General features: G+C 55.2%; 38 protein-coding genes and 1 tRNA gene (1 of these 39 running past the window's edge). 14 read left to right on the top strand and 25 right to left on the bottom strand.

Annotated features, from left to right (window positions below; translation table 11 throughout):
* The 21 genes from BN1137_RS11490 to rfbB all read right to left on the bottom strand — a co-directional run.
* Positions 1-2,948, bottom strand: the 5' portion of a protein-coding gene (locus BN1137_RS11490; protein ID WP_050718740.1) for a DEAD/DEAH box helicase. It extends 874 nt beyond the left edge of the window; the window shows 2,948 of its 3,822 coding nt (coding positions 1-2,948); the start codon lies at positions 2,946-2,948; the stop codon falls past the left edge of the window.
* A gap of 226 nt (positions 2,949-3,174) precedes the next feature.
* Positions 3,175-3,828 carry a YceH family protein gene (locus BN1137_RS11485; RefSeq protein WP_050718739.1) on the bottom strand — a complete coding sequence of 218 codons (654 nt, stop codon included), beginning with the start codon at positions 3,826-3,828 and terminating at the stop codon, positions 3,175-3,177.
* A 138-nt stretch (positions 3,829-3,966) separates the two neighbouring features.
* On the bottom strand, positions 3,967-4,419 hold the full coding sequence (locus BN1137_RS11480) for an outer membrane lipoprotein (protein WP_050718738.1): 453 nt from the start codon (positions 4,417-4,419) through the stop codon (positions 3,967-3,969).
* Positions 4,420-4,597: 178 nt separating this feature from the next.
* Entirely contained in the window at positions 4,598-6,313 is a 1,716-nt protein-coding gene (locus tag BN1137_RS11475) for a PglL family O-oligosaccharyltransferase (RefSeq protein ID WP_083443444.1), read from the bottom strand.
* Between the two features lie 99 nt (positions 6,314-6,412).
* Entirely contained in the window at positions 6,413-7,480 is a 1,068-nt protein-coding gene (locus BN1137_RS11470; protein WP_083443443.1) for an LPS O-antigen chain length determinant protein WzzB, read from the bottom strand.
* A 149-nt stretch (positions 7,481-7,629) separates the two neighbouring features.
* Positions 7,630-8,682, bottom strand: coding sequence for a UDP-N-acetylglucosamine--undecaprenyl-phosphate N-acetylglucosaminephosphotransferase (wecA, locus tag BN1137_RS11465; RefSeq protein WP_050718737.1), 1,053 nt, complete (start codon positions 8,680-8,682; stop codon positions 7,630-7,632).
* Positions 8,683-8,788: 106 nt separating this feature from the next.
* Complete coding sequence (locus BN1137_RS11460) at positions 8,789-9,850, bottom strand: DUF1972 domain-containing protein (protein ID WP_050718736.1); 1,062 nt, start codon at positions 9,848-9,850, stop codon at positions 8,789-8,791.
* Entirely contained in the window at positions 9,847-11,007 is a 1,161-nt protein-coding gene (locus BN1137_RS21995) for a glycosyltransferase family 4 protein (RefSeq protein ID WP_083443439.1), read from the bottom strand. The genes BN1137_RS11460 and BN1137_RS21995 overlap by 4 nt, the downstream gene beginning before the upstream one ends.
* 7 nt (positions 11,008-11,014) lie before the next feature.
* Positions 11,015-12,058, bottom strand: coding sequence for an EpsG family protein (locus tag BN1137_RS23175; protein ID WP_198150633.1), 1,044 nt, complete (start codon positions 12,056-12,058; stop codon positions 11,015-11,017).
* A gap of 53 nt (positions 12,059-12,111) precedes the next feature.
* Positions 12,112-12,786: an acyltransferase gene (locus BN1137_RS21985; protein WP_083443437.1), complete on the bottom strand. Its 675-nt coding sequence runs from the start codon at positions 12,784-12,786 to the stop codon at positions 12,112-12,114.
* A complete protein-coding gene (locus tag BN1137_RS21980; protein WP_198150632.1) occupies positions 12,783-13,685 on the bottom strand; it encodes a glycosyltransferase in 903 nt (300 codons plus the stop codon). Before BN1137_RS21980 ends, BN1137_RS21985 begins: the two co-directional genes overlap by 4 nt.
* Positions 13,669-14,916 (bottom strand): lipopolysaccharide biosynthesis protein, encoded by a 1,248-nt coding sequence (locus tag BN1137_RS22445; protein WP_157433731.1) that lies wholly within the window; start codon positions 14,914-14,916, stop codon positions 13,669-13,671. The genes BN1137_RS21980 and BN1137_RS22445 overlap by 17 nt, the downstream gene beginning before the upstream one ends.
* A complete protein-coding gene (locus BN1137_RS21975) occupies positions 14,903-15,784 on the bottom strand; it encodes an NAD-dependent epimerase/dehydratase family protein (protein WP_083443435.1) in 882 nt (293 codons plus the stop codon). The genes BN1137_RS22445 and BN1137_RS21975 overlap by 14 nt, the downstream gene beginning before the upstream one ends.
* A 52-nt stretch (positions 15,785-15,836) precedes the next feature.
* The gene (gene rfbH, locus BN1137_RS11455) at positions 15,837-17,150 is read right to left on the bottom strand and encodes a lipopolysaccharide biosynthesis protein RfbH (protein WP_050718735.1); all 1,314 of its coding nucleotides are present in this window, start codon (positions 17,148-17,150) and stop codon (positions 15,837-15,839) included.
* Positions 17,151-17,272: 122 nt separating this feature from the next.
* Positions 17,273-18,352 carry a CDP-glucose 4,6-dehydratase gene (gene rfbG / locus BN1137_RS11450; RefSeq protein WP_198150631.1) on the bottom strand — a complete coding sequence of 360 codons (1,080 nt, stop codon included), beginning with the start codon at positions 18,350-18,352 and terminating at the stop codon, positions 17,273-17,275.
* Positions 18,352-19,125, bottom strand: coding sequence for a glucose-1-phosphate cytidylyltransferase (gene rfbF, locus BN1137_RS11445; RefSeq protein WP_050718734.1), 774 nt, complete (start codon positions 19,123-19,125; stop codon positions 18,352-18,354). Before rfbF ends, rfbG begins: the two co-directional genes overlap by 1 nt.
* Before the next feature lie 12 nt (positions 19,126-19,137).
* Positions 19,138-20,109 (bottom strand): FAD-binding oxidoreductase, encoded by a 972-nt coding sequence (locus BN1137_RS21970; RefSeq protein WP_083443434.1) that lies wholly within the window; start codon positions 20,107-20,109, stop codon positions 19,138-19,140.
* Between the two features lie 3 nt (positions 20,110-20,112).
* The gene (gene rfbC, locus BN1137_RS11440) at positions 20,113-20,661 is read right to left on the bottom strand and encodes a dTDP-4-dehydrorhamnose 3,5-epimerase (RefSeq protein ID WP_050718733.1); all 549 of its coding nucleotides are present in this window, start codon (positions 20,659-20,661) and stop codon (positions 20,113-20,115) included.
* Positions 20,662-20,700: 39 nt separating this feature from the next.
* Positions 20,701-21,582 (bottom strand): glucose-1-phosphate thymidylyltransferase RfbA, encoded by an 882-nt coding sequence (gene rfbA, locus BN1137_RS11435; RefSeq protein WP_050718732.1) that lies wholly within the window; start codon positions 21,580-21,582, stop codon positions 20,701-20,703.
* 124 nt (positions 21,583-21,706) lie between these two features.
* Positions 21,707-22,594, bottom strand: a complete 888-nt coding sequence (gene rfbD, locus BN1137_RS11430; RefSeq protein WP_050718731.1) for a dTDP-4-dehydrorhamnose reductase — start codon at positions 22,592-22,594, stop codon at positions 21,707-21,709.
* The gene (gene rfbB / locus BN1137_RS11425; protein ID WP_050718730.1) at positions 22,594-23,679 is read right to left on the bottom strand and encodes a dTDP-glucose 4,6-dehydratase; all 1,086 of its coding nucleotides are present in this window, start codon (positions 23,677-23,679) and stop codon (positions 22,594-22,596) included. The genes rfbD and rfbB overlap by 1 nt, the downstream gene beginning before the upstream one ends.
* Positions 23,680-24,546: 867 nt before the next feature.
* Here rfbB and BN1137_RS11420 point away from each other — a divergent pair.
* The 7 genes from BN1137_RS11420 (at position 24,547) to BN1137_RS11390 (ending at position 43,667) form a co-directional block, all read left to right on the top strand.
* Positions 24,547-25,221, top strand: a complete 675-nt coding sequence (locus BN1137_RS11420; RefSeq protein ID WP_050718768.1) for a response regulator transcription factor — start codon at positions 24,547-24,549, stop codon at positions 25,219-25,221.
* A gap of 39 nt (positions 25,222-25,260) precedes the next feature.
* Complete coding sequence (locus BN1137_RS11415) at positions 25,261-26,619, top strand: ATP-binding protein (protein ID WP_050718729.1); 1,359 nt, start codon at positions 25,261-25,263, stop codon at positions 26,617-26,619.
* Between the two features lie 145 nt (positions 26,620-26,764).
* Complete coding sequence (locus BN1137_RS11410) at positions 26,765-37,927, top strand: VCBS domain-containing protein (protein WP_050718728.1); 11,163 nt, start codon at positions 26,765-26,767, stop codon at positions 37,925-37,927.
* Between the two features lie 15 nt (positions 37,928-37,942).
* Positions 37,943-39,469: a TolC family protein gene (locus tag BN1137_RS11405; protein WP_050718727.1), complete on the top strand. Its 1,527-nt coding sequence runs from the start codon at positions 37,943-37,945 to the stop codon at positions 39,467-39,469.
* A complete protein-coding gene (locus tag BN1137_RS11400; protein WP_050718726.1) occupies positions 39,453-40,235 on the top strand; it encodes an efflux RND transporter periplasmic adaptor subunit in 783 nt (260 codons plus the stop codon). Before BN1137_RS11405 ends, BN1137_RS11400 begins: the two co-directional genes overlap by 17 nt.
* Positions 40,228-41,568 carry an efflux RND transporter periplasmic adaptor subunit gene (locus BN1137_RS11395; RefSeq protein WP_050718725.1) on the top strand — a complete coding sequence of 447 codons (1,341 nt, stop codon included), beginning with the start codon at positions 40,228-40,230 and terminating at the stop codon, positions 41,566-41,568. The genes BN1137_RS11400 and BN1137_RS11395 overlap by 8 nt, the downstream gene beginning before the upstream one ends.
* Entirely contained in the window at positions 41,568-43,667 is a 2,100-nt protein-coding gene (locus BN1137_RS11390) for a site-2 protease family protein (RefSeq protein WP_050718724.1), read from the top strand. The genes BN1137_RS11395 and BN1137_RS11390 overlap by 1 nt, the downstream gene beginning before the upstream one ends.
* A 208-nt stretch (positions 43,668-43,875) precedes the next feature.
* Here BN1137_RS11390 and glk read toward each other — a convergent pair whose 3' ends face one another.
* Positions 43,876-44,844 (bottom strand): glucokinase, encoded by a 969-nt coding sequence (gene glk / locus BN1137_RS11385; protein WP_050718723.1) that lies wholly within the window; start codon positions 44,842-44,844, stop codon positions 43,876-43,878.
* Positions 44,845-45,191: 347 nt separating this feature from the next.
* Between glk and BN1137_RS11380 the strand changes: the two genes are divergently transcribed.
* A complete protein-coding gene (locus BN1137_RS11380; RefSeq protein WP_170176012.1) occupies positions 45,192-46,046 on the top strand; it encodes a MurR/RpiR family transcriptional regulator in 855 nt (284 codons plus the stop codon).
* Between the two features lie 161 nt (positions 46,047-46,207).
* The gene (pyk, locus tag BN1137_RS11375) at positions 46,208-47,647 is read left to right on the top strand and encodes a pyruvate kinase (RefSeq protein ID WP_050718722.1); all 1,440 of its coding nucleotides are present in this window, start codon (positions 46,208-46,210) and stop codon (positions 47,645-47,647) included.
* Between the two features lie 336 nt (positions 47,648-47,983).
* Here pyk and BN1137_RS11370 read toward each other — a convergent pair whose 3' ends face one another.
* Together BN1137_RS11370 and BN1137_RS11365 are read right to left on the bottom strand one after the other, a co-directional pair.
* Positions 47,984-50,308, bottom strand: coding sequence for an acyl-CoA dehydrogenase (locus BN1137_RS11370; RefSeq protein ID WP_050718721.1), 2,325 nt, complete (start codon positions 50,306-50,308; stop codon positions 47,984-47,986).
* 47 nt (positions 50,309-50,355) lie between these two features.
* The gene (locus BN1137_RS11365; protein WP_050718720.1) at positions 50,356-51,009 is read right to left on the bottom strand and encodes a TetR family transcriptional repressor PsrA; all 654 of its coding nucleotides are present in this window, start codon (positions 51,007-51,009) and stop codon (positions 50,356-50,358) included.
* A gap of 479 nt (positions 51,010-51,488) precedes the next feature.
* Here BN1137_RS11365 and BN1137_RS11360 point away from each other — a divergent pair, with 479 nt between their 5' ends.
* Together BN1137_RS11360 and BN1137_RS11355 are read left to right on the top strand one after the other, a co-directional pair.
* Positions 51,489-52,229: a phosphatase gene (locus BN1137_RS11360; protein ID WP_050718719.1), complete on the top strand. Its 741-nt coding sequence runs from the start codon at positions 51,489-51,491 to the stop codon at positions 52,227-52,229.
* Between the two features lie 86 nt (positions 52,230-52,315).
* Positions 52,316-52,391, top strand: a tRNA-Thr gene (locus BN1137_RS11355).
* A 386-nt stretch (positions 52,392-52,777) separates the two neighbouring features.
* Here the strand turns inward: BN1137_RS11355 and BN1137_RS22725 are convergent.
* Entirely contained in the window at positions 52,778-53,098 is a 321-nt protein-coding gene (locus tag BN1137_RS22725; RefSeq protein ID WP_050718718.1) for an SOS response-associated peptidase family protein, read from the bottom strand.
* 476 nt (positions 53,099-53,574) lie between these two features.
* Between BN1137_RS22725 and BN1137_RS11345 the strand changes: the two genes are divergently transcribed.
* The 3 genes from BN1137_RS11345 to BN1137_RS11335 form a co-directional block, all read left to right on the top strand.
* Positions 53,575-53,751 carry a glycine zipper 2TM domain-containing protein gene (locus BN1137_RS11345; RefSeq protein ID WP_231553657.1) on the top strand — a complete coding sequence of 59 codons (177 nt, stop codon included), beginning with the start codon at positions 53,575-53,577 and terminating at the stop codon, positions 53,749-53,751.
* A gap of 134 nt (positions 53,752-53,885) precedes the next feature.
* Positions 53,886-54,266, top strand: coding sequence for a VOC family protein (locus BN1137_RS11340; protein ID WP_050718716.1), 381 nt, complete (start codon positions 53,886-53,888; stop codon positions 54,264-54,266).
* 505 nt (positions 54,267-54,771) lie between these two features.
* Positions 54,772-57,671 (top strand): glycosyltransferase family 2 protein (locus tag BN1137_RS11335; RefSeq protein WP_232306934.1); only part of this gene is annotated, 2,900 nt, incomplete at its 3' end.

The raw sequence follows: 57,671 nt of genomic DNA, 5'->3' as shown, positions 1-57,671 counted from the left end.
AGCTCCCCCAGATGGTTCTCGATGGGGGTGCCGGAGAGGGCCAGACGAAAATCCCCCTCGAGCTGGAACAGCAGCTTGGCGCGCTGGGTGCCGGCATTCTTGATCTGCTGGGCCTCGTCCAGCACCATGCTCGCCCAGCGGCGGGACTTGAGTGCCTGCGCCAGGCTGCCGAGCATGCCGTAGTTGACCAGGATGATCTGGCCGGCCCTGGCATCGCGGATCAGCCCTTCCCGCTCGGAGGGCTGCTCGAACACCACCACCTCCAGCTCGGGGGCGAAGCGGGCCACCTCCTCCTGCCAGTTGGTGACCACTGACTTGGGCACCACCACCAGCGCCGGGCCGAGATGCTGGCGCATGCGCAGCACGACCAGCGCCTGCAGCGTCTTGCCAAGGCCCATGTCATCGGCCAGACAGGCACCGAAGCCATGGTGGGCCAGGGTCGCCATCCAGCGCACCCCGTCCTTCTGATAGTCCCGCAGCGCCGTCAGCAGCTCGGGGGCACAGTCCACCTCCTGCTGCCACTCCTGCTGCAACGACTGCCAGGCATCATCCCCTGCGGTGGTCACCGCCGACAGCAGGCGGGCCAGCGGATAGGCCAGCTTGTTGTTGATGCGCTGATCGGCGTCCAGCATGGCGCCCAGCATGGTGAGTCGCTCCACCAGCTTGTCGCTCAGCATCAGGCTGGTCTTCTCGTCGAGCTGGACGGTGCGCTGACCCGGGGTCAGCTGGCGCAGGATGAGGCGCAGGTCGAGGATCTGGTGCTCGTCCAGCGCCAGGGCACCTTCAATCTGGAACCAGTCCTGGCGCCGCTCGATGCGCAGGCTGAGGGCCGCCTCGTCGAGGCTCTTGAGGCGGGCGCTGTCCTGATGCCAGTGAATGACCACTCCGGCCTCCACCAGCTCGGGCAGCGAGTTGACCAGGGTCAGCGCCTGCTCACCCTCCAGCTTCCATTCGTTGCCTGGCAGCCCGATGGGCAGCTGGTTGCGCAGCAACTGGGCCTCGCCCTTCTCGGCGGCGAGATCCCGCTGCCAGTAGTGATAATCCCTGACCCCCTGCCGCACTATGGCCTCCCCCTTGCCGAGCGGCAACGGTGGCAGCTCCCCCTGCCGGGTCACCAGCTGGACCACCAGCTGGCCATCCTGCCAATCCAGCTGGACCGAGGGCACCCCGGGCCAGGGGGCGAGTTCGGCATTGCCCTGCAGCCCCGCCACCTGGCTGTGCCATGGCAGCTCGGGGATGGCGTCCAGGGTGCGCTGCAGCTCCGCCAGCCCGGCCTCGGGCAACAGGGGAATGGATTCGAGCGCGGGCAGTCTGTCCAGCAGCGCCTGCGGAGTCAGGATGAGCTGCCACAGGTCCTGGGCCAGGGGCACTATGTGCGCCCCGCGCGCCGCGGCAAGCGGGCTCAGCACGGCGCTCATGCCCTGCTCGGTGGCCACTATCTGCAGCAGGGGGGCGCTGATGGCCAGTTGCAGCTTCTGCCCCTTGGCGTTGAACAGGCGGGGGTGATCGGCGAGCGGTGCCCAGGCCTCCCGCGGCAACTTGCTCATCACCCGTGGCAGGGTGCGCACCAGCGCCCAGTCCGCCTCGTCGAGCAGAGCGGCATACTGGGTGGAGAGCAGGGCCGGATCGACCCGGCGGCCAGCGGTCCACTCCCCCTTGGTGCTCTGCTTCTGGATCTTGCACTCCAGCTCGGGGCCATCGGCATGGAGCAACCACACCAGCCGCTCCTGCGCCTTGCGTACGCCGCTGGAGCGGCCCAGCCCCTGCAGCCAGTTCAGCCAGCTGGCCGAGGCCGGGGTCTTGTCATCTTCATCTTGCTCGTCGGTCATATCTGGCTCACTGGCGACGTGCAACTGCTGCAGCGGAGGGTGCTCTGCCGCCAGCCCCAGCAAGCCGCGCAGCAGATCCTGACAGAAGGCCATCAGTCGATGACGGGGTTCGGCCTCCAACACATGAGAGAGATCCCACTTGTGCAAGATGGTCACCTGAGGGCTCTGTTCGCCATGGCGCGCGAGGGCACAGAGATCGAGCCAGAGATAGCCCCAATGCAGCTCTTCCAGCGGCAACTGCAGGGTATCGAACAGACCGACCGCCTGGCCGTGGCGATCACCGGCCCACTGCCCCAGCAGATCGCTCAACAGCGGGCACTGATTGCCGAGGCTGCGTTGCCATTTCTTGCGTTGCTCGTTGGCGAGCACCAGATCGGCCTGTTGCAGCCACCCCAGCCAGAGCAGGGCGCTGAACATCCGCGGCCAGGGCTCCTGCCCCTGCCACTGGCCAAGCGCGGCGAGTAGCCGCTCGGCCAGGGGCTGGTCAGCTGACTGCTCGGCCAACAGTTGCAAGGCGGGCCAGTGAGTGATCACCTCGCCGGTAGGGCTGCCGCAGAGCCACTCCCACTCCGCGGCCAGCGCCTCTACCCGACTCGCTAGGGCGGGGGCGCAAGCGGCCGCGCCACTCGCCAGCGGCCAATGCGCATCAGGTTCGGCGTCGAGCAGGGCCTGCAGGGCGAAGTGTTCCAGCAGCAACTGCTGCCATGCTGGGCTCGCGCCAGACAACAGACGGTGGGCATCCGGCAAATCCAGCAGACTCAAGAGCTCTGCGCTCTGATAGTAGGTAGGGATCTGGCCCGTCTCCCCCAGGCAGAGCTCACGCACCAGCGCCTGCGCCATCTCCTGCCCGGTGACCGAGGGTACCCGCGTCCAATCCGGCATCGGGCATGCACCTTCGCGTACCGCCAGGATCAGTGCCAGGGTCCCTTCTGCCGTCAGGCTCCACTGATGCTCTCCACGCAGCCGCACCAGCCCTTGCTGCTGCAATTGAGTCAGCTTGTCGATCAGCGCCTGCCCGAGCGGCAGCTGATCTTGCAAATAGCGGGTACTGGCGGCGCGCTGCAGTTGCAGCTCGCTGAGCAGGGCATAGCAATCCGAAGAGAGGGTGAAGGCTGACATCAGAACTCGTGGGCAGGTGCAAAGGCGGAATTTTAACGGGAAAGCGGCGGCGGCTCGACCCTTTACCGCGAATTAGTACAAAAAAAACCGCTTGGCTCATAAAACGGGGCCGGTACGGGGGCTGGTAGCGAGCGGATGACCAGCACAGAGAACGCAAACGGTATCCGACACAACACAGTAAAAAAGGCGCCAAGGCGCCTTCTTTACATCAAGCCAACCGGCAACATCAGCCTTCCAGCTGTGCCAGTCGCGCCTCCAGGGCTTGCAACTGCGCCTTGAGGGTCTCGACCTCCTCTTCCAGCTGACTCAGGCGATCGGCCGCAGGAGCACCATGAGGGGCGGCCGGCATGGCGTCTGCCAGCGCCTGCAGATCGATTTCGCCACTAAACAGATGGGCGTAACGGGATTCTCGCTTGCCCGGCTCACGAGGCAATTTGACCACATAGGGCCCCTGCTCGATGAGCCCGGCCAGCACGGCATCGACCTGAGTCACATCATCGAAGCTGCACAACCTGTTGGTGCGTGAGCGCAGTTCGCCCGGCGTCTGCGGGCCGCGCAGCAATAGCTCGCAGATGATGCCGAGCTCTTGCGCCGTGAATTTCAGCCCACCAAACTCGGTATTGCAGAAACGGTGTTGATAGCGCGGTACCCGGGCATTGAAGCCGGCGGTGTTGACCACCAGGCGGCGGCGGATCAGTTCATCCACCACGGCGCGGATATCCAGCTCGGAGAGCTCCAGCACGGGTTCGCGGTTGCTCTTCTGGTTGCAGGCATTGACCAGCGCATTGAGCGAGAGGGGGTATTGATCCGGCGTGCAGATCTCTTTCTCTATCAGACAACCGATCACGCGCGCCTCTAATGGGCCTAGCACTAACTCCATTTCAACCTCCCTTGCCAAACGTTAAGGCCGTTATCTTAATCAAGACACCCTCTTCGTCCAGCACTGAACTGCATTTTTGCGACCCGGTGAAAATCTTGCTGCAACATCGCACAATCTTCACCGGCTCTGGCAGCATGATCAGACGGATTTATCGACGCTGGTATCCGAGCCCGAGGTCAGGATCCGCACCTTGTCCCCCTTGTTGAAGATGAGCGCCGGATCGTTGTCCTGTACCACGCTGAGCTGTTTGCCTGCCTGGGTCTTGATCAGCAGCTCGACCGTCTGCTTGCCCGACGTCGTACCCTGCTCGCTCTGGCGGCGGCGTGAGGCTTCGGCACCCGCGACCGCACCCACAGTGGTGGCGATGGTCTTGCCAGCCCCCCCCCCGAATTGATTGCCGACGGTAGCCCCGAGGGCGGCGGCGCCAATGGTGCGCAGCGGCCTGCTGCCCTGATGGGAAGAGGTGCTCGCCTGAGTAATGATGTGGCTCTCCTGCACAGTGCCGTACTCCACCTGGGCGCTGGTGCCAGCCATGCTCGGCGGGCTGATCAAGGTAAACAGGCTGGCGGCGATGAATGCTATTTTCTTCACGATGTCGGCTCCGATGGCGACTGAAATCCGATGGCGTTACAACGCGTTGCGTTACCCCGCCATCCCCATCGGGAGACTACACCGCCAATCCTGACTGTGAGCTTGCCTGGCATGGAAATGATAACGGCCGCAAAGCGGCCGTCAGTGATTGAAATTGAAAGGGCGATGCAAGGCCCTCTCAAGAGGAAGGCTTGCGCTCCAGCGTCGCAGCCACCGACTTGGCGGCCGAGCCGGTGAGCAAGGGCTCACCCGGATAGAGCACCAATGCCTGCTTGCGCACACGTTCGGCCTCCTCCTGCCGCCCCAGCGCATGGAGGGCGATCACCATGTTGGCGTAGATATTGGCCCTGGGGGTGTGACGGACAAATCCCTGCCCCCACTCGAGATAGGCCTCCAGCTCGGTCTTGTTGTTCGTCTGCAGGCCCACCATCAGTCGCACCGCGTTCACGTCAAACTCCACCCGAGTCAACCAGGCCATGGGATTGATGACATCCAGCAGCAGGGTCGGCTGCTTGTAACCGCCACGCTCGTACTTGGTCACCACCCAAGCGGTATGAATGGCGGTGAGCATGAAGGGCACCACGATCAGCGGGATACCGATGGCCATGAACCGCAGCAGCAACCAAGGGCGATAGACATACTCCCGCCAGCTGGTATTACCGCGAGCCTGCATCCCCTCCTCCACCTCTGCATCCAACACATAGATCAGCAGCAGCAAGGCCCACCACAGCGCGATGGCATGATAGAAGGGGTACTCGGTCTGGGTGTGCAGGAGGATGGGGGTCACCAGCGCCAGCAGCGCCAGCCCCTTGACCCAACCAGCCTTGGCCAGGCGCCACAGCAAGGCGGCAATCATAGCCAGGATGCCGAGCATGGCAGCAATCCCTCCCTCCACCGCCCAGTAGAGGAACTCGTTGTGGGGGTGATCGAGGTTGTATATAGGCATGCCGATATTGGGATTAAGATGTCGCGCTTCTGCATAAGAATGGAAGAATATGGGTTCATACCCTCCATACCCAACGCCAAATAACCAATGCTGACGCAATAAATTCAGACTAAAAGGCCAGATATCGGAACGAGCACCACCAGATAGGTATTCATCTACTCCTCGACTGGTACCTGATACCCAATATTGGGAAATCAGCCCCAGAGCAATCCCCATAACCACCAAGCTAAAGACAGAAAGCAATTTATGCTGGCGATAAAGTTGTGGCACAAGCAACACCAGTACCAGCAGGCCACCCAGTTGGCCCACCCGAGATTGCAACACCACCAACAGCACTGAGGCCGCCAAGATGACACCATAACGCAGCCCCTTGAGCCAGGTACTGGTGTGATCCTGTATCTCCAGCCAGATCGCCAAGGAGAGCCCAGTCGCCATAAAGCTGGCCATCACATTAGGCTGCTGAAAAATGCCATAGGGACGATTGGCATGAGTGTCATAGCCTATCCAGTTGCCCGGTGTCAGCAGATAGAACTGCACCAGACCGAGGATAGCCTCAATGGCAACTGCCCCCAATAACAGGTACAGCAGCTTATCCCGCGCCTGTCGATCCCATCGCCATTGATAAAGACAGCTCAGAAACAGCAGGCCGGCAAACAGCCCCAACAAGCGGGGAATGGCGTAGTCCTTGAGCTCAAAACCGGGATACGCCATCGGCAGCAAAAGCAACATGCCCCCCAGCCAGAGTCCAATCTGCAGTGGAGACACGACCAATTGCTGGCACAAAGTCACCTGCCAAAGCCCGAGCCCCATCACTAGGCTGGTGAAGATCCAACCCCAGGCATTGAACGGCAGATAGAGCCCGGAACCACCCGGGTTATGCATAAAGAAATGCATACCCAGCAGCCAATAAAGCGCACTTATCACCCCAAAAGACTTTGCCATCGTCATCATCTTCCCTGGTTCCTTACACCCATTGTTATTGCCATTATCTTGCGCCCCAGAAAACAAAAAAGGGGGCTAATGCCCCCTCTCGATCATGGATAAACACTATACCTGTTCTGGCCTTCGGAACGCATGACGAACCAGCACAATGCCAACCCCCAACATGCTACCAAACAAGGCCGCTAGTGCAACAACCAGTGGCCGCTTGGGTTTGTCACGGGAGAGTGGTTCACTCGGCGAGGCCAGATAAGCAAATGATTGGAACGGCAAGGTTTCGACCTTGAGTGCCTGTAGGCTACTCAATTGCAAGCGCAGATCGCCCAAGGCCGGATTCATAAACTCAGGATTTTTAATCTCCTTCAGGATCTTGAGTTTCTCCGCCAGAGCACGGGCGCCAAGATCAATCGTCAAACTCCCCTCGCTCTGCAGGTTCTGTACCGGAGCCTCTATCCCGGCAGCCTGAGTAATACGCAAGCTATATTCGGTTCGTAATATATCGTCTTGCAATTGTTTGAGCGTATCCATTCTGGCACTCTCAAACTGAGTCTGCAGCGTCTTGATTCGGTTCTGCCAGATGGTATCCAGCTCCTTACCCTTAGCTGTCGACTCCTGCTGCTGGATAAATAGAATATATTGCTCAAGACGCGCCTTTGCTTCTTCTGCTGAATCAGCAGCAAAGGATAGCGTCACCTCCTCACTCAACTTATCCAGCGCCTGGGCATTGATACCTTCAGCCATTTTCTTGAGAAGTTGACGTTTCGGCCTTGGTTCTGTTGTTCCGGATTTGGTTGCCTCGATCTCGAGATAACCCTTCTCAATCAAAAATTGGCGTTTATTGTTCAGACTGTTGAAATTATTTACGAAATCATCATACAGTGACTTCTTCTCAAACCCAGTGAATGCAGTTTCAGGAATCTGAGCATTCATCAATTGGTTGAGATTCAGTTCAAGAGATTCAGTCTCCTTGAGAGTCGGTTGCTTGATCTCTGCCTGACTGATCCAGACCTGTGGGGTCAATAGGGCATAGCTAACCCCAACTATGGTAAATACCCCCGCGACAAACAAGACCATCGCTTTCTGATACCAGACGACGGAGATAATTCGTCGCAAATCAAACTCATCAGACGCGGATTCCGAGCGTTGTGGTAAATTTGAATCCGATGTAGGGGACATATTCTTGCTCCTCATAATAACACTCATATCCTAATGAATTTTAAATGTAACAAAGTGCCAAACTGTCATTATATAATAAATTAGGAGATAGCGTCTTAAATCACACTCGAACATCCCCACGTTAAAAATAGCATTTATTTTAAAACTATCTAACTTTGTCCATTAGTAGTCTTCGGCTTTATCCATGACAAAATACGCCAAATATTATTAATCACAGTGTAATATAAAAAGAAAACTATGATGAATAGAAATAGACTAAGCCATTCAGGCAACGCCCCATACTCTAGGGCAATACCTGCTGCAGCCAGCAATGCGGCAACACTACAAATCATAATCAAGGCTTGATGCGATGATAAACCCACCCTCAAGCAGATATGATGTAGATGTTCACGATCAGGCTTAAACGGTGATATCCCCTTACGGGTGCGCCTTACCATAATGCAGACCATATCCATTAATGGAATAGCAATCAACCAAAGTGCCGTAACAGGGTTCATCTGTGCCTTTGGTCCCTGTGTTCCCTGCAATAATACCCAGATTACAGTGAAGCCGATCAACATACTACCCGCATCGCCCATGAAGACTTTACGACGAACTCCAAATGGAAATCCTAAATTAAGAACAATATATGGTATTACAACAATCATCATCAACAAGCAAAAACGAGATAATAACAACTGGCCATCGGTATAGTTAAGGTAAGCTAATCCCCCGAATGTCACTACAGTGAGTCCACCTAAAAGTCCATCAATACCATCGACCATATTGAAGGCATTGATAGCACCAAGCACGGCAAAGACTGTCACTATATATCCAAGCGGACCCAGCACAACTTCATGACCAAATGCTAATCCACCCAAGCTTTTTAAAGACAAACCTGCGCCAAAGATCATGGTACAAGAAATTAATATTTGTGCCACCAACCTAATTCGATAGTCCACATCGTATTTATCGTCTATAGCACCCATGATAACCAAGACAGAAGAACACAATATATAGATATCCGCATTGGAAATCAGCTCAGGCTTGAACCATAAGGCTAACATTAAAACAAGATAAATTGATATTCCTCCAACCAACGGAACTGAACCTTGATGTAATTTACGCTCATTCGGCCGGTCAACTAAATTCAGCTTGATCGCAGCCTTTCGCATTAACAACAAAAAAACAAATGCCAATATAAAAAAGATTACATAATCCATTTGATCATACCAATAAATCGTGCATATAAAATAAATGCGAAGATTATTCTTATATCATTCTTATTCTATATACTGCATAGATAAGAGCCGACCACCAGAAACCTCACTAACTATAAAGCTCCTCATATCTACTTACAATTCCTTTCCACTGATATTTATCAATTGCAACCGACCTCATTAATAAGCCACTTTCAAGGTGCGATGAATTTATATCATCAGAGATTAACATAGATAGCGAGTTGGCCGTAGAAAAATAAAGGGCTTGATTATTGGTTGTATAACGATTGAAGTTACAATCGAATGCATATATTGGCATACCAAATTGCATTGCTTCAACAAGTGAGGGATTTGTTCCACCAGCAGAATGTCCATGAATATATCCCTGACATTGCCCTCTCAACTTAAACAAAGTGTCAATGTCATAGACAGGATCTATAATATCAATATTAGAGAAGGATTTATATTTTTCCTTTAGATTGCGTCCATACTCACTGGCATTCCAATTCCCGACAAAACGAATCTCTTTCGTACCTTTAGAAAAGGCATCCAAAATCATACTAACATTATTTTCAGGTTCAATACGACATATTGAAAGATAATAATGTTCTTTCTCTTTAGGGATGTCGTCAGCATTAATAACTGCGTGATCACCACCATATGCAATCACGGCCGTAGTCACTCCATACTCGGAGAAAACATAATCAGATATTGCTTGATTATCAGAAATAACTACATCAGAAAATTTCACTGCAATTCTTTCTGATAATTTCAGAAAGTGTTTAGCAAACCAATTCCATTTATCTCGCCGCCACTCTAACCCATCAATATTAGTAATAATTCTAGATGAACTAAATAAACGATAAAGAGGTAAAAAAAGACACCCTGACACACCCAGGATCAACGTTACATCAGGTTTTCTTTTGAAGCATTTGAGCAAGCTAAAAATATCATACGCTATGCTTGATATACCATTAGCGTTTAATGGCAAGTATGACAGTGAAGCTTTTTTGTAACTATCAGGTTTAGTGGAATACGATTTGCTAGAGCAAAACACATGATACATAACAGATTCAGACTGATAATCAACTAGATTCTGCACCAAGGATTCGAAACCGCCATAACAAGCAGGAATGCCCACAGTTCCAACAATACATACTTTCTTTATCATACAACATCGCCATTTAATATATGTGAGCGTACTACATTCAGAAACCTTTTTTCATATGCATTTATATTAAATCTTTCTTCATAATTTTTTCTACCCATTTCTCCAATACTATCTCTTTGTACTCCTGGCATATTAGACAACTTATTTATTGCAGTAGCAAACGATGCAATATCATGGGGGGTAATTAACAAACCATTAACTTCATTGTTAATTACCTCACTCGCACCACCATGATTAGTGGCTATGACAGGTTTACCACATCTCGTTGCCTCTAAAACTGTAGTTGGGAATGGATCTGCCATTATGGAAGGAACCAGACACACATCCATAAATGCAATTTTTTGAGAGGCGTTACTATCAAAGCCATGAATAATAATAGAGTCGGTCAAACCGCGCACATTAACTTCATTTTTAAAATCTTGCATCAAGTAAGAACGCGTTGGTGGTGCATCACCATATATATGTACGATGATTTTTTTTCTCTCACTATCTGACATATATTCAAGCGTGTCTAACAAAAACCAATGCCCTTTTTCTGGCATGACTCGCCCAACAAGGGCATAGTTTATCTTACCAATAATATAATCTGAATCAGAAACTGCCATCGTTTGACTAGAGTCAGGAATACCATTATGAACAACTAGATATCTGGAACTATTTCTTCTTGTCTTTATATAAGTATCGACATGTCGTGAAACGCTCAGCACCAGCGTTGGGCTCAGTGCAATAACATATTTTATTATTTTTCCATATAAGGAACCAGCCAAAAACTCATGACAATGAGTGAGGGACTTTTTTCCTAAAAAACCAACCATCAGTGGAAGTGTAAATAGTGATAACGTATTGATGTAGAAAAATTCGAAATCATTTCTTTTTTTAAAAAGAAATAACATCGATTTTATATTTCTAATTACCCAAGAAAAAATACCCTTAGGGGTATACATGGCCCTATAGATTAGCGGAAGGAAACCTGCCTCATGGAAAAATACGTTATTTGTCTTCTTTATTTCAGATAAACGCTTAGCCATACATCCGGTTACTTTCGGCATATAGACATGGCAAGTATAGTTATCCGAAAGAAGAGCCAATGTATAAACGAGTATATTACTAGCACCATACATATCATCCACTGGATGAAAGAAAGCTATTTTTTTCATTTTTTACCTATAAAGATATAAACTCATATTCTGGGATGAAATTCCTTGGCCCCCATACTATTAACGTAAAAATAAGCTGCACTGCACAAATTAATAATATGAAAAACCGAACTCTGAGTTCATTTTTTAGAACTCGTCCCAATACGGCTACAGTCAATATTGGACTCAGCAACTGAGCGAATATTATGATCCTATCATATAACAAAACATTGCTACTAAAAATTGAGGATATAAACAATATAAAACTTGAGATTGTCGCAATCTTATCAGAAAACTCGCCCCCTTCTCCCCAGTAACTAATATAGTTAGACTTACCTCGATGAATATAAACTGCATAAAAGAAAAGAGATATCATCAATGGTAAATTTCGATGGTTAAAACTGGATGGCTGAATTATATCACTACCTGTTAACCTAATATATTCAGTGATCGAATTTGCATATAATGGGAATATTTCTACTAAAACACGAGATATATATATGAATAAACTATCATTAAATGTCAACACAGAGCTTAATATTGCAACAAATGCATATATTGGTCTAAACTTAATCTTAAATAAGATAATTCCAACAAAAATAAAACCTATTATAGATGCCTTGTGAATAAAAAATGCAATGACGATATAAATAATCGCAAAAATAATATTTGATCTATATGCACTGTGCATTCCCAACAAAACCAGGATAACAGCCAATCCTTGTCGATATATATTGAAATTAATTTGGAAATATATAAAAGAGGATAAGGTTATTGCAAAATACAATAGAAATAACTCTCTCGAAATGTTCCTATACAATAACAGTAATAATGTGTTCAATATAACTGAATAGGATATCGAAAAGAAAACATATTCATCAGAAACCAGCTTTAATACAGAGTTAAGAACATACAACCCTTTCTCATCTAAAATATAGTAATTTGGATCTTTAAATATTCCATAGTATGTAACTATATCTAGTCCATAGTTTGCATCTCTTAAACCGATAACGAATATGAAGAACAAGAAAAGTATAATTACTGTTATGGGCTTCCATATCTTATGTCGCATATCTGACACACAACATAATATGAGCAGAGGAAGCATGAGAAATGTAAGCAACATTAACTAATGTCTCTTATTACTCTTGCCGGGATACCTGCAGCAAGAGAGCCCGGCGGTAATGACTTTGTAACAACAGCACCAGCGGCGATCACCGAACCAGCTCCAATTTCAACACCAGCTAGGATTGTAACATTGCAACCAATCCAAACATTGTTTGATATTGTAATCGGCGTCCTCTTAACACCCTGCTCTTTAATTGGTACTCGAGTGTCTTCAAAATTATGATTCTCCGCAATTGCGGTAAAGTTAGGGCCGATGATAACATCATCGCCAATATAGATAAAGCCAGAGCATCCCAAGTAAGAATTAACACCAACAGCAGAACCATTCCCTATATAGAGGCCATCACCCAATTCCCCTCCATAGTAACTAGATGGTCTAATCTTGGTTCCCTCACCTATCGTAACTTTATCGCTAAGTGTGATCCCTCTTTTACTATGAGTCTGGATAATGACATTACCTTCAATCTTAACCATCTTACCAATGTTAAGCTTATTTATGGGACCAATAACTCGACAACCACTAGCCATGAAAACTGGGAAGGATATATTTTTTATGCTTCTTAACTTTATCCATCCGCCACGTAAAAGCATGGACAGCACACGAAGAAGTACACCTACATTGAATAATTCATCATTATAAGCCAGTGTCTTTATAACTTTCCTAAAGTTCATGATGAAACCTTAAAGTATCGACTCATTTTATTTACAATATCTGTGGGTATAAAGAATCGCAGTATAAAGCCTATGATATATCTATAGTTTTTTCCGAAATAATTAATAAGGCAATGATACGTTTTGTATTTTGGGTAACCAAGAGCATTAAGCTTTAAAATTTCACGAGGAACCAACACCAGCCTAACCTTATTATAAACAGACTCCCAACTAATTCCACTCACGACATCACTTATATATATATCAGGAATTATTTTTACCGTTCCTTTTAAACTACAATAAAAAGCAGAATATAATGGAAACGTTATCTCAAGTGGGCCATGATTTTTTTCGTGAAATAATACTGCAGAAATAATCTTCTCTCTTGAATAAATGCATGATGTGATGAACATCATTATCGCATCGTTATTCTTGAAAAGTTCGATAATATTAGTCGACTCATTTCTATCAAAAGCGTGAGGCCTGACTAATCCGAATTCTTTATGAATACAATTGTAGTTCATAAAGAAAAGATCTTTCTTATCCGCTAAATTACAAACTACCTTATCAAGGATACCATTAAAAAGAATATCATCATCACCAACAAACCACACATAATCACCGGATGAGTCATCCAGCAGCATTTTTCTTATATTACCAATTAAACCCAAATTTTCATTATTTCTATTGACGACAACATTAAAGCCTTCATCTCTGAGTTTTTCTATACCATCAATAATAGCAGCATAGTCTTCTTCACTAGAGTTATTGTCGCGAATATATATCTTTATTTCACAATCGCGATAACCCTCCAGGCATTTTATTTCATTCAATAAAAAACCGGCTTGTCTTAAACATTCATTTGACCGCTGAAAGGTTGGTATGCATATATCCAGTTTGATTTTAGTACCGATACTCACGCCGAAACCTCTTGAATTTATATACTGCAAACAGTGCATAGGTAATGTGTAGCACTAAGACGACATATATTAAAGCACTAATACTCATTAAAAATATTATAACAAATAAGGATATAAGTGGAGTAAGCGTATTCATGCACATACTGAGAGAGAACAAATACTCTTTCCCTGATGTACGACAATATGTCGCCATATTACCAATTACAGTCATTAGCAAACCAATAATTAATAACCCCCCCAGATCTTGAATGCTGAGAATTTTATTAAATGGTTCTATGCTGCTAAAAACATATTTACATAAAAGAAGCACTAGTGAAGCCAAGGAATATATGGAAATTGATGCCAAGCATGCTTTGTTATAAATTATCCCGGCAACTTCCATTCGGTTGCTTGATACGTATTTTGCAATATTGGCTCGCTGTACCAATAGGAACATCTGCGATAAAACTGATATTGCATTTACAATAGCAAATGACAGTCCAAATATACCGGCAACTTCTGGATTTATATATTTAAAGATAATAACGTTGTATGAATTCCAATAGAAATAACCTGAGATCCAAACCAATGACAACTTGAATTGGAATTGGGATATACCTTTTAACTCATGAAAAAGAGAATTTTTAGGAGTATTTGTTCTTGTGACATGATGAATCCTCATAATTTTTAAAAGAACGAATTGAATGAAGACTCCACATAATTGTGAAAAAACCAAGGAGTATATGCCTTGGCCAATTAGCACAAAGAACCATAATGAAGTATAGGTAACTAATGAACCAAACAACTTTATTCTATATGTTTTTTCAATTTCTCCCTGCCCTTCAACCCAAGAGTAAAGAGGATTCAGAAGCAGAGAAAATGAAATAACAATTATGTATAAATACCACGATTCTTTAATCTCTTGAAAATTATCAGAGAAAATAAAATTGCCATAAATCATGGCGAAAAATAAAAACAATAAAGCTAGAGAAGAGTACAGTAGTAGAGATGCCTTGAACAAAATTCGATTAGCATTTTGATCTTCAAGGCGAGAGGCGTATTTTTGCACCAGTGCAACACTGATCCCCATCTCAAAAACTTGTTGAATCGCAGCTACGGATATAAATGTAAAATATAGCCCTAATTCATATCCATTCAAATACTTTGATATGACAATAAGTGTTAACGGACCACCAAGCATCTTCCACGCAGATGCTGACATAGCGACTATAGTAAGTCTATTCAATATCATTTAAGGCCTGCGTGATATAATCATACACCCTAAATTTAGGGTTCCATCCAGGAAGTGTCTGATAGACATATGCGGGGACAAATACTTCTCTATCTCGATATTTAATCGCCCCAAGTTCTAATATAGAAACATCATGGCTATATGATATATATTCTATAATTTCGCGGATACTGGTCTTTTCATTTTGACTTAAGGCGTAAGACTCGACATATCCATCATCATATACACTATCGAGCAACTGCCTTATCGCGATGAGAAAACCATCGCAGACATCATTAATATGGACAAGATCTAAATATTGCTCTCCTGGAGATAACTTAATTGATTTTCTAGTTTTGACAGCACTTAATATATTGTCGAGAATTTTACCTCTGGTATCATTACTACCATATGTGCCATACAAAACGAGCTCAATTATATGTAGTTTTTTGTAACTACTATAGGTCATTGCAAACTTCATAATGGCCATTTTAGCTGCGGCATAGTTATCTAAAGGAGCATCTGACATCCCAACTGAGCCAAAAGACCAATATGAGCCAGTTAATATTATATTACGTTTTGATATGTCTAAACTCGAGATGGCGTCCATAATCATTAATGGCAATTTAATATTGACATCAATGATTGAATCTATATCCCCTGTATCATATTGTGTGGCTAGAAAAACCACTACATCAGGTTCATATGAATGTATTATTGACTTTATTTCAGATTCACTTATCTCTGAAAATACAAATTCTTTAACGTGTGAAAATTGATGATGATATGCCCTAGATAATAACGCAACATCAAAGCCATCATGTTGTAACACGTTAATTAGATGGCGACCGATAAATCCACTACCGCCACAAACAAGTATTTTTTTCATGTGATTAATGTATGTGGTTGATGATGTTTACTCATCAACCACATTTAACACCTTAGAAGGAGAGTCCAAAGAATTCTTCGAACTTGGCAATCACATAATCCAAATGATCATGTGTCAGACCTGGGTAGATACCTATCCAGAAGGTCTGATTCATAATACGGTCCGTATTAGTCAGTTCACCAACGACCCGGTAGTTACGGTCAGCAAAATAAGGCTGGCGGGTCAAGTTGCCAGCAAACAGCAAACGAGTACCCACCTTGGCCTCGTCCAGGAACTTGACCAGCTCAACACGGTTGACGCCAGCAGTTTCTTTCAGAGTGATGGGGAAGCCAAACCAAGACGGCTCGGAGTTATCGGTGGCTTCAGGCAGTTCGAGGACGTCGACGCAGTTGGCCAAGCCCGCCTTCAGATAGGCGAAGTTTGCCTTACGCTGTTCAACGAACTCTTCTACACGCTCCAACTGGGCCAAACCACAAGCCGCCTGCATATCGGTGATCTTGAGGTTGTACCCCAAATGAGAATAAGTGTATTTGTGATCATACCCCTCTGGCAGGGAACCCAGCTGTTGGCTAAATCGCTTGCCACAGGTGTTGTCACAGCCAGGAGCACAGTAGCAGTCACGACCCCAATCGCGGAAGGACTCGATGATCTTCTTCAGCTCGCCTGACTTGGTGAATACAGCTCCTCCTTCACCCATGGTGATATGGTGCGCCGGATAAAAGCTGACGGTGCCAATATCACCGAAGGTACCCACCATTTTGCCATCGTAACGAGTACCGAGGGCATCACAGCAATCTTCAATGAGCCACAGGTTATATTTGTCGGCAATACGACGTACTTCGGCCAGGTTGAACGGGTTTCCCAAGGTATGAGCAACCATGATGGCTTTGGTTTTATCCGTTACAGCGGCTTCAATCAGAGCTGGATCGATGTTATAGGTCGGGATGTCCACATCCACGAACACCGGGACCAGGCCATTCTGGATGGTTGGGTTGACTGTGGTCGGGAACCCAGCAGCAACAGTGATCACTTCATCACCCGGTTTGAGTGCACGTTCACCCAGTTTGTGGGAAGTCAGCGCGGTCAGGGCCAGCAGGTTGGCAGAAGAGCCTGAAGTGGTGGTCAGCACATGGGGAACGCCGATGTATTCACCCAGTTTCTTTTCGAAAGCATCGTTAAAACGGCCGGTGGTCAACCACCCATCGAGCGAAGCTTCAACCATCAACTGCAGTTCACGGGCACCGATCACCTTTCCGGACGGCGGGACGACGCTGCTGCCAGCTATAAACGGCTTGGGAGCCATAGCCTGCTCAGCATACTGAGCTACCAGTTGGGAAATTTGTTCACGCAGAGCTTGTGCACTCATTTATCTCTTCCTGTTAAAAGTCTTGCCAATGCCATGTTCCGGCAATTGATCATTGTTCGTCAATCAAGGGGGGGCTGGATGTTACCTAGCTAAGTGGGGAAAGTCATCCGGACCGATAGGCCTCACTGAGCAGCCATATAGTCACGGATCTCACGCAAGGTCACCTCACGCATATCCTCGCCGGCCAGCCAGGCCTTGTGCCACGTGATGATACGCCCCAGAGTGGTGACCAGATCCCAGCGTGGCTGCCAGCCCATCCGAAGCTTAGCCTTGGAGCACTCGAGCTTTAGGTAATGGGCTTCATGGGGATGATCGGCACCGTCGAGTTGCCAACAGGCATTGTCGCCCCACAGCTGTACCATCTTCTCGACAATAAACTGTACCGGCTGAGCATCGTTGTCGTTGGGCCCAAAGTTCCACCCTTCCGCATAAGCACAACCATCACGATAGAGGTGTTGTGCCACGAGCAGATATCCCGATAAAGGTTCGAGCACATGCTGCCATGGGCGAATAGAGTGGGGATTGCGGATAACCACTGGCTGGTCGTTTTGGAAGGATCGCAGGATATCCGGGATTAAACGATCTTTTGCCCAATCACCGCCACCGATCACATTACCAGCGCGCACCGATGCCAGGGCCACGCCATGACGTGCATAGTCCTTCGGATTAAAGAACGAGTTGCGATACGCAGAGGCGACCAGCTCGGCACAGCCTTTGCTGTTGGAATAGGGATCATAACCACCCATGGCCTCGTCTTCACGATATCCCCACACCCATTCGCGATTTTCATAACACTTGTCGCTGGTGATATTGACTACAGCCTTGACACCACCGACCGCTTTAATGGCCTCAAGCAGATAAACGGTGCCCATAACATTGGTGGAATAGGTCTCGATAGGATCATCATAAGAGAGTCGCACCAAAGGCTGGGCAGCCATATGGAATACGATCTCGGGTTTGAAATCGGTCATGGCTTCACGCAGATGGAAGAAGTCACGAATATCACCATCTTCCGATAACAACCCTTGCCGAACCTTAGCAACCTCGAAGAGACTGGGTTCAGTAGGGGCAGGAAGGGAATAACCACGTACAATGGCCCCCATTTCCTCCAGCCACAACGCCAACCAGCCCCCTTTAAAACCAGAGTGCCCGGTCATAAAGACCCGTTTGTTTTTCCAGAAATCAGGATCGATCACGGCCATTACTTCCATACCTTCCAAGGTGCTTTGCTTTTTTCCCAAAGTCCTTCGAGGTAGTGCTTATCACGCAAGGTATCCATGGGTTGCCAGAACCCACTGTGCTCATAAGACATCAGTTGTCCCTGCTCTGCTAATGCCATCAGTGGCTCTTGTTCCCAAGTCGTCGCATCATTTTCAATCAAGTCAATAACCTTGGGACTTAATACAAAGAAGCCACCATTGATCAATGCACCATCACCTCTTGGTTTCTCCTTGAAGGAGAGGACCTGATTATTCTTAATATCCAGTGCGCCAAATCGGCCCGGAGGATAAGTTGCCGTAAGTGTCGCCAATTTACCGTGGCTCATATGAAAATCGATACTAGCTCCAATATCAACATCGGATACACCATCACCATAAGTAAACAGGAATGCCTCATCATCTTTCACATATTCAGCGACACGCTTGAGACGGCCACCAGTCATGGATGCATCCCCTGTATCAACCAGGGTCACATTCCATGGTTCTGCACGTTTTTCATGCACTTCCATTCGGTTTTCTGCCATATGGAAAGTGACATCAGACATATGAAGGAAATAGTTGGCAAAGTACTCTTTGATGACATACCCCTTATAGCCACAGCAAATGATGAAATCATTGATACCGTGTGCGGAGTACATTTTCATGATATGCCAGAGGATTGGCTTACCACCAATTTCAACCATCGGCTTTGGTTTGACAACAGTTTCTTCACTCAGACGGGTGCCCAAGCCACCGGCAAGAATTACCGCTTTCATGTTTTCTCCCACTTATTTTGATACCGTAAAGGCATCAGAAAAAAATTGTTTCTCTGAAAGCCCAACATTGATGAAATCATTTTTTGCAGCTGCGATCATTTGAGGTGAACCACAAGCATAAACACAGAAAGCAGACAAATTACAAAAATCTTGCAATACTGCTTGATGGACAAAGCCTGTTCGTCCATTCCACTCAACATCGCTACCTGAGACAACCGGGATGAAGGTAATATTGTCATGTTTACTTTCCCACTCAGAAGGAAGCTTTGAATAGAAGTCGATAGCTTTATTCATCCCCCAATAGATATTTATATCTCTCTTTGAACTACTACTTATGAGCGCTTCAACCATAGCTTTAACCGGAGCGAATCCGGTACCACCAGCCAAGAAAATGATAGGACGATCATCCTCTCTGATGAAGAATGTTCCAATCGGACCATCTACCCTCATCAATGTGTCTGGCTTGATTCCAGCAAGAAGCAGATTACTCATTGCGCCATTATTGATAAGGCGGATATGGAGTTCGATTCCATCTTTACTACTGGCGTTAGCAATGGAATAACTTCGAGTAATCCCCTGATAGTTGAGATTTATATATTGCCCTGGTAAATAATCAAATTTCGCAGTGGGGGGTAGCCTGAATTTTAAAATCAAAAATTCATTATTAATTTCTGCTAATGTCACCTTACATGGCACGGTTTTACGAGAGAGAGAAGCCAGCTCAGGGTAGTATTCAGCCTCAATCATTAGCTCTGTGCACGCGCTCTTGCATTGGCATGTCAAAAAATTTTGCCCTGATGAGAATGAACAACCTTGCTCATCAATTACTTCACCCTCTATAATTTTTGACTCACACAGCCCACACGAACCATTCTTACAACTATGTTCCAATATTATTCCAGCACGAATCGCTGACTCAAGAACTGTTGTATTTTCAATTACATCAAAACTAATACCTGATGGTTTTATAATTACGGATTTCATAATTTACTCAAAAACAATAGCGTCTGTTAAAAAGACGCCTTGTAAATCCTTGGAGGAAAGCTGTGGTTTAAACTCAAGTGGCCATTCAATCGCAATATCTATATCGTTCCATCTAATGCTAGCTTCGCATTGAGGGGAATAGTACGCGGTTGTCTTGTACAGAAACTCGGCAGTATCACTCAAGGTTACAAAACCATGAGCAAACCCTTCTGGAATCCAAAATTGGCGCTTGTTCTCAGCTGATAAATTCACGCCAACCCACTGACCAAATGTAGGAGAGCTTTTGCGAATATCAACAGCCACATCAAATACTTCGCCAGTGACACAGCGAACTAGTTTACCTTGGGCATGCGGAGGTAGTTGGTAATGAAGCCCACGAAGTACTCCTCGACTAGATTTGGAATGATTGTCTTGAACAAAGGTAACAGCTCTACCAATCACTGACTCAAATTGCTGCTGATTAAAGCTTTCGAAAAAAAAACCTCTTTCATCACCAAACACTTTTGGCTCAATGATAAAAAGATCAGGGATTTTCGTTTTAATGATGTTCATTATGTCAATCCAAATAAACAGGTAAACAATATAGCTTATTCATGAAATCTTATTGATTAGCTTGAGAAGATACTTTCCATATTCATTCTTAATCAGTGGCGTGGCCAACTTCCGAACTTGATCTGAATTGATAAATTTCTGACGATAAGCAATCTCTTCGGGGCAGGCCACTTTCAACCCCTGGCGTGTCTCAATAGTTTGGATAAAATTACTCGCCTCAATCAGGCTTTCATGAGTACCGGTATCCAGCCAGGCGTAACCACGACCCATCATGGCTACCGAAAGATTGCCTTGCTCGAGGTAAATACGGTTGACGTCGGTGATTTCCAACTCACCACGGTGAGAGGGCTTCAGACTCTTGGCTATCTCGACCACACTGTTATCGTAGAAATAGAGGCCAGTGACAGCATAATTGCTCTTGGGTTCCAATGGCTTTTCTTCCAGAGAAATCGCCGTCCCTGAATTATCAAATTCCACCACCCCATAACGCTCTGGATCCTGCACATGGTAGGCAAAAACGGTCGCACCACTAGTCTTGGTTGCAGCAGCTTCCAGCTGTTTTTGCAGGTCATGACCGTAGAATATATTATCACCAAGCACCAGCGCGCAAGAATCTGAACCAATAAACTCTTCACCCAGAATAAACGCCTGGGCCAAGCCATCCGGGCTCGGCTGTACCTTATATTGCAGGTTCAATCCCCATTGGCTGCCATCCCCCAACAGTTGCTCAAAACGGGGCGTATCTTGCGGCGTGCTGATGATCAAAATGTCACGAATACCCGCCAGCATCAGGGTGCTGAGGGGATAGTAGATCATCGGCTTGTCATAGATGGGTAGCAGCTGCTTGCTGACTGCCATGGTGACGGGATAGAGACGAGTACCTGACCCACCCGCAAGAATAATGCCTTTACGTTTCGTCATAATGCTTTAGTTCTTATATTGAAATTATGTAACCCATCGAAATGAGTTCACCCAGCGGTCACTCATCTCGTACTTATCCTGCTGGTAATGACGGGGCACAGAGCCACCGTCTTCCCACCTTCTCTTACTTACCGAGGATCTCGGCCAACATCCTTTCAACACCGACTGTCCAGTCTGGCAGTACCAAGTTGAAGGTACGCTGAAATTTGCTCGTATCAAGCCGTGAATTGTGAGGACGCTTGGCAGGTGTTGGAAATGCACTGGTCGGGACAGCATTGACCTGACTGACCTCCAACTCGATACCCGCTTCACGGGCTTTGGCAAACACCCGCTGGGCATAGTCAAACCAGGTGGTGGTACCGGAAGCGATCAGGTGGTAAAGGCCCGCTACCTCTGGCTTATCCTGTGCAAAACGGATCGCGTGAGCGGTGCAGTCGGCCAGCAACTCGGCTCCAGTCGGCGCACCAAACTGGTCATTGATAACCGACATTTCGCTACGCTCCTTGCCAAACCGCAGCATGGTCTTGGCAAAGTTGGCACCACGGGCGGCATACACCCAGCTGGTCCGAAAGATAAGATGGCGAGAACAATGTGCTGCTGCATGCTCCCCTGCCAGCTTGGTTTCACCATATACGTTAAGGGGGGCCGTCGGATCGCTCTCAAGCCAGGGCCTTTCACCACTGCCATTGAACACATAGTCAGTGGAGTAGTGTACCAGCCAGGCACCAAGCGTTTCGGCCTCTTTTGCAATCGCTGCGACACTGGTGGCATTAAGCAGTTCGGCAAAGGCCCGTTCGCTTTCGGCCTTGTCAACGGCGGTATGGGCCGCAGCATTGACAATCACATCCGGCTTGAGCAAACGGACTGTCTCTGCTACCCCGGCCGGGTTGCTGAAATCACCGCAATACTCCACAGAGTCGAAATCCACGGCGGTAACACGGCCCAGTGGTGCCAAAGCCCGCTGCAGCTCCCAGCCGACCTGACCATTCTTACCAAACAGCAGAATATGCATCAGGCACGTTCCCCGTAATTCTGCGCGATCCAGGATTGATAGGCACCGCTCTTGACGTTGTTGACCCATTGCTGGTTATCCAGATACCACTGTACCGTCTTGCGAATGCCTGACTCGAAGATCTCTTGTGGCTGCCAATCAAGCTCGGCACTCATCTTGCTGGCATCGATGGCATAACGGCGGTCATGGCCGGGGCGATCGGTGACATAGGTAATTTGATCACGGTAAGAACCCGCCTTGGGCACCAGTTCATCGAGCAGATCGCAGATGGTATGTACCACCTCCAGGTTCTGCTTCTCGTTGTGACCACCGATGTTGTAGGTCTCACCGACAACCCCAGTGGTGACGACGGTATACAGTGCGCGAGCATGATCTTCGACATAAAGCCAGTCACGGATCTGATCACCCTTGCCATAAATCGGCAGGGGCTTGCCATCAAGGGCATTCAAGATCACCAACGGGATCAGCTTCTCGGGGAAGTGATAGGGACCGTAGTTGTTGGAGCAGTTAGTAACCAGAGTCGGCAGGCCGTAAGTCCGGCGCCAAGCACGTACCAAGTGATCGCTCGATGCCTTGGAAGCAGAATAAGGGCTGCTGGGCGCGTAAGGCGTAGCCTCGGTAAAGAGTGGCAGAGTCTCACCTGCATTCACCTCATCCGGATGGGGCAGGTCGCCATACACCTCGTCGGTGGAGATATGGTGGAAGCGGAAGGCCGGCTTGCGTGTCTCGTCCAGATCGTTCCAATAGGCGCGAGCGGCTTCCAGCAACACATAGGTGCCGACAATATTGGTCTCGATGAAGTCGGCAGGCCCGGTGATGGAGCGGTCGACATGGCTCTCGGCGGCCAGGTGCATCACGGCGTCGGGCTGATGGGTTGCAAACACCCGATCCAGCTCGGTGCGGTTGCAGATATCAACCTGTTCGAATACATAACGATCGCTGGCAGATACCTCCGCCAAGGACTCCAGGTTGCCCGCATAGGTCAGTTTATCGAGATTGACCACAGAGTCTTGGGTATCACGGATGATATGGCGAACAACAGCAGAACCTATAAAGCCGGCACCACCGGTAACGAGAATTTTCATATTGATAAGTACTCTGACACTCTGACGAGGTAACTGGTGATATGGGAGATGCAAGATACGCACTACGTGGGGCCTGTGCCTCTTGAAGCCATAGAAAGCCATAGAAAGCCATACAACATACTTAACGAAGGCGAGAAAAGCGTTAGCTACCGCAGTGAGTTACAGCTCCCAACATGCTGCTTTTAACCTGATTGTGTGTGCTGTTGGCCATCATATCCTCCAGCTTCTTGTATTGGTTGATGTGTTACAATGGTATCAAATGACGTTGCACATCTGAGTATTCCGAGAGCATACATTGTTCACATCTTGGGCAACCAAGGCCCTACACCCGATTCCGGGTCAGATTCTATCTCGTTTAGCCCAAAGATTAACAGTCAAAACATAGGAAACCATCCATCCTATAAGGGATTCAAATATTCCCTACAAAGGAGTGATTTACTCCCCCCCCCGGAGTATGTGCTCCCATTACATGGAAACACTCTACTTCCAGAACCTGACTGAGAGGACAGAATAGCTTTTTTTTCAAATAATTACAGATAGCTAATGGTCTGACCATAACCGTTTAGCTGCTGTTTCAAGGGGTGAATACAGATACTGAGCACTCCCAAACACATGTACGCAGACCAAACTCGTGCGATCAGAATAGTCGCAAAGTTGCACTAAGAGCGCTGAGCTATTGCCTTAGATGCCCATTGAACTCTTCACACCAGATTCATAAGCATTGATGCCATAACAAGGAAACTGAGGCAGAAATAAAGAAGCATGTGATTCAGTCCCGATACAGGGGTGCCTGTTTAGGATCCGGATTGACTCTCCTCTCCATACACCCTCTAATTGACAGCCTGGACCCTCATCATCATGCATCTTATGAAAATCCTATTGGTCGAAGACGACAAGCTGCTCAATCACCATCTCACCACGCTGCTGACCGAAGCCCAGAATCAGGTCCACAGCACCGACAGTGCCCAGATAGCCTTGCACTACGCACGCGACTACCCCATCGACGTGGCCATCATCGACCTCGGCCTGCCAGACATGGACGGTCTGCAGCTCATCAATCAGCTGAGAGAGCAGCAGATCCCCTTCCCCATCATAGTGTTGACCGCTCGCGGTAGCTGGCAAGACAAGGTGGAAGGACTAGAAGCGGGCGCAGATGATTATCTGGTCAAGCCGTTCCAAAAAGATGAACTGCTGGCCCGTCTCAATGCCTTGGTGCGCCGCAGTGCTGGTTTTATCTCCCCCAGGGTGAAAGCGGGTGACTATGAGCTGGATCTGTCCCGCAAGGAGCTGACCATTGCCGGTGAAGTCACTGTGCTGACCAGCTTCGAGTATCTGATCCTGGAATACCTGATGCGTAACGCCCGCCAGGTGGTGTCCAAGCAACAACTGCTAGACCAGCTCTACGGCGATGGTGAAGGGGATCCGAACACCATCGAAGTCATGGTGAGTCGCCTGCGCAAAAAGCTGGATCCCGAAGGGACGATCGCCCCTATCTCGACCATCCGTCGCCAAGGCTACATCTTCAACCTGTCATGCAGCTAAGCGTGCCATTCACACCGCAATAACCGTTAAGAGAAGCCCATGCAACTGATCCGCCGCTCACTGCACATCAAGCTGATGATGAGTGCCATGCTGGTGATCGCGATCATCATGGCCTTCTCCGTCTATATCCTCTACCTCGGCCACACCGAGGAGCAGGCGCAAAAAGCCAGTACCCGCATGCAGGAGAACCTCTCCAAGCTGTTCTCCTCCAAGCAGCCAGATCCCCACGCCATCACGGATCTTGGCAACATAGCGCCAGACGCCATCGATCCCAACCTCGACACCCTCATCTGCCGCTCGGATGGCGAACTGAGCTGGTCCAGTCTGCACATGCCGGAAGTGATCACCATCAAGGGCACCATCTGTCAGGATCTGATGAAGTACCTGGGTGGCCTGGATCAGGATTATTTCTTCAAGTTGCACACCATCAAGAACGGTGAGAGCTACTTCATCTACAGCCTGCGCTTTTTGCGCAATCACGGTGACGGTCCCACCACCTACTACGTGGTGATGGTCGACTCCGCCAAGCGTTATCAGGCCCAGACCCAGGAGTATCTCTACCAGTGCATCCGCCAGGCGCTGCTCTCCTACTGCCTGCTCGGCGCCCTGTTGCTGCTGACCAGCTTCTGGAGCCTTTCCTCTCTGCGTACCATGGCGCGCCAGATAGACGAGATCCGCGCGGGTAAACGCGAGGCGCTCTCCAGCGACTATGAACGTGAACTGCTGCCGCTGACCGAGTCGGTCAACCAGTTGCTGGAGAACGAACGCCAGCAGACCCAACGTTACCAGCATGCGCTAAACGATCTGGCTCATAGCCTGAAGACCCGCCTCGCCCTCATCCAGATCACCGCGCAGGAGGTCAAGCAGGGTCACGCCGTGCACGACAACATCAATGAACAGATCACCACCATGGATCAGATCATCCAGTACCAGCTGCGCCGGGCGGTCACCGGTCGCAAGCGCCTTGCCAGCAAGGGCACCGAGCCGGTACCGCTCATCGAAAAGTTGCTGGCAAGCCTCGCCAAGGTCTATCGCCACAAGAAGCTGCAGACTCGTTTCCACTTTGATGACGATGTTTTCTTCAGTGGTGAACAGGGCGATCTGATGGAGCTGATGGGCAACCTGCTGGACAACGCCTGCAAATTTGCCATCAGCGAGGTGCAGGTGCAGGTACGTCGCCAGGGCAGCGGCCTGCTCATCCTGGTGGAAGATGACGGCCCCGGCATCGCTCCCGGAAAATCTGAACAGATCTTCCAGCGTGGGGTGCGGGCCGACAGCTCCCCCGGTCAGGGCATCGGCCTTGCGGTGGTCACCGAGATAGTGCACAGCTATGGCGGCAAGATCTCGGTGGACGAGTCCCCCCTCGGTGGTGCCAGATTCCAGATGACACTTCCTTGATGCCACTGACGCCCTGAATGGGTGTCATACCCTGCCCCTCATAGCGCTATTGCGAGGATGTATCTCATCCTCATCCAGTATTAGAAAATGCTGAGAGAATGTGACATAACTTAACACCATCTACTACCGCACGGATGCGATAGCCATGGTCAGCAAGCCCTCGAGTGCCATTTTCAAACCCCAACAACAGATGCTGGCGCTGGAGCCGCGCATTCTGTTTGATGGCGCCGCCGCCACTGCCGTTGAGCACCAGGATCAGAATAGTCAGGCCACCCCGGCCGACGCGCCGGATCACGGGGCCCCCACCCAGGCCGCCCAACCACGCCAATTACTGGTCGTCGATTCTCGCATCGAGCAGGCCAGTCAGCTGACCAAAAACCTCGACAGCAATGTCAGCCTGCTCCTCATCGACAAGCAGACCGACGCACTGGCCGCCATCGCGGCCACACTGACCAAACTGGGTCAGGTCGACAGCATCCAGATCCTCTCTCACGGCTCGGCCGGTCAATTCGCCCTCGGCAATCGCACCCTGACGGCCGACAACCTGGCCAGTGTCAGTCAGCAGCTGCAAGGCTGGCAGAGCCACCTGAGCGAGGGGGCAGATATTCAGCTATACGGTTGCCGGGTCGGCGCTGGCGAGTCGGGTCGAGCGCTGGTCAGCGCCCTGGCCCAATGGACCGGCGCCGATGTGGCAGCCTCCAACGATGACACCGGCGCCAGCAACAAGGGGGGGGATTGGGATCTGGAGGTGAGCAAGGGCCTGATCGATCAGCCGCTAGCCCTCAGCCACACGGCAATGCAAGGGTACGATCGCTTGCTCGCCAACGCCGATCCCAACAGCAGCCTGGCCCAGAGCAGTGCCAATGTCCTGCTCGGCGAGCAGTTCGAGTTCACTGTCAATGTCAGCAACCAGGCGAGCCAGACCGGTTATGCCCCCTACCTGGATCTCTATCTGCCCAGCACCGGCAAGGACGGAGACGATGGGGTCAGCTTTATCAAGGCCACCTACCTGGGTCAGACCCTCAAGACCCACAACGTGATATTCGACGCCTCGGGTAACGCCACCCATCCGCTCGCGGTCGATGATAACGGCAACCCCCTCATCATCAGGGCCGCCGATGTCGGCTTGCGCGCCGGCGATACCCTGGTGGTGATCGAGATCCCCTTTGGCAGCGTCAATCAGGGTCAACCGGATATTCCTATCCTGATCACCGCCAAGTTGAGCAACCTGGCCGATACCAGCTTCTCGGCGGCGACCCCGGATCTCAGCATCGGCATTCGCAGCGGTTTCCAGTATGGCAACGATGCACTCAACAACCCGCTCGACGATCCCAGCCTGATCGAGGGTGAGCTGCACAGCTTTGTGGTCAAACCGACCGTCATCCGTTTCGAGCACAGCCTCGACATGCCCGAGGGCGAGACCGCGACCGGTCCCAACTTCAACCATACCCTGACCCTGACGGCGATCCCGGCCGATGGCCAGACCCTGAGCAATGTCGTCATCAACCAGACCCTGCCCGCCAGCATTCAGGTGACCGCCATCACTCCTGGGCTCAATGGCACCCTGACCTCGGTCACCCTCTCGGATGGCCGTGTCATCACCAACCCGGCCCTGATCAGTGCGGCCATCAACAGCGACAGCCTGTTCATCCAGTCCTTTACCGTGGCATACAGCAGCCTCTCCACCGCTACCGATACCCTGGTCAGCTTCTACGTGCCCGAGGTCGATGCCAATGGTCAGCAGGTGATCAACCCCAACAGCGGGGATGCGGTGCAGATCACCATAGCGGCCCCCACGGCCAGCGGTGAGTGGATCCCGCTCGACAGCCGGGATCTGACGCCTCCCGCCACCAATATCGACTTCGCAGGTCAAGGGGAACCCATTGGCTTCATCGCCCGCTCCATCGCCCTGCAAAAAGAGGTCACCCTGGCCATAGACGCGGGCAAGGCCGGGATAACGCCGGGCGATACCCTGGGCTACAGCATCAAGTTGACCCTGTCCGACTACTTCGCCTTTGGCAAAACCCTGTTTGGCGAAGGCCAGTTCGTCGTGACCGACACCTTGAGCGACGGCCAGACCCTGACCGGCACCCCCACCCTGACCCTGACTCGCAATGGCGCCAACGAGATCATAGCGCTGATCTACACCACTGTGGTCAATGCCGACGGCACTACCAGCATCAGCTTCGATATCGGCCAATCCCTTGCCAACGCCTTCCCGCTGCTGAGCTGGCTCGCAGGCGATCTCGCCTTCGATGACAACCAGCAAGGCGCCACCCTGGCACTGCTGAGCTACAGTGCCCTGATAAGCCAGAGCTACACCCCGCCGGCCGGTAATCCTCAGAACGAGATCAACGAAGGGGATTCCTTCGGCAACAGCGCCAGCGTCACCGCCAGCCTGCTCGAAAACAGCACCAACCTGACTGGCGGTAGCGAGTCAGACAGCTCCCAGACCACCACCCGCATCCCCACCAGCCAGGTCGATATTGCGCTGACCAACATCAATGGCGTCGGCAGCCCGGGCGGCGCCGTCGAGCTGCGTCCAGGCGATCAGGTGACCTTCAGGCTCAGTTACGACTTGCTCACTGGCGACTATGAACAGTTCAAATTGACGGCGTACCTGCCTTTGCCACTGTTTGATCTGGCCGGCATCAGCTGGAGCGAGGGGAGCGGTGTCGGCCAGTGGCATTTTGGCAGCGGCGACACCAACCTCGGCAATCTGATCAGCATCACCAACGGCCCCGGCAACTCCCTCATCTTCGATTTCGGCAGCTATGCCACCAGCGCACTGGGCGGCAGCCGCATCGAGGTAGAGTTCACCCTCAGGGTCGGCGATCAACCCTTCGCCGATCAGCGCACCCTCGACGTGCTGGCCCAATCCAGCCAGGTGACCACCCTCAACAAGACCCAGCTCAGCAGTTCGGATATCACCGTCATCACCTCCATCGCCGAGCCGGATCTCGTCATCGGCCATGGGGTTGTCTCATCGAGTAACGGTACCGTAACCGGCACCACCGGCAGCTGGAAGGCGCCGGGCTCTGGCGGTATTCCCTTCACGGGCCCGGTGACCGATATCAATGCGGTGAATGGCAACGTAACGGGCATAGATGGCGCTGATACACTGCGCCTGGCGACCGCCATCGAGAACCGGGGTGGCGGCGGCGCCTTCGATGTCGTCACCAGCATCAACCTGCCCGCCGGCCTCTCTTTCCTCAACGGTTCACTGGCGGCAGCCAACCTGCAGATCTACCGCGGTGATGGCACCCCACTGGTGCTGGGGACGGACTATCAGGTCAGCGGCAACACCATCAGCTTCCTAGATGCTGGCAATGTGGCGACCCTGTCGCCGGGGCGGGATGGCTCGGCGGCGGCCAATGCGGGCAGCAACCTGATCGTCATCACCTACGAGGTGCAGATCATCGCCGACATTCAGGCCAGCAGCACCCTGGAAACCCGTGCCACCCTCAGCAATTACGCCAGCGTCAACAATGGGAAAGACTTCACCCCCACGGACCTGACCGACACGGCGAGCGAACAGGTCGCCGCACCGACCCTCGTCATTGATTTCAGCAATGGCGATGCAGGTTCCTCCTCCAGCGCGGGCCATACCTCGGGCGCCAATCTGGTGATTGGCGAGAGCATGGGCTATGACATCCGGGTGACACTGCCGGAAGGCAGCACCCAGCAGCTCAGCATCCTTGACCTCATCCCGCCCGGTTTCAGGCTCGATACCAGCTACAACGGCGGCAAGGGTTATGATCTCATCCTCACCGGATTTTCCGGCACTATCAGTGATCCCACCCTCGGCGGAACCGGGGTAGGCACCAACGATGGGGATGCCAGCTTCAGTTTCAGCGTCAGCGGTGCCACCGCCGACAACAATCAGGCCAACAACAGCTTCACCATCAGGTTGCGCCTGGTCGCCGATAACGTCCTGACCAACCAAGCCGGCACCAGCCTCAGCAACGGCGCCGTCCTGCACTATCAGGATCCCGATGGCGACGTCGCAGGCGGCAGCGCCCTGACGCGAGAGGTCACCACGGCTCCCGCCCCCGCCGCCCTCATCCAGGAGCCGGTGCTCACCATCAGCCAGAACCTGACCATCACGCCCCCGCCCTATGGTTTTGAAGAGGGCGATGGGGTCAGCTTCAACATAGTGATCAGCAACAACGGCCCTCTCGATGCCTTCGACATTCGCCTGAGCGATCTGCTGCCCAGTCAGCTGAGCAACTACAGCCTGGTTTCGGTGATCTACGACGGCGTCGATGTCAGCAGCCAATTCGAGCTGGTGGGCAATCAGCTGCAAACCAAGGCGAATGCCAATCTGGATATCGCCGTCGGCAAGCAGCTGACGCTGCTGATTAGCGGTGTGGTCAATGCCAGCGCCACCAATCTGGCCCAGCTCACCAACCAGGCAGAGGTTCAATGGACCAGCCTGGACGGCAACCTGAGCACCAGCGCCGATCCTGCCGGTGAGCGCACCGGCGCCGACGGCGTGCCGGGCAATCAGGTACTCAACGACTATCGCGCCATCAGTCAGGCATTGATCCCCATCGCCAGCGGCATCTTCATTTCCCGGGTAGGTGGCGTGACCGAGACCGGTGGCGGCGCCACCGATGCCAGCCATGAACAGGTCACGGTCGGCGAGATCATCCGCTACAAGGTGGTCGCCCTGCTGCCCGAGGGGGAGAATGACAACTATGAGCTGAGAGTAAGCCTGCCCAAGGGGCTCAGCTTCATCGACAAGGATCAGGTTCGCCTCGCCCTCATCTCCAATGGCGGGGTTGGCAAAGGCCTGTCGAGCAGCCTGAGCGGCTCGGCCATCACCGGCGCCGACGTAATTGGCAACGAGGACGGCAGCGCCGCCAAGCCCATCTCCCCCACCCTCGCCAATGAACTGGCCGGCCTGCTCGCCGCCGGCCAGATAGAGATAGTGACGGATGCCGATGGCAATCAGACCCTCATCTTCCGGCTGGGGGATCTCTCCAACCAGGATATAGATGACGATTTCGAAGGCATTGCCATCGAATTCAACGTGCGCGTCGACAACAACCTGAGCAATCAGGCCGGCGTTCAGCTCGGTGTCGGCGCCAAGGATTATGTCGGCGCGGATCCCGGCAACCTGGTGCAGCGTGGTGCCAGTTTGATCGTCTACCAGGACATCATCGAGCCCAGCCTGGGCGCACTGGACAAGACGGTCATCGCTTTCGATCCCACGGCCATCAATGCCAATACCGGTCGGGCCGAAGTCCAGATCCATTTCGAGCAGACCGGCAGCCTGACTGCCTTCGAGCCTCGCCTGACCGATGGCTTCCCCGGCGGCAGCGACTACGCACTCACCAGCCTGGTCATCGAGCTCGGGGGCACCACCTACACCTATGACAGCAGCGACAGCGGCAACAACTTTGGTCTGCCGCCCGGCGTCAGCATCACAGTGACTCAGGGAGGGAGTTTCGCGGTCGATTTCTCCCAACTGGATGCCGGTGCCAAGGTGACCCTGGTCTATCGGGTCGACCTGCCCAATGGCGCCACCATTGCCGGTACCGATGCCACCCTCAGCTGGTCCAGCCTGCCGGAAGATTTCACCACCTGGGGTGGCTCCAGCGTGGGCGCCGATGGCAGCGCCAGCGGCGAGCGAACCGGTCAGGATGGCCAGGGCAACACGCTCAACAACTATGTACTCACCAGCAACGCCGGGCTTGGCATCATCAGTGGCACCCTCTGGAATGACACCGCCAGCGCCACCACCAGTACCCAGCCCGACGGCGCGGGATTGGCCGGTCAGACCGTCACTCTCACCTGGGGCGGGGTGGATAACGATATCGCCACCACCACGGATAACCAGCTCTTTGTCACCACCACCGATGGCAACGGCCACTTCTCGTTTGGCATCCTGCCCGCCGGCGTCTATCGCCTCGACGGTCCGGCCGGCACCACCATCACGGATGCCAGCGCCGGCACTTTGCAGGTGCGCATCGACAGTGACGGCGGCAGCCTGGGCCAGATTGGCATCAGCCTCACCGAATCCGGTATCAATGCAGGTCAGTATGATAATGGCGCCAACATCGGTTATGTGGAGATCAACGATGCACCGACGCTGGGTAATACCAGCCCGGCCCAGAGCGTGGACGAGGACTTGGATCTCAATATCCTCGGCCTCTCGGTCGCCGACGTCGATGCCGGCAACGGGGCGCTCACCCTCACCCTAACGGTGGCCCATGGCGTGCTGTCGCTTGGCAATTCGACCGGCTTGACGGTGGTCACCAACAACGGCGGTGGCCAGCTGGTATTGACCGGCAATCTGGCCGCCCTCAATGCGGCTCTGCTGACCCTCAACTATCGCGGTCATCAGGATTACAACGGCAGCGACACCCTGTCCGTGCTGGTCAACGACAACGGCCAACTGGGCGACAAGCTCAACGGCGACGGTATTCCCGGCAATGCCGAAGATGCCCTGACCGCCACCAGCAATGTCCTCATTACCATCAATGCCATCAACGATGCCCCCATCGCCAACAACGACAGTGCAACCGCCACCGAGGCTGGCGGCACCGACAACAACCTGCCCGGCAGCGATCCTCAGGGCAACCTGCTCAGCAATGATAGCGACGTGGACATCGCCACCAACGGTGACATCCTGCGTCTGGGGCTGGTGACCAGCGTCGCCACCGGCAACAGTGCCAGCGCCAACTCAATCGATACCGAAGTCGCCATCGTCGGCAAATACGGCACCCTCTACGTGCTGATTGGCGGCGGTTACCGTTACGTGGTCGACAACGGCAACCCCGAGGTAGAAAAGCTGCGCCTGCGAAGCGACACCTTGAGCGAGCAGTTCAATTACCAGTTGCTCGATAAGACGGATGCCAGCAGCCAGGCCAGTCTCCTCATTACCATTCAGGGCGCCAACGACGCCCCCGTGGCGGGGGATGATACCGCCAGTGCCACCGAGCAAGGGGTCGGCCAGCCAGGCAGTGATGCCATCGGCAATGTGCTCACCAATGACAGCGATATCGACACTGGGGATGACAGAGGGATCAGCAAGGTCGCCCTGGGCCCCATCACAGCGCTCAGTCAGATAACCGATGTACCAGCCGGCAGCACCAGCGCCAATGGCGCCGTGATCATCGGCTTGTATGGCACCCTCACCCTGGGTGCCGATGGCAGCTATCGCTACCAGATTGATAACAGCAACGCCACCGTCCAGGCGCTGCGAGCCGGAGACAGTCTCACCGAGACCTTCAGTTACCGAGTCACCGATCTTGGCAACCTCAACGACATCGCCGCCCTGGTGATCACCATCAATGGCAGCAACGATGCGCCCGTCGCCACGGACGATATTGGCATTGCCAACGAGGCAGGAGGCATCAATAACGCGACGCCTGGCAGCAACGCCACCGGCAACGTGCTCGATAACGACACCGACCCCGACTCGCCCAACCTCAACGAGACCCAAATCGTCAGTGCGGTGCGCACGGGGACCACCGGCGGCGCCGGGACAGTCGGCACCCTCGGCAATCAGTTGCGGGGCAGCTATGGCTGGTTGACTCTCAATAGCGACGGCAGTTACAGCTATGTCGTCGACAATAGTCTGGCCGCGGTTCAGGCCCTGCGCCTGAGCAGCAATATCCTGAGCGACAGCTTCACCTACACGGTGCAAGATGCCGCAGGGGCCAGTAGCCAGGCCAACATCACCATCCGTATTCAGGGCGCCAACGATGCTCCCACCGCCACTGTCGATACCGCCATCGCCATCGAGGCAGGCGGCCTGGGCAACGGCACCGCTGGTACCAATCCCACCGGCGATGTGCTCGGCAACGACACGGATCCGGATAGCAATGGCGAGCAACTCAGTGTCACCGGCGTCAGCTTCGGTGCCAACAATGTTTCCGCCGGCAGCGCCATCAACGGCCTCTATGGCACCCTCACCCTCAACGGTGACGGCAGCTACAGCTATGTGCTGGATAACACCAATACCACGGTGCAGGCGTTGTTGCCGGGAGAAGTCCTGACTGAGCAATTTGGTTACCAGATAACGGATCTGGGCGGCCTCACCAGCGCATCGACCCTGACCATCACCATTGAGGGCCGCAACGACAGCCCGATAGCGGTGGTGGATACCGGCACCGCCGTCGAGGCGGGTGGGGTCAACAACGGCACTCCGGGCAGCAATGCCACCGGCAATGTGCTCACCAACGACACAGATCCGGAATCGGCCAATCCCAATGAGAGCAAAACCGTCAGTGCGGTGAGTACCAGCGGCGGCACTGCTGGCACCCTGGGCACGCAATTGCGGGGCAGCTATGGCTGGCTCACCCTGAATGCCGATGGCAGTTACAGCTATGCCATCGATAACAGTCTGGCTGCGGTGCAGGCCCTGCGCCTGAGCAGCAATACCCTGAGCGACAGCTTCACCTACAGCATGCAAGACGCCAATGGTGCCAGCAGTCAGGCCAGTATCACCATCAGCATCCAGGGGGCCAACGATGCCCCCACAGCCACCGCCGATACCGCCATCGCCATCGAGGCCGGCGGCCTGGGCAACGGCACCGCTGGAACCAACCCCACCGGCGATGTGCTCGGCAACGACACGGATCCGGATAGCAATGGCGAGCAACTCAGTGTCACCGGCGTCAGCTTCGGTGCCAACAATGTTGCCGCCGGCAGCGCCATCAACGGCCTCTATGGCACCCTCACCCTCAACGGTGACGGCAGTTACAGCTATGTGCTGGATAACGCCAATGTCACGGTGCAGGCGTTGCTGCCGGGAGAAGTCTTGACTGAGCAATTTGGTTACCAGATAACGGATCTGGGCGGCCTCGCCAGCGCATCGACCCTGACCATCACCATCGAGGGCCGCAACGACAACCCGATAGCGGTGGCCGATACCGGTACCGCCGTCGAGGCGGGCGGGGTCAATAATGGCACTCCGGGCAGCAATGCCACCGGCAATGTGCTCGGCAATGACCTCGACCCCGAGTCAACCAATCCCAATGAGAGCAAGACTGTCAGTGCGGTGAGTACCGGCAGCGGCACCACCGGTACTCTGGGCACGCAATTGCGGGGTAACTATGGCTGGCTGACCTTGAATGCCGATGGCAGCTACAGCTATGTCGTCGACAATAGCCTGGCTGCGGTCCAGGCCTTGCGCACCAGTGCCGATGTGCTGACCGATGATTTCGGCTACAGCATGAGGGATGCCAATGGTGCCATCAGTCAAACCACCCTGACCATTCGCATCGAAGGGGCCAACGACACCCCCGTGGCCCAAAACAATATCGGCATTGCCGTGGCCGACAACGGTGTCGGTAACGTCGTCAACCCCAGCGGCAATCTGCTTGCCAACGACGGTGATGTCGACGGGGGCGATGGACTGACCCTGACGGCTGGCCGCACCGGCGAAGAGGCAGCCGGCGGCGCCCTCGCCCCCGTCAGCCTGGGTAATCCACGGGTGCTGATCGGCCAATATGGCACCCTGACCCTATACCTCAACGGCGATTACCAATATGTACTGGATATCGGCAATGCTGCCGTATTGAACCTGGGCCCCTTGCAGACGCTGGAGGATTACTTCACCTATCAGGCGCAAGACCTGGCCGGCGCCGTCGATCTGGCCCAGCTCGCCATCGTCATCCGCGGGCGCAACGATGCCCCCGTCGCCAACCCGGACGAGGCCCAGGTCGTCGAAGCCGGCGGACTCAACAACGCTCAACCCGGCCTAGATCCAAGCGGCAATGTGCTGAGCAACGACACGGATCTCGAAAACGATCCGCTGACCATCACCCTGGTGCAAAACGCCGCTGGCCAGAGCGCCAGCCTGGGCACAGTGCTGCGCGGCCGCTATGGCGATCTGGTGATGAATACCGATGGCAGCTGGCACTACCGCCTGGACAACAGCCTGGCCGAGGTGCAGGCCCTGCGCGGGCCTGACCAGACCCTGACCGAGGTGTTCAACTATCAGATCAGCGATATCTGGGGAGTAGGCAGTGCCAGCAGCCTGACACTGACCATTCGCGGCAGCAACGACACCCCCATCGCCGTCGATGATCAGGCCAGCGCCATCGAGGCAGGCGGCGTTCACAACGGCACCGCGGGAGTGGATCCCGGCGGCAATGTGCTGGACAACGACAGCGACGTGGATAGCCAGGCCAATGGCGAGACCAAGACGGTGCTCACCGTCAGCAATGCAACCGGGGCCAGTGTCAATGCGGGTCAGACGCTGCAGGGGCGCTATGGTCAGCTCATCCTCAATGCCGATGGTAGCTATCGCTATCTGGTCGACAATGGCAATCCCGAGGTCGAGGCCCTGCGTTCGGCCAGCCAGACCCTCACCGAGGTGTTCAGCTACCGGATGCGCGATCAGGCGGGCGCTTTCTCGGATGCGCGGCTGACCGTCGTCATCCAGGGTGCCAACGACAACCCGGTTGCCCGCGACGATAGCGCGGTCGCCAGCGATCAGGTTCAGCCACCCCATACCTCGGGCAATGTGCTGCCCAACGATGGTGATGTCGATGCCAATGACCCTCTGCGAGTCACGGCGGTGCGCAGCGGCGCGGAGGATGGCAGTGGCAACACGGGCGCGCTCGGGCAACCGCTGGCCGGTCGCTACGGCTGGCTGACCCTCAACGCCGATGGCAGCTACAGCTACACCATCGATCTGACCAACAGAGAGGTATTAGCCGCCGCGGGCCTCGGTCAGGTGCTGCAGGATGTGTTCACCTACACCCTGACAGACGGCAGCGATGCCAGCGACCAGGCCCAGTTGGTTATCCACCTCAACATATCGGCCCCCTATGTCCCGCCCCCTGATGAGGGTCCCCTTGGTCCCCACTATCAGGGCATGTCAACCAATGAGAGCACCACTCTGAGCTATCCCGACGTCAACCCGGCTGTCTTCGTCACCCCCGTGGTGCAGAACATCAGCCTGTTGCTTGGGGCCAGCGCCGAGCGCGCCGATGGCAGCCAGCTGTTCTTCGGGCTGACGCCGGAGATCCACAGTCAGAGTATCGGCCAGGGCCTTGGTCAGCTCGATGGCACCTTCGTCAGCCAGAGTGTGCAAGAGAGCTCACTCGCGCAGGAGCTGGAATTGGCCACCTTCCTCGGCCGCCATGGTCGGGTTGACCTCAATGCCGATGGGCGGCTCAGCGATGAGTCCGTGTTTGCCATGACCCCACAGGAGATGCGGCCTCATGTCAGTGGCGAGCGTGCCAGCAAGGCCAGCAGCTTCACCAGACAACTGCAAGATGCGGCGGGACGTCACATCGCAGGTATCAACAGAAATGCCACCATCACAACAAAATCAGGCACTTGATTCTAAGGACAGACAATGCCCAGACTCGCTCTTCGACCACTGACCTTGACCTCCAGCCTGCTGCTCTGTGCCTGCAGTGTCCTGCCGCCCGAAACTTACACCGAGCAGGACAAGGCTGAGCGGATCCGCTTCGACCGCCAGCTGATGTACGATCAGCAAGAACCCGTGACCCACCCCATCACCTTCTATGAGGCGGCGGCCAGGGCCCTCAAATACAACCTGGACTACCGCCTCAAACTGATGGAAAGCGCCATGGCTGCCGATCTGCGGGATCTCTCCAGCCATGAGATGCTGCCCCAGCTGGTCGCCTCGGCCGGGCTGGCCGGACGCAGCAACGACTCCGGCGGCACCTCGATCGGCATCGAGGATGGCGAAGAGAGCTTGCGCGCCTCGACCTCTCAGGAACGCTATCGTGACCTGAGCGGGCTGGGGCTGAGCTGGAGTCTGCTCGATTTTGGCGTCGCCTATTATCGCAACCAGCAGAAAGGCGATCAGGTGTTAATGGCCGAGGAGCGGCGCCGCAAGGTAGCCCAGAACGTCTTGCAGGATGTGCGCAGTGCTTACTGGCGCGCGCTGGGGGCGCAGCGCCTGCTGCCCGAGGTCGACAAGTTGCTGACCAGAACCCGACTGGCACTGGACTCCGCCCGTCAGGCCGAAACCCAGGGCTTGCTGCCACGCCAGCAGGCATTGGCCTACCAGCGAGCCCTCATCGACTCGGTCTCCCTGCTCAACCAGCGCCGTCAGGATCTCGAATTTGCGCGCGCCGAACTTGCCGCGCTCATGTCCCTGCCCTCCGGCAGCAAGATGACCCTGGCCGATAACCCTGAGCCCCAGCTGCCAATATTGGCGCAGACCATAGACAACATGGAGCAGATGGCGCTCGAGAATAGACCCGAGATCATGGAGGAGTGGTATCGCAAGCGCGTCAACCAACAGGACATCAAGATAGCCAAGGCCGAACTGTGGCCCAATGTGAGCCTGAATTGGGGCTACAACTACGACTCCAATCAATATCTGTACAACAACCACTGGTCCGAGACCGGGCTGCAAGTCTCCATCAACCTGCTCAAGATCCTGCGCCTGCCCGCCATTCAGAACATGGAGGTGTCACAGAAGGTCACGGATGATACTCGTCGGGTCGCCCTCTCCATGGCGGTGCTGACGCAAGTGAGGGTCGGTGCGTTGCGCTACAACCTGGCAGCCCAGGAGGTTGCCTTCGCCGACGAGAGCCTGCGGGTCGACGAGAGCCTGCTCCACTATGCTCAGGCCGCTCGCACCAGCGATCAGGGCTCAGAGCTCGAGGTCATTCGCAGCGAAGGGCGCTATCTGCTCTCCCGCTATCAGCGCGAGGCCGCCTACTCCCAGGCCCAGGCCGCCTGGGGCCGGCTCTACAACTCGGTCGGTCTTGACGTGCAACCCGAGGCCATCGCCCAGCACGATATCCCAACCCTGGCGCAAGCCATCGAGCGCACTATCAAGAAGCAGGAGAACCAGGCTTTGCTGACCTCCAATGGCGGGGTGCCCTATGCCCTTGCCAACTGAGGTACGTGCCAAACTATGGTGGCTGCTGCTCTTGCCACTGACCGTCCAGGCCAGCCCGGCGCTGCAGCCAGCACCGACGGTGCAAGGCTTGCAGGATGATCCCAATGCCATCCGCATCTTGCTGACCGCCAATCTGGAGACGACCCTCTCCAGCCAGATGAGCGGCACCCTGGGCGAGCTGCAGGCCCGCCTCGGTCAGCCGGTCAAGAAGGGGGCTCTGCTGGCTCGCTTCGACTGCCGGGAAGGAGAGGCGCAGAGCCGGGTCGCGCGGGCCGAGTTGCAGATGGCGCGCCAGGATCTCGCTGCCAAACGCAATCTGCGCAAACTCGATGCGGTGGGCGATCTCGAAGTAGCCATCGCCGCCACCGGGGTACAAAAAGCCGAAGGGGCCGATGCTCTGGCCCGGGCACGCAGCAGCTACTGTGACGTGCGCGCCCCCTTCGCCGGCCGCATCGCCCAGGTGCAGGCCAAACCCTATCAAACCATGACGGCCGGAACCCCCCTGTTTGATCTGGTCAGTGACGGGCCGCTCAAGGTGCGGCTCAACGTGCCCTCACGGCTGCTGCCCGAACTGCAGGAGGGACAAGCCCTCGAGATCAACGTACTCGAAACGGGCAAGCCTTATCAGGCCAAGATCAGCCAGATCAATGCCCGAGTCGACGCCGTGGCCCAAACCGTCGAACTGGAAGCCAGACTCGATGCCCCCTATCCCGAGCTGGTCGCGGGCATGAGTGGCGTTGCCCGCCTCATGGAGTCTCATGACTGAATCGCTCCCACCGCCTCAATTATTACTGGCGCTGCACGCCCTGCGCGATCGGGCCATGGCCGCCAGGAGTCTCAATGCCCTCGCCTTCTCCATGGCCAACGATCTCTACCAACTCTTGCCATTTCATCAAGCACTGGTGTTCGCCCGCCATGGCCAGGCTCAGGAACTGCTCTGTGTCTCGGGTCTGGCAAAGCCGAGCGAAGATTCCCCCTACCTCATCTGGCTGACCAGCATGAGCCGCTGGCTCGATGGCCAGGTCAGCGGCAGTGAACCTGTCTGGCTGACCCGGGAGTCCCTGGACCTCCCCGATGCCTTGGTGGAAGGATGGACTGAATGGTGGCCGGAAGGGGTGTTTTGCGTCCCCATCCAGCGTGAGGATGGTGAGCGGCTCGGCCTGTTTTGCCTGCTGCGCGAGGCCGAGCCGCCAGCCGCCTTGCTGCCCCTGCTGCAAAGCCTCTGGCAGACCTGGGCCTACTGCTGGCACAGCCTGACCCATAAACCACAGTTGTTCAGCTGGCGTCCCTGTCGGCGCCAGCTCATTCTGCTGACCCTGGCCGCCGCCGTCATGCTGCTCATTCCCATTCGTCAGAGCGCCCTGGCGCCGGCCGAAGTGATTTCGCGTACCAGTCAGCTGATCAGCAGCCCGCTAGCTGGCGTCATCGAGCAGATGGAGGTACGTCCCAACCAGGAGGTGAAGGCCGGCGATCCCCTGTTTCGGCTCGATGAGACCACGCTGCGCAACCGGGCCGAGGTACTCACCCAGGAGGTGGCCGTCGCCGACGCCGAATTGCTCGCCGCCAGTCAGCGCACCTTCGACAATCCCCAGAGCCGACGGGAGCTGACCCTACTCACCGGCCGGGCCCAGCAAAAACGGGCCGAGCTGGCGGGGGTCGAACTGCAACTCTCCCGCAGCCAGGTCACCGCCCCCACCGACGGAGTCGCCGTGTTCAGCGATGCCAACGACTGGCTCGGCAAACCGGTCGTGACGGGAGAGCGCATCATGCAACTGGCCGATCCTCAACGCCCCGCCATGCGCATTCAGTTGCCGGTGGCGGATGCCATCGCCCTCGAACCCGGGGCCGAGGTGACCCTGTTTCTCAGCGCCTATCCGCTGCAACCTCTGCGCGGCAAGATCCTGGAGACCAGCTATCAGGCTCAGCCCGGCGCCGAGGGCGTGGTCTCCTATCGGCTACTCGCCAGCATAGAAGAGGCACCGCCCCATGCCCGTCTCGGCCTGCATGGCACCGCCAAGCTCTATGGCGAGCGCGTGCTGCTCGGCTACTACTTGCTGCGCCGCCCCTTGGCGGCCCTGCGAGCCTGGAGCGGCGTCTGATGCTGGATCCTGCCGACTTGCCTCTGCCGAGCCTGCGCGATGATCTGCGGCTCTGTCCGGCAGACAGAACCCCCAACGGCGAACCCGCCTGGCTCATTCAGGACACGGTGATCAATCGCTTCTATCGCATCGGCTGGTTCGAATTCGAGTGTCTGGTGCGTTGGGCCGAGCAGACACCCCGTCGCTTGCAACAGACGCTGGAGCGCGAGACAACCTTGCACCCCGAGGTTGAGCAGATCCTGGCCTTCTGCCAGTTTCTCGAACGTCATCAACTGCTACGCCCCAGCCCGCAAGGGGTGGAAAAACTGCGCAAGGCGAGTGAGGGCAAGGCCTGGCTGACCGGACACTGGTGGCTGCACCACTACCTGTTTTTCCGTGTTCCCCTGCTGCGCCCGCAAACCCATCTTAAGCGGTTGGCAGCGCGGCTCGACTGGTTGTTTAGCCCCCTAACCGCCTGGCTTATTCTGGGGGCCAGCCTGCTCGGAATCCTGCTCACGGTGCAACAATGGGATGGCTTCACCCACGCGGTGGTGGAGTCCTTCTCCCTCGACGGCCTGTTTAGTTTCGCCCTCGCCCTGATCCTGGCCAAGACGCTGCACGAGCTGGGCCATGCACTGGTCGCTACCCGACAGGGAGTGCGAGTGGCCCATATGGGCATCGCCTTCGTGGTGCTCTGGCCCATGCTCTACACCGATACCAGCGAGAGCTGGAAGCTGACCCGGGCCAGGCAGCGTCTCGCCATCGCCAGTGCCGGCATCCTGACCGAGCTGGCGTTGGCCGGACTGGCCACCCTGGGCTGGGCGCTCTGTGCGGATGGCCCGCTGCGCAATGGCCTGCTCTATCTCGCCACCACCAGCTGGATCCTGTCACTGGCCCTCAATGCCAGCCCCTTCATGCGCTTCGATGGTTATTTCATCCTCTCGGATCTGCTCAACTTCCCGAACCTGCACGAACGCGCCTCGGCCCTGGCCAGGGTAGCCCTGCGTCGCCGGCTGCTCGGGCTGATGGAGCCCTGGCCGGAATCCTTCCCGGCGCGCCAACGCCAGGCGCTCATCGGCTTTGCCATCCTCACCTGGATGTATCGCCTGGTGCTATTCCTCGGCATCGCGGTCGCCGTCTACTTTCTGTTCTTCAAGCTGCTGGGGATCCTCCTGTTCATGATCGAAATCAGCTGGTTCATCGTTCTTCCCGTCTGGCGAGAGTTGAAACATTGGTGGCAGGCCCGTGCCAAGGTCACCCGCCCGCGCCGGACTATTCTCGTCTTCTGCCTGCTCATGTTGCTGGTGCTGTTGGCCCTGCCCTGGCACAGCCAGATCAAGGGGGTCGGGGTCGCCCGGGCCGAGCGACAGTTGCAGGTATTCACCCCCTTCCCCGCTCGCCTGGAGAGCCTGCGCGCCGCCGGGCCGGTCGAGGCGGGGGAATCCTTGCTGCAACTGGTGGATCCCGATCTCGACTGGAAGGTGCTCGGCAATACCCAGAGCATTCAGAGCTATGGCGCGCGCCTTGGCGGCATGTTGGACGATCCCTTCGGATTGAATGAACAGATTGCCACTAGGGAGCGGCTCAGGGTGCAGTATCGGGAGGCAAATGCGACGCGGGCGGAGATAGACAGGCTCAGACTGGCGGCCCCTTTTGACGGCCTCTGGCTGGATGTGGATCCCGAGCAGCGGCCCGGTCAGTGGCTCAACAGCCAGCACCCCATAGGTATCTTGATCGATCCAACCCGCTGGCAGGTCGATGCCTACGTGGCGGCAGATGAGATGGCGCGCCTGCGGGTCGGCGACCCGGTGCGCTTCTATCCGGACGGCGCCGCGGCCCCCCTGCATGGCACCCTGGTCGATCTGGGCACCACACGGGTCAGCAAACTCAAACACCCTATGCTCAGCTCCCGCTTCGGTGGCCCCATCGCCACCAGCCCGCAGGGAGAGGATCTGCAACCCACTCACCCCCTGTTCCTGGTGCGGGTCCAGCTCGAGCAGGCTCCGGCCAGTTTGCGTGAGACGAGGGGCAAGCTGGTGCTGGAAGGAAGTAGACGCAGTTTGCTGGCCGAAGGTGCGACTCAGTTGCTCGCCGTGCTATTGCGGGAGAGTGGCTTCTAAGCCGGGTGAATGAAGTGCAGGCATAAAAAAACCGGCCGCGAGGGCCGGTGAAACAGTTCAGGCTTGTCAGGTGACAAACGCACCCAGCGGATGAGAACCGGTTTCAATTCCTTATGAAGACCCGCCCTCTTGAGTACGTGCAATCACAGTACACCAGGGTCACTGAATTGGGGCTGAATCAAGCTGAAATCGTTTTCTCTGCCCGACATCAGAGCCGGATCCCGAGGGACTGGCGCAGATAGGCCCCGGCCCCGAGCAGACCCGGTCCCTCGTGAGTAATGAGGAACACGGGGATGTCTTTCAGGTAAGACTTGAAACGCCCCTTATCTTCAAACGATACCCTAAAGCCTGATCCGAGGAAGAACTCCTGGAAGCGGGGCACTATGCCACCGGCGATATAGACGCCGCCGAAGGTGCCCAGATTGAGCGCAAGATTGCCGGCAAAGCGTCCCATCAGCACGCAGAACAGGCTTAAGGTGCGGCGACAATCGAGGCAAGAGCCGGCCAGCGCCTGCTCGGTAATGTCTTTGGGTGCCAGCGCCTCTGGCTCACGGCCATCGGACTTCACCAGGCCGCGGTAGATGTTGACCAGACCCGGGCCGGACAGCAGCCGCTCCGCCGAGACATGGCCGAGCTCGGCGCGCATCACCTGCAGCACCGCATCTTCTTCTTCGCTGTTGGCGGCAAAGTCCACATGACCGCCCTCACCCGGCAGGCTGAGCCACTGCTCGCCAGCCTGCACCAGATGAGCCACCCCGAGGCCAGTGCCGGCCCCGTAGATGGCGATGGGTTTGTCGGCCACCGGCGCCGCGCCACCCAGCTGGATGCGATCGCCCTCTTTCAGCACGGGAACGGCCATGGAGACGGCGGTGAAATCATTGATGACCTGCAACCGGGTCAGCCCCAAGTTGGCCTGCATCTCGCTGATGGAGAATTCCCAGCTGTGATTGGTCATGGCGACCCAGTCGCCGTTGATCGGGCAGGCAATGGCGATACAGGCCTCGCCAACCTTGGCGCCATGTTCTGTCAGATAGAGGCTAATCACCGCCTCCAAGCTGGGATGAGCCAGACCGGAATAGGTCTTTGCCTGGGAAATGGCGCCGGTCGCCAGCTCACAGAGGGCCAGCCTGGCGTTGGTGCCGCCGACGTCGCCGACCAGCGCATGGGTATGCTGCATAACAAACTCCTTCGTTACCGACTCGGGGCGGCCCTTACCGTCCCGACATTGTTATTTGGCAAGGATTCTACCCGAGCCCATCCCCTGTTCGTCTGTTTGTTGAATGCAACTGTGCGCCCGCTCACAGTGTTGTTGCTTTGCAACATTTGTAAGCGTTTTCAGGGGCTGAATGAAAGTTTGTAACCCAAAAGACGAAATAATTAGACATGAGTCATACTTTACAGGGCCGAGATTAGTTTCGATAAGAGCTTGTCTTGTATAGTCATCAGGTTGATTGGAAACCTGTTTGACCGTGAATTTAGTACACAGACACTGAAGTTAAATTACAAAAATGCCTGGTGGTAATGATGAATACCCTCGATAAAATCACTAACAATTTAGAAAGTTTCAGTAAATCAGAGCGTAAGGTGGCTGAAGTTATCTTGGCGTCACCCCAGACCGCCATTCACTCCAGCATTGCCACCCTCGCCAAGATGGCTGACGTCAGTGAACCGACCGTCAATCGTTTCTGCCGCCGCCTCGACACCAAGGGTTTCCCTGACTTCAAGCTGCACCTGGCCCAGAGCCTGGCCAATGGCACGCCCTATGTGAATCGCCATGTAGAGGCAGAAGACGGCCCTGACACCTACACCGCCAAGATCTTCGAGTCCACCATGGCCTGCCTCGATGCCGCCAAGAACAGCCTGGACATCTCCGCCATTAATCGTTGCGTCGACATCCTGACCCAGTCCAAAAAGATCAGCTTCTTCGGCCTGGGTGCCTCCTCCGCCGTGGCGCGCGATGCCCAGAACAAGTTCTTCCGCTTCAACATCCCGGTGGTGAGCTTCGAGGACATCGTCATGATGCGCATGAGCTGCATCAACAGCAGCGAAGGGGATGTGGTGGTGCTGATCTCCCACACCGGCCGCACCAAGGCGCTGGTCGAGATAGCGGCGCTAGCCCGTGAAAACGACGCCACCGTCATTGGCATGACTGCCAAGGACTCCCCGCTGGCGCGCGAATGCAATCTGGTGCTCTCCATGGATGTGCCGGAAGACACCGACGTCTACATGCCGATGGCCTCTCGCATCGCCCAGCTGGCACTGGTGGATGTACTGGCGACCGGTTTTACCCTGCGCCGCGGCATGAAATTTCGCGAAAACCTGAAGAAAGTCAAAGAAGGTTTGCGCGAATCCCGCTTTGATACCCCGCATAATTCCTGAACCTTCGGGGGCCTGGCCCCCGGCTGTCTATGCCACCAGGCTTGGTGTAGTATTGTAATTTAATAACATAAGGCCACTCAGATGGCCTTCAAGCAGGCGCCATGCTACGCGCTTGACGGGGCAGTATTTCAAGTCATATCAACTTCACATTGGAGTCTTTCATGCCAAGACGTACAAAGATTGTAACCACACTCGGTCCGGCGACCGATCGCGACGGCATCCTCGAGGGGATCATCCGCGCCGGTGCCGACATGGTGCGGATGAATTTCTCTCACGGCACTCCTGAAGATCATATCCTGCGCGCCACTCAGGTGCGTGAAATCGCCGCCAAGCTCGGCCGTCATGTCGCCATCATGGGTGACCTGCAAGGCCCCAAGATCCGTGTTTCTACCTTCAAAGATGGCAAAATCTACCTGGCCATCGGTGACAAGTTCATTCTCGATGCCGCGCTCGGCAAGGGCGAAGGCTGCCAGGAACAGGTCGGCATCGACTACAAGAGCCTGCCAAACGACGTGGTGCCCGGCGACATCCTGTTGCTGGACGACGGTCGGGTACAGCTGAAAGTCGAGCAGGTCGAAGGCACTCGCATTCACACCTCAGTGACCGTGGCGGGCCCTCTCTCCAACAACAAGGGCATCAACAAGAAAGGCGGCGGTCTCTCCGCCCCGGCCCTGACCGAGAAGGACAAGGAAGACATCAAGACCGCGGCTCGCATGAACGTGGATTACCTGGCCGTCTCCTTCCCCCGCAATGGTGACGACTTGCGCTACGCCCGTGAACTGGCCCGCGAAGCCGGCTCCAACGCCAAAATCGTGGCCAAGGTCGAGCGCGCCGAAACCGTCGCCACCGACGAAGCGATGGAAGACATCATCCTCGGCTCCGACGCCGTCATGGTGGCCCGTGGCGATCTGGGGGTCGAGATCGGTGACCCCGAGCTGGTGGGCGTGCAGAAGAAGCTGATCCGCCACTCCCGTCGTCTGAACCGGGTGGTTATCACCGCGACCCAGATGATGGAGTCCATGATCAATGCCCCGCTGCCAACCCGTGCCGAAGTCATGGATGTGGCCAACGCCGTGCTGGATGGTACCGATGCTGTGATGCTCTCCGCCGAAACCGCCGCCGGCCAGTTCCCCATCGAGACCGTCACCTCCATGGCCAGCGTCTGCGTGGGCGCCGAGAAGCATCCTAGCCTGAATGTCTCCAACCACCGCATGAGCTACACCTTCACCTCGGTGGAGGAAGCCGTCGCCATGTCCACCATGTACGCCGCCAACCATCTGGAAGGGGTCAAGGCGATCGTGGCACTGACCGAGTCTGGCACTACCCCGCTGCTGATGTCCCGCATCAGCTCCGGCCTGCCGATCTTCGCCATGTCTCCCCACAACAAGACACTTGCCTGGACCAACCTCTACCGTGGCGTCACCCCTGTGCTGTTTGACGGCGACGAGAGCAAGCCGGTCTACGAGGTCTGCCGTGAGGCGCTGGATGCCCTCAAGGCCAAGGGTCTGGTCCAGAGTGGCGACATGGTGCTGCTGACTCACGGCGACAAGATGGAAATCGTAGGCAGTACCAACACCTGCAAGGTGATGATGGTCGAGTAAGTGCCCATCAACATCGACAAAAACGGCTCCTGCGGGAGCCATTTTTTATGACTTTCGATCCGTCTTAGCCGCGAAATAGCTTCACCCTGTAACCCAAAGTCTAGGCTTCCTCACGCCCAGCGGAGCATGGTTTGTTCTCTCAGCGGCCAAGATCGAAGTGATCTGCCGACAGGTCCCGGCCAGTGAAAATTTTGCCTCCTGCCCAAGGGGGAAGGCATTGCATCGAACGGGAATGAATCGACGTTGCGATGCTTGGTTAAACAATAAAAAAAACCGGCCACATGGGCCGGCTTTTTCAGTTCAGACTCAGACTCAGACTCAGACTCAGACTCAGACTCAGGCAGCGTGTACCGCCGGGGCTGGTTGAGACAGTCCTTCCAGCTCACCCGGGGCGAAGTTATCCACCTGAATGGCCTCGTAGCGCAACGCATCGGCGGCCAGCAGCTTGTCGGCCTCATCCTTGCTCAGGATGGACTGGGACAGCGCGGCGGCTACCAGCTCGGGCAGTGCCATCTTGCGCGGCAGCTTGCCCTCTTTTTGGGCCTGCACCAGCTTCTTCTCGATGGGCTGTACCGCCACCATGGCCTGGAAAGCACGCTCCATCTGACCCACAGGATCCGACTCATCCTTGCCCACATAGCACAGGGCAGTCAGACGGTCACGGAACTCGCCCGGCTTCATCATGGCGTGGCAGATAGCGTGGCAGCGATCGTCCGCCGGCATCTGGTAACCGACACCGAACGGGAACACCACCCGCTTGAGCACGGCGCCCATCACCTTGTTCGGGAAGTTCTGGAAGAAGCCCTCGAACGCCTTGCCAATCAGGTAGAGATTGCGCTCCACCGCGTACTGCACGAACGGCAGATCCGAGACCATGCGGCCCTGATCCTCGTAGTGCTTGAGGGTGGCGGAGGCCAGATAGAGGTGACTCAGCACGTCCCCCAGACGGGCGGAGATCATCTCCTTTCGCTTGAGATCGCCACCCAGCATCAGCATCGAGACGTCGGCACAGAGCGCCAGTCCTTTACTCATGCGTGACAGCTGCTTGTAGTAACGCGCCGTCTCGCCGCCGACCGGGGAGCCGTTGAACTGACCCAGGGTCAACCCCTGGAACAGGGCGCCGAAGAAGTTGCCGGTGCCGAACGCAACGTGCTTCATCAGCAGCGCATCGAACTTCTCGAGGCCGCGCTCCACGTCGGTGTCGGCCGCTGCTTCCAGCTCGGCAAATACATAGGGGTGACAGCGGGTCGCTCCCTGACCGAATATCATCAGGTTGCGGGTCAGGATGTTGGCCCCTTCCACCGTGATGGCGACCGGAATGCCCATGTAGGCGTAACCGGTGTAGTTCTTCGGCCCGAGCTGAATGGCTCGACCGGCGTGGATGTCCATGGAGTCATCCATGATCTGTCGTGCCATTTCGGTCATGTGGTACTTGGAAATCGCCGTGACAATGGCCGGTGCCTGGCCCAAGTCCAGAGAGCCAGCGGTCATGCGACGGGCCCCTTCCAGCTGATAGGTCAGGCCACCGATGCGGGCCAGCGCCTCTTGCACCCCTTCGAACTTGCCTATGGACATACCGAACTGCTTGCGCACATAGGAATAGGCGCTGACGGTGCGGCTCGCCATGTGACCACAGGCGGTACCGAGCGCAGGCAAGGAGATACCGCGACCGGCAGAGAGACATTCGACCAGCATGCGCCAGCCACGCCCCGCGTATTCTGGGCCACCGATGATCCAGTCCAGCGGAATGAACACATCCTTGCCGAAGGTCGGACCGTTCAGGAACGCCAGCCCCATGGGGTAGTGGCGATCGCCGACCCGCACACCCGGATGGCTGGTGGGGATCAGGGCGCAGGTGATGCCGATCTCTTCCTTGTCACCCAGCAGTTTCTCCGGATCGTACATCTTGAACGCCAGCCCCAGCACGGTGGCACGCGGTGCCAGGGTAATGTAGCGCTTGTTCCAGTTCAGGCGGATGCCGAGCACCTCTTCACCCTTGTACATACCCTTGCAGACGATCCCCTTGTCCGGGATGGCGCCAGCATCGGAGCCCGCTTCCGGGCCGGTCAGGGCGAAACAGGGCACCTCTTTGCCATTGGCCAGACCTGGCAGCCAGAAGTCCTTCTGGGCCTGGGTGCCGTAGTGCATCAAAAGCTCGCCCGGGCCGAGCGAGTTCGGCACCATGACGGTGACCGCCACGCTCAGGCTCTTGGTCGCAATACGGGTAACGATGGTGGAGTTGGCGATGGCGGAGAACTCACGACCACCGTAGGATTTCGGGATGATCAGGGCGAAGAAACCTTCCTTCTTCAGATAGTCCCACACGGGTTCGGGCAGATCCTTGGTCTCGTTGACGATCTTGAAGTCGTCCACCATGGCGAGCAGGGTCTCGACCTGATTGTCGATGAAAGCCTGCTCCTCGGCGCTCAGGGTCGCCTTGCCGTAGCCATGCAGTTTCTTCCAGTCGGGGTTGCCGCGGAACAATTCGCCATCCCACCAGACGGAGCCGGCTTCCATGGCCTCCCGCTCGGTGGCCGACAGGGGCGGCAAGATCTTCTTGAAGATGCCGAACACGGGACGGGTTACCACCTTTTTACGGATGGCGGGCACGCCGAGCACAACGGCTATCGCCAGCACCAGCAGGACAAGCAATGTGATCATACGAAAGTTCCTTTTATTTCACTGTTTCCGTTGATTATTGTTAGCTATTACACGGCCAGGGATAACCTGGTCGACTCCACGGGCGCACCGACACCGGACGCCAGATAAGGAATAACGTTGCGCACCAACCCTTCCACATCGAGTTGCTGACCGAAGTCGGCCTGGGCGATGTCACGCAGCGCATCGGCAGACGCCATGGTGAACACGACTGTGCCCAGGGTGAAGTGCAGGCGCCAGAACAGGTCTGCCGGCGACAGGGCCGGGTTGGCCTTGGAAATGGCCTGGGTGATCCGCTGCAGGGTCGGCCCATAATGGGTGGTGATGAAGCGGCGCAGGTGGCCTTGGCTATCGATGTAGCCACGCCCCAGCAGTTGCATGAAGATGGCCGGGCCGTTGGTGCGCACCGCCACCAGCTTCATCAGGGGATCGACGAAACTCTCGAACACCTGCAGCAGGTTCAGCTGCTCCTGCGCCATCAGGGTATGCAGGCGCTCATCCAGCTCCGGCATGAACAGGCTAAGGTAGCGATCGAGCACCGCCTGAATCAGCTCTTTCTTGGAGCCGAAGTGGTAGTTGACCGACGCCAGGTTGACATCGGCCTCACTGGTGATCAGACGCAAAGAGGTATCGGCAAACCCCCGCTCGGCGAACAACACCTCGGCGGCATCGAGAATACGGTTTTTGGTATCGATTTTACTCACTGGACACCTCACTTAAACGAATGTTTAAAAAGTACGTTTCATGCCCAGACATGTCAAGGGAATGTGAACAGGTGTTGGTGAAATGTTTTAATCAAAAAAGAGGGAACAAGGCGGGAACTTAGCAGGGGATCTGAACTCTATATCTATGCCACTGCAATTAAACATTAAGTCTCGCCCAACCTGCATCATGCTAGTTGGGCATTTTTTTATCTGGCGAAGGACGATGACAGCTCTTTTCGAAGCAATTTAGCCAAAAAAAACCGCCGCAGGGAGCGACGGTGGGGAAATCGGGTCGAATCATCCAGTTACGACCCCTCGATGAGAGTTCAGGCTTGCATCGATGGGCTCATCCTCGCAGGCAAAGATGGCCAGACTTTGTCAGTTCCACCAGAATTTGTGACAAAGTATGGCAAGTCACATACATGGCCCGCCCCCGCCAATCTTGCTATGCTGGCGCCTCATGCCAGAGGGGAGAGAAGATGAAGTATACGGTCGATACCCACACGCACACCGTCGCCAGCACCCACGCCTACAGCACCATTCATGATTATCTGCCGATCGCCAAGGCCAAGGGGATCAAGCTGTTTGCCACCACGGATCACGGCCCCGACATGGCCGATGCCCCCCATTTCTGGCACTTCGTCAATCTGCACGTGCTGCCCAGAGTGGTCGACGGGGTCGGCATCCTGCGTGGCATCGAGGCCAACATCAAAAACATCGCCGGCGAGATCGATTTCCCCGAGCGCTACGAGTCACGGCTCGACATGATCATGGCGGGGTTCCACGAGCCCGTGTTTCCTCCCTGCGATCAGGCCACTCATACCCAGGCCATGATCAACGCCATCAAGAGTGGCCGGGTCGACATGATTAGCCACCCTGGTAACCCCGCCTTCCCCATCGATATCCAGGCCGTGGTCAAGGCCGCCGCCGAGTACAGAGTCGCGCTGGAGATAAACAATTCCTCCTTTAGCCACTCCCGCCCCGGCAGCGAAGGCAACTGCCGCGCCATCGTCGAGGCGGCGCGTGATCTGGGTGCCTATCTCACCTTCGGCTCCGACTCCCATGTCGCCTTCAGCCTTGGGGATTTCGAACACTGCCACCGGCTGGTGACGGAGGCGGGTTTCCCCGAGGAGCGGATCCTGGCGCGCTCCCCCCGCGCCCTGCTTGAATTCCTCGAGAGCCGTGGACGCGCCCATATTCCGGAGTTTGTCGATCTCTGAGCCGTGTCCGTAACTCCATGAGCTGATTCATAAAACCGGCTCAGGCTCATTGACTTGCCCCGTTATTTTCGGGAATCTAGCAAAAGGCCGGTATAGCTCAGTTGGTAGAGCAGCGCATTCGTAATGCGAAGGTCGGGGGTTCGACTCCTCTTACCGGCACCAGATATAGCAAGGCTCGCAGCGATGCGAGCCTTATTAATTTTTGAGACGGGCTAACACCGGGCTAACATCAGCCCCGGCGTACAAGTGGCATCGGCATACCTGTCAGTTGTTCAGTCGGCTGCTGAATCAGGCAGGTTCGCACCAGCTCAAGATCCCGGCACCCCAAGCCAAGCGTCGCAATCCTGCATGGGCACTATCACCAGACTCCGCTTCTCATCCCCTGGCTTGTGCATCCGTCGCAGCAGCGGGTGCGTGTCGGTGTTGATCGTGAGTTGGGAGATGCTGAAGGTGTAGCCCTGCTCCTCCTGCCACGCTCACCAGATGCCGGCAACTACAAAGGGTCTGCCATCGACCATGCTGATTCGCCCGCACTCGGCCTTGCCACTCTAGTAGCAGGGCTCGAAGAAGCCGAGCATCGGCACCAGACAGAGCTTTCCATGCTGCCAGACGCGGCAGTAGGTCGGCTTCTCACCCACTGTCTCGGCACTGGTATTCATCGTGGCATAATACCTATCGCCGGACGGGATCTTCCATTTCAGCACCAGCCCATAGCTGGCGATCCGCACCTGTCGCTTGCCGTCGTGCTGGATCGGGATCGGTGCCTGATAGTCCTGCCACACCTCCTCTTCCCAATCGTAACCAGGGCCATCACCGCCGAAGCATTCCTCCAGTACCGCTTTTGTCGTCGGGATGTAGTTGATGTACATGGGCGACACCTCCGTTGAAACAGCGACTACACCATCTGGCCAGCACCATCCCGCATAGCGCCTCATCGCTGCCCTTCTGTCACATCTAAAGGGGGAGCTGCTGGGAAAGTGCGCGGGGTGCAACAAACGCAGCCCATGAACGCGGTCCCCAACCACTCGGCGAGGAACGGCCACTGTGGCATCAAAAAGGCCCCCTATAAGCGTTAGCGTACAGACAAGCTCGCGGAGCCGGTGGAAGATGGTCGCCATAACAGACCGGCGGCTAACAGAGCCGTCCGTCTGATATATGGAGCAGTCGTTGGATATGTCGCCAGCTCTGCCGTCGAGCAACAACTATCCGGGCTTACGCGTTGGGGACCGGGTCGGGATCAGTCGCAGCCTCATGGCCGATGACTGAAGACACCCTGACGTATTGATCAGTATCAAGAGGTAATCCCATGAAGAAGATCCATGGTTTAGCACGAGGCGCTGTGACAATGGTCATGCTGTTTGGCTTGGCAGCTTGCTCCGGCATGTCGCAACAAGACAAGAGTACCGCCATCGGGGCCGGTATTGGCGCCGTCGGAGGTTCGGTGCTGACCGGAGGCAGTGCGGTTGGTACCGTGGGTGGGGCCGTCGTCGGTGGCGTAATTGGCCATGAAATCAAGAAGTAGGACTCCCTTGCCCCTCATCACCCAACGCCCGGTTCACCGGGCGTTGTTATATCCATGGGCCGCGATCCCATAATGTGGTGTGGGGTCGAGAAAGACGGGGCCGGGCACCGACAGGTTTTTCAGGAGGCGTGCAGATGGGACTGGATGATCAAAGACCACCTGTAGGGGTGGCCCATGTCGTATTGCCGACCGACCGGATGCAGGACTCCACCCGCTTTATGCGCCGACTCGGCATGAGGCTCCTCTTCGAGGGACCCGAGATCTCAGTCCTGGAGATGCGCGGCGGCACCCACCTGCTGCTGATGCGCCGCGACCAGATCGAGGCGAGAGCAGCCCCCTTCGATCTGATGGTCGACGATCTGCATGAGACCCACCGGCACCTGAGCGCCCTGGGGCTGGCCCCCTCACCCATAGAGGCTCGCCCCGCCATCGGCCACGAGCTGTTTACCCTGCGCGAGCCCGCCGGCCATCTGCTCACCCTCTTCTCCAGCCATGCCTCTGGTAAGCCCATATGACAAAGGCCTGCCCCTGATATCGCCACCCTAAGCAAGCGGCGTGATCGGCCACCGTGGTGAGCGCCTGATACCAGCCCTGTTACCACAGGACAGCTGACACTCTGCGGATCAGTGAAGGGGTACTACCTCTTTAGCTTCATTGGCTCAGATCTTGTCAGGGATATAATGAATTCCTCCCATAGGCAGCAGGGGCCTGCCATGAGCAGAAAATCCGGGGCAATTCACACAACCCACCAGCATAAATAAAAACCAGAACACAGTGACAGCAGAAAAATAGCCCCTTACCGTCATTCATTTTTATATGTGTCTTAGCGAACCGACAACCCTCATCCAGCCCTTCATAGTCTCCGTATGTGCAGAAACTTCGATTGCAAGAGAGCCCGTCCCTGGCCCCTTCATGATGCCTTGACAGGTAAATCATGAGCCTTCATGCCTCTTCAGCGAGCTGCAGACAATGGAGCAAGCATGCCTATTTCAAACCGGGAACAGAGCGAATTGATGTCTCATGATGGCCCTCAAGGGCAGCCCGATGAGTAGCTGGCTCGCCAGGCTGTTTGGTCATCAAGCACTTTGGCAGAATGACGTGCCAATCCGTGAAGAGCTGTTCGGTATCGAGCGGTTGGAACTCCACGCCATGACGTTGGCAGCAGCGCAAGCTGTCACGACCCAGCCCATTGCGGTGCAACCGCTACATCGTCGTTTGAAAGAAAATGAGACTGTCTTGCTCGCTGCCTACCAAGCCAGCGCGGACGAGCTGGAGCAGGGGCGCGAACTGACTCATGCGGCTGAGTGGTTCCTCGATAATTATCACCTGGTCGAAACCCAGATCCAGGAGGTCCGCAGCAGTCTTCCCCGCGCTTACTACCGCCAACTGCCAAAGCTGGCAGCAGGGCCACTGGCCGGTTACCCCAGGGTCTTCGGGATTGCTTGGGCTTTCGTTGCACACAATGACAGTCACTTCGACCCCGAGATCCTGAGCCGTTTCATCCAGGCTTATCAACGGGTACAACCACTGACCATAGGCGAGCTGTGGGCCGTCTCCATCACCCTCAGGATCGTCCTTATCGAGAACCTGCGCCGTCTCGCCGAGCAGATCACGCTCGCACGGCGCATCAGAGCCGATGCAGATGCGCTCTGTTCACGGCTCCTTGTCTCTGCCTCCGCCTTATCCGCACTAAACGAAAATATTGCCGCACGCGCCGACAGCCCTCTCTCTGAGCTGTTTGCCGCCCAGTTGGCCAAACAATTACGGGATCAGGATCCATTGACCACCCCTGCCCTCGGCTGGCTGGAAGAGCGACTCTCTGCGCAAGGATCCTCGGTGGAAAAGGTGGTGAGACATGCACAACAGCGACAGGGGGCCTCTAACGTCACTGTCCGCAACATCATCACCAGCATGCGCCTCATCTCGGACATCGACTGGAGCGATCTGTTTGAGGAGATGAGCCTGGTAGACCAGCAGCTACGGAGTGGCAGTGACTTTGCCAGCATGGATTTCGCCACCCGCAATCTCTATCGCTGTGCCATCGAGCAATTGGCCAGGTTTTCTCCCCATGACGAGTTGGCCGTCACGGCCAGCGTCTTGGCCGCCACTACGCAGGCGACCCATGCCACCCCGGACGACATCCAGCGAAGAGCACAGGATCCCGGCTATCACCTGGTTGCCGAAGGGCGGTTTGCATTGGAGAACGCGCTGGATTTTCGCCCGCCACCAAGGCTTCGCCTGCACCGAATCCACGCCAGACTCGGCATTGTGGGCTATATCGGCATCATCGCCCTGCTGACGATCTCCTTGCTGGCACTCACCTATGGCCTCCTCAGGGGGCCGGAGCGCGACTCCCTCTGGCTCATCCCCTTCATCCTGTTCGCAGGCTTGCCCGCGCAGGGGGCGGCCATCGCCTTGATCAACAGCCTCCTGGGCGGTCACCTGGTGCCAAGGCCTTTACCCGCCATGGATCTCCACCACGGAGTGCCCTCCTCTTTGCGTACCCTGGTGGTCATCCCCACCCTGTTAACCTCTCAGGCCGATATGCGGGCTCAGGTCGCCCAACTGGAGGTGCATCATCTGTCAGGGATCGGTGGCGACCTCACTTTTGCCCTGCTCTGTGATGGTATGGATGCCGACCAAGAGAGCATGCCCGATGACGACGCCCTGCTGGCCAACACCCGTCAGGCCATTGCCGAGTTGAACCGCAAACATGGCCCGGGGCCTGCTGGCGAGCGTTTCCTGTTGCTCCATCGCCAGCGTAGGTTCAACCCAGGCGAGGGCTGCTGGATGGGGTGGGAGCGCAAGCGGGGCAAACTCCATGAACTGAACCGCTTGCTGCGTGGCGCCACCGATACCAGCTTCATGGCACCCGATGGGCAGCCACCCGCAGTCCCGGACGCGGTGCGCTATGTGATTACGCTGGATGCAGACACCCGCCTGCCCCGGGATACCGCCAGCCGGCTGATTGCCAAGATGGCTCACCCTCTCAACCGGGCTTGTCTGGATGCGGGTCACCAACGCGTCACTCAGGGGTACGGTATTCTCCAGCCACGGGTCACCCCCTCGTTGCCAATGGAACAGGATGGCTCCTATTACCAGTGGATCTATTCAGGGCCCGGTGGCATGGACCCTTACGCCGCCGCCTCCTCGGACATCTATCAAGACCTGTTTGGCGAAGGTTCTTTCACCGGGAAAGGCATCTACGACGTCGATGCCTTCGGTGCCGCCCTGGAGGCGCGTGTGCCAGAGAACAGCCACCTGAGCCATGATCTGTTCGAGGGGATTTTCGCACGGGCAGGCCTGGCAACCGATATCGAGGTCGTCGAGGAGTTCCCCTCCCGCTATGACGTCAGTGTCAAGCGCCAACACCGCTGGACAAGAGGCGACTGGCAACTGCTGACCTGGATCTGCCATATCCGACGCGGATCGGATGCCCTGCCCCTCGTCGGACGCTGGAAGCTGTTTGATAACCTCTGCCGTTCGCTGTTGCCCCCCAGCACCTTTTTGGCGCTGCTCGCGGCCTGGCAACTGCCACTGGATACCGGCATCACGGCGACGCTGCTGCTCCTTGCCGGGCTGGCGCTGCCGATCTTCGTGCCGCTGCTCTTCGATCTGCTTCCCCACAGACGGGATATTTTATGGCGCCATCACCTGGGCAAGATAGGCAACAACCTGCAACGTGCCGCCATGCAGTTGCTGCTCAGCCTGGCCTTTCTGGTCGATCAGGCCTGGCGCATGACAGATGCCATAGTGCGCACCCTGTTTCGCTTGTCTTTCTCCCATCGTCACCTGTTGGAGTGGACCACGGCGGCGCAAACTGCCGGGGCGCCCCGCCTGGCCTGCGCAGGGTTTTATCGGCTGATGGTGGCGGGGGTGGTGCTGGGGATGGGGGCGAGCGCCATGACGCTGCTCAGTAC

Source organism: Aeromonas tecta (assembly GCF_000820185.1).
Classification (GTDB): Bacteria; Pseudomonadota; Gammaproteobacteria; order Enterobacterales; family Aeromonadaceae; genus Aeromonas; species Aeromonas tecta.
This window is presented reverse-complemented; position numbering and strand designations above follow the sequence as displayed.

Bases quoted from the DNA above. Each gene is read 5' to 3' on its own strand.
- BN1137_RS11485 (WP_050718739.1), bottom strand. From the start codon at position 3,828: ATGGAGTTAGTGCTAGGCCCATTAGAGGCGCGCGTGATCGGTTGTCTG.
- BN1137_RS11475 (WP_083443444.1), bottom strand. From the start codon at position 6,313: ATGACGATGGCAAAGTCTTTTGGGGTGATAAGTGCGCTTTATTGGCTG.
- BN1137_RS11470 (WP_083443443.1), bottom strand. From the start codon at position 7,480: ATGTCCCCTACATCGGATTCAAATTTACCACAACGCTCGGAATCCGCG.
- wecA (WP_050718737.1), bottom strand. From the start codon at position 8,682: ATGGATTATGTAATCTTTTTTATATTGGCATTTGTTTTTTTGTTGTTA.
- BN1137_RS11460 (WP_050718736.1), bottom strand. From the start codon at position 9,850: ATGATAAAGAAAGTATGTATTGTTGGAACTGTGGGCATTCCTGCTTGT.
- BN1137_RS21995 (WP_083443439.1), bottom strand. From the start codon at position 11,007: ATGAAAAAAATAGCTTTCTTTCATCCAGTGGATGATATGTATGGTGCT.
- BN1137_RS23175 (WP_198150633.1), bottom strand. From the start codon at position 12,058: ATGCGACATAAGATATGGAAGCCCATAACAGTAATTATACTTTTCTTG.
- BN1137_RS21985 (WP_083443437.1), bottom strand. From the start codon at position 12,786: ATGAACTTTAGGAAAGTTATAAAGACACTGGCTTATAATGATGAATTA.
- BN1137_RS22445 (WP_157433731.1), bottom strand. From the start codon at position 14,916: ATGATATTGAATAGACTTACTATAGTCGCTATGTCAGCATCTGCGTGG.
- BN1137_RS21975 (WP_083443435.1), bottom strand. From the start codon at position 15,784: ATGAAAAAAATACTTGTTTGTGGCGGTAGTGGATTTATCGGTCGCCAT.
- rfbH (WP_050718735.1), bottom strand. From the start codon at position 17,150: ATGAGTGCACAAGCTCTGCGTGAACAAATTTCCCAACTGGTAGCTCAG.
- rfbG (WP_198150631.1), bottom strand. From the start codon at position 18,352: ATGGCCGTGATCGATCCTGATTTCTGGAAAAACAAACGGGTCTTTATG.
- rfbF (WP_050718734.1), bottom strand. From the start codon at position 19,125: ATGAAAGCGGTAATTCTTGCCGGTGGCTTGGGCACCCGTCTGAGTGAA.
- BN1137_RS21970 (WP_083443434.1), bottom strand. From the start codon at position 20,109: ATGAAATCCGTAATTATAAAACCATCAGGTATTAGTTTTGATGTAATT.
- rfbC (WP_050718733.1), bottom strand. From the start codon at position 20,661: ATGAACATCATTAAAACGAAAATCCCTGATCTTTTTATCATTGAGCCA.
- rfbA (WP_050718732.1), bottom strand. From the start codon at position 21,582: ATGACGAAACGTAAAGGCATTATTCTTGCGGGTGGGTCAGGTACTCGT.
- rfbD (WP_050718731.1), bottom strand. From the start codon at position 22,594: ATGCATATTCTGCTGTTTGGTAAGAATGGTCAGGTCGGCTGGGAGCTG.
- rfbB (WP_050718730.1), bottom strand. From the start codon at position 23,679: ATGAAAATTCTCGTTACCGGTGGTGCCGGCTTTATAGGTTCTGCTGTT.
- BN1137_RS11420 (WP_050718768.1), top strand. From the start codon at position 24,547: ATGAAAATCCTATTGGTCGAAGACGACAAGCTGCTCAATCACCATCTC.
- BN1137_RS11415 (WP_050718729.1), top strand. From the start codon at position 25,261: ATGCAACTGATCCGCCGCTCACTGCACATCAAGCTGATGATGAGTGCC.
- BN1137_RS11410 (WP_050718728.1), top strand. From the start codon at position 26,765: ATGGTCAGCAAGCCCTCGAGTGCCATTTTCAAACCCCAACAACAGATG.
- BN1137_RS11405 (WP_050718727.1), top strand. From the start codon at position 37,943: ATGCCCAGACTCGCTCTTCGACCACTGACCTTGACCTCCAGCCTGCTG.
- BN1137_RS11400 (WP_050718726.1), top strand. From the start codon at position 39,453: ATGCCCTTGCCAACTGAGGTACGTGCCAAACTATGGTGGCTGCTGCTC.
- BN1137_RS11395 (WP_050718725.1), top strand. From the start codon at position 40,228: ATGACTGAATCGCTCCCACCGCCTCAATTATTACTGGCGCTGCACGCC.
- BN1137_RS11390 (WP_050718724.1), top strand. From the start codon at position 41,568: ATGCTGGATCCTGCCGACTTGCCTCTGCCGAGCCTGCGCGATGATCTG.
- glk (WP_050718723.1), bottom strand. From the start codon at position 44,844: ATGCAGCATACCCATGCGCTGGTCGGCGACGTCGGCGGCACCAACGCC.
- BN1137_RS11380 (WP_170176012.1), top strand. From the start codon at position 45,192: ATGAATACCCTCGATAAAATCACTAACAATTTAGAAAGTTTCAGTAAA.
- pyk (WP_050718722.1), top strand. From the start codon at position 46,208: ATGCCAAGACGTACAAAGATTGTAACCACACTCGGTCCGGCGACCGAT.
- BN1137_RS11370 (WP_050718721.1), bottom strand. From the start codon at position 50,308: ATGATCACATTGCTTGTCCTGCTGGTGCTGGCGATAGCCGTTGTGCTC.
- BN1137_RS11360 (WP_050718719.1), top strand. From the start codon at position 51,489: ATGAAGTATACGGTCGATACCCACACGCACACCGTCGCCAGCACCCAC.
- BN1137_RS22725 (WP_050718718.1), bottom strand. From the start codon at position 53,098: ATGTACATCAACTACATCCCGACGACAAAAGCGGTACTGGAGGAATGC.
- BN1137_RS11345 (WP_231553657.1), top strand. From the start codon at position 53,575: ATGGTCATGCTGTTTGGCTTGGCAGCTTGCTCCGGCATGTCGCAACAA.
- BN1137_RS11340 (WP_050718716.1), top strand. From the start codon at position 53,886: ATGGGACTGGATGATCAAAGACCACCTGTAGGGGTGGCCCATGTCGTA.